At 41.1% G+C, this 57,533-nt stretch carries 57 protein-coding genes, 1 tRNA gene, 1 other RNA gene and 3 pseudogenes (1 of these 62 running past the window's edge); 33 read left to right on the top strand and 29 right to left on the bottom strand.

From position 1 onward, the window contains the following. Positions 1–173 precede the first annotated feature (173 nt). Positions 174–1,886: a diflavin flavoprotein gene (locus V7K44_RS13135; protein WP_334932066.1), complete on the bottom strand. Its 1,713-nt coding sequence runs from the start codon at positions 1,884–1,886 to the stop codon at positions 174–176. A gap of 148 nt (positions 1,887–2,034) precedes the next feature. Further along, a complete protein-coding gene (locus V7K44_RS13140; protein ID WP_334932068.1) occupies positions 2,035–3,774 on the bottom strand; it encodes a diflavin flavoprotein in 1,740 nt (579 codons plus the stop codon). A gap of 1,113 nt (positions 3,775–4,887) precedes the next feature. Between V7K44_RS13140 and V7K44_RS13145 the strand changes: the two genes are divergently transcribed. Beyond that, positions 4,888–5,343: a helix-turn-helix domain-containing protein gene (locus V7K44_RS13145; RefSeq protein WP_334932070.1), complete on the top strand. Its 456-nt coding sequence runs from the start codon at positions 4,888–4,890 to the stop codon at positions 5,341–5,343. A 9-nt stretch (positions 5,344–5,352) separates the two neighbouring features. On the opposite strand, the pseudogene V7K44_RS13150 reads toward V7K44_RS13145, so the two are convergent. The 11 genes and pseudogenes from V7K44_RS13150 to petL form a co-directional block, all read right to left on the bottom strand. Further along, positions 5,353–6,402, bottom strand: a pseudogene (locus tag V7K44_RS13150) (RNA-guided endonuclease InsQ/TnpB family protein); the annotation flags it as partial. 402 nt (positions 6,403–6,804) lie between these two features. Beyond that, positions 6,805–7,194: a transfer-messenger RNA gene (ssrA, locus tag V7K44_RS13155) on the bottom strand. Between the two features lie 157 nt (positions 7,195–7,351). Beyond that, positions 7,352–8,299 carry a F0F1 ATP synthase subunit gamma gene (locus V7K44_RS13160; protein ID WP_334839352.1) on the bottom strand — a complete coding sequence of 316 codons (948 nt, stop codon included), beginning with the start codon at positions 8,297–8,299 and terminating at the stop codon, positions 7,352–7,354. Between the two features lie 96 nt (positions 8,300–8,395). After that, positions 8,396–9,916: a F0F1 ATP synthase subunit alpha gene (gene atpA / locus V7K44_RS13165; RefSeq protein WP_334932072.1), complete on the bottom strand. Its 1,521-nt coding sequence runs from the start codon at positions 9,914–9,916 to the stop codon at positions 8,396–8,398. Positions 9,917–10,106: 190 nt separating this feature from the next. Continuing rightward, positions 10,107–10,661, bottom strand: coding sequence for an ATP synthase F1 subunit delta (gene atpH / locus V7K44_RS13170; RefSeq protein ID WP_289795033.1), 555 nt, complete (start codon positions 10,659–10,661; stop codon positions 10,107–10,109). Then, positions 10,658–11,230 (bottom strand): F0F1 ATP synthase subunit B, encoded by a 573-nt coding sequence (locus V7K44_RS13175; RefSeq protein WP_334932078.1) that lies wholly within the window; start codon positions 11,228–11,230, stop codon positions 10,658–10,660. Before V7K44_RS13175 ends, atpH begins: the two co-directional genes overlap by 4 nt. Before the next feature lie 189 nt (positions 11,231–11,419). Beyond that, complete coding sequence (locus tag V7K44_RS13180; RefSeq protein WP_094351161.1) at positions 11,420–11,851, bottom strand: F0F1 ATP synthase subunit B'; 432 nt, start codon at positions 11,849–11,851, stop codon at positions 11,420–11,422. A gap of 182 nt (positions 11,852–12,033) precedes the next feature. After that, complete coding sequence (gene atpE, locus V7K44_RS13185; RefSeq protein WP_013192016.1) at positions 12,034–12,279, bottom strand: ATP synthase F0 subunit C; 246 nt, start codon at positions 12,277–12,279, stop codon at positions 12,034–12,036. 149 nt (positions 12,280–12,428) lie between these two features. After that, positions 12,429–13,190: a F0F1 ATP synthase subunit A gene (gene atpB, locus V7K44_RS13190; protein ID WP_273762315.1), complete on the bottom strand. Its 762-nt coding sequence runs from the start codon at positions 13,188–13,190 to the stop codon at positions 12,429–12,431. Between the two features lie 60 nt (positions 13,191–13,250). Continuing rightward, entirely contained in the window at positions 13,251–13,691 is a 441-nt protein-coding gene (locus V7K44_RS13195; RefSeq protein WP_334719948.1) for an ATP synthase subunit I, read from the bottom strand. 269 nt (positions 13,692–13,960) lie between these two features. Then, entirely contained in the window at positions 13,961–14,056 is a 96-nt protein-coding gene (gene petL, locus V7K44_RS13200) for a cytochrome b6-f complex subunit PetL (RefSeq protein WP_099101760.1), read from the bottom strand. A gap of 197 nt (positions 14,057–14,253) precedes the next feature. Here petL and aroB point away from each other — a divergent pair, with 197 nt between their 5' ends. The 3 genes from aroB (at position 14,254) to V7K44_RS13215 (ending at position 16,629) form a co-directional block, all read left to right on the top strand. Beyond that, the gene (aroB, locus tag V7K44_RS13205) at positions 14,254–15,387 is read left to right on the top strand and encodes a 3-dehydroquinate synthase (protein ID WP_334932079.1); all 1,134 of its coding nucleotides are present in this window, start codon (positions 14,254–14,256) and stop codon (positions 15,385–15,387) included. A gap of 87 nt (positions 15,388–15,474) precedes the next feature. Next, complete coding sequence (locus V7K44_RS13210) at positions 15,475–16,053, top strand: Uma2 family endonuclease (protein WP_334932081.1); 579 nt, start codon at positions 15,475–15,477, stop codon at positions 16,051–16,053. Positions 16,054–16,308: 255 nt separating this feature from the next. Next, on the top strand, positions 16,309–16,629 hold the full coding sequence (locus V7K44_RS13215; protein WP_334932083.1) for a hypothetical protein: 321 nt from the start codon (positions 16,309–16,311) through the stop codon (positions 16,627–16,629). Positions 16,630–16,791: 162 nt separating this feature from the next. Here the strand turns inward: V7K44_RS13215 and V7K44_RS13220 are convergent, their stop codons facing one another. Then, positions 16,792–17,007 (bottom strand): hypothetical protein, encoded by a 216-nt coding sequence (locus tag V7K44_RS13220; RefSeq protein ID WP_334932085.1) that lies wholly within the window; start codon positions 17,005–17,007, stop codon positions 16,792–16,794. 408 nt (positions 17,008–17,415) lie between these two features. On the opposite strand from V7K44_RS13220, the gene V7K44_RS13225 reads away from it, so the two are divergent. Continuing rightward, the gene (locus V7K44_RS13225) at positions 17,416–17,727 is read left to right on the top strand and encodes a hypothetical protein (RefSeq protein WP_442940684.1); all 312 of its coding nucleotides are present in this window, start codon (positions 17,416–17,418) and stop codon (positions 17,725–17,727) included. A gap of 229 nt (positions 17,728–17,956) precedes the next feature. Continuing rightward, positions 17,957–18,295, top strand: coding sequence for a thioredoxin (trxA, locus tag V7K44_RS13230; protein WP_289795041.1), 339 nt, complete (start codon positions 17,957–17,959; stop codon positions 18,293–18,295). A gap of 53 nt (positions 18,296–18,348) precedes the next feature. Here trxA and V7K44_RS13235 read toward each other — a convergent pair whose 3' ends face one another. From V7K44_RS13235 to V7K44_RS13250, 4 genes are all read right to left on the bottom strand, one after another. Beyond that, positions 18,349–18,882, bottom strand: coding sequence for a dihydrofolate reductase family protein (locus V7K44_RS13235; RefSeq protein WP_334932089.1), 534 nt, complete (start codon positions 18,880–18,882; stop codon positions 18,349–18,351). 166 nt (positions 18,883–19,048) lie between these two features. Next, entirely contained in the window at positions 19,049–19,303 is a 255-nt protein-coding gene (locus tag V7K44_RS13240) for a TIGR03643 family protein (RefSeq protein WP_292729005.1), read from the bottom strand. A gap of 46 nt (positions 19,304–19,349) precedes the next feature. Beyond that, positions 19,350–21,152, bottom strand: coding sequence for an ABC transporter ATP-binding protein (locus tag V7K44_RS13245; protein WP_334932090.1), 1,803 nt, complete (start codon positions 21,150–21,152; stop codon positions 19,350–19,352). 86 nt (positions 21,153–21,238) lie between these two features. After that, positions 21,239–23,017 (bottom strand): ABC transporter ATP-binding protein, encoded by a 1,779-nt coding sequence (locus V7K44_RS13250; RefSeq protein WP_334932091.1) that lies wholly within the window; start codon positions 23,015–23,017, stop codon positions 21,239–21,241. A 317-nt stretch (positions 23,018–23,334) separates the two neighbouring features. On the opposite strand from V7K44_RS13250, the gene V7K44_RS13255 reads away from it, so the two are divergent. Continuing rightward, on the top strand, positions 23,335–24,396 hold the full coding sequence (locus V7K44_RS13255) for an L-histidine N(alpha)-methyltransferase (RefSeq protein WP_334932093.1): 1,062 nt from the start codon (positions 23,335–23,337) through the stop codon (positions 24,394–24,396). Positions 24,397–24,969: 573 nt separating this feature from the next. Here the strand turns inward: V7K44_RS13255 and V7K44_RS13260 are convergent. Both V7K44_RS13260 and V7K44_RS13265 read right to left on the bottom strand, forming a co-directional pair. Continuing rightward, positions 24,970–25,182, bottom strand: a complete 213-nt coding sequence (locus tag V7K44_RS13260) for a type II toxin-antitoxin system HicB family antitoxin (RefSeq protein WP_099103575.1) — start codon at positions 25,180–25,182, stop codon at positions 24,970–24,972. Further along, on the bottom strand, positions 25,166–25,432 hold the full coding sequence (locus tag V7K44_RS13265; protein WP_099103576.1) for a toxin HicA: 267 nt from the start codon (positions 25,430–25,432) through the stop codon (positions 25,166–25,168). The genes V7K44_RS13260 and V7K44_RS13265 overlap by 17 nt, the downstream gene beginning before the upstream one ends. A gap of 526 nt (positions 25,433–25,958) precedes the next feature. Here V7K44_RS13265 and V7K44_RS13270 point away from each other — a divergent pair. Both V7K44_RS13270 and V7K44_RS13275 read left to right on the top strand, forming a co-directional pair. Continuing rightward, positions 25,959–26,729, top strand: a complete 771-nt coding sequence (locus tag V7K44_RS13270; protein ID WP_334932096.1) for a pentapeptide repeat-containing protein — start codon at positions 25,959–25,961, stop codon at positions 26,727–26,729. 124 nt (positions 26,730–26,853) lie between these two features. After that, a complete protein-coding gene (locus tag V7K44_RS13275) occupies positions 26,854–27,477 on the top strand; it encodes a TenA family protein (RefSeq protein ID WP_334898553.1) in 624 nt (207 codons plus the stop codon). Positions 27,478–27,639: 162 nt separating this feature from the next. On the opposite strand, the gene V7K44_RS13280 is transcribed toward V7K44_RS13275, so the two are convergent. Continuing rightward, on the bottom strand, positions 27,640–29,262 hold the full coding sequence (locus tag V7K44_RS13280) for an iron uptake porin (protein ID WP_334932098.1): 1,623 nt from the start codon (positions 29,260–29,262) through the stop codon (positions 27,640–27,642). Between the two features lie 404 nt (positions 29,263–29,666). On the opposite strand from V7K44_RS13280, the gene V7K44_RS13285 reads away from it, so the two are divergent. The 4 genes from V7K44_RS13285 to V7K44_RS13300 all read left to right on the top strand — a co-directional run bounded on the left by V7K44_RS13285 (position 29,667) and on the right by V7K44_RS13300 (position 32,558). Next, positions 29,667–30,608, top strand: coding sequence for a metal ABC transporter substrate-binding protein (locus V7K44_RS13285; RefSeq protein WP_442940685.1), 942 nt, complete (start codon positions 29,667–29,669; stop codon positions 30,606–30,608). Between the two features lie 145 nt (positions 30,609–30,753). Beyond that, complete coding sequence (locus V7K44_RS13290) at positions 30,754–31,530, top strand: metal ABC transporter ATP-binding protein (protein WP_334932102.1); 777 nt, start codon at positions 30,754–30,756, stop codon at positions 31,528–31,530. A gap of 11 nt (positions 31,531–31,541) precedes the next feature. Then, positions 31,542–32,411 carry a metal ABC transporter permease gene (locus V7K44_RS13295; protein WP_334932104.1) on the top strand — a complete coding sequence of 290 codons (870 nt, stop codon included), beginning with the start codon at positions 31,542–31,544 and terminating at the stop codon, positions 32,409–32,411. Positions 32,412–32,485: 74 nt separating this feature from the next. After that, positions 32,486–32,558, top strand: a tRNA-Phe gene (locus tag V7K44_RS13300). 409 nt (positions 32,559–32,967) lie between these two features. On the opposite strand, the gene V7K44_RS13305 is transcribed toward V7K44_RS13300, so the two are convergent. Together V7K44_RS13305 and V7K44_RS13310 are read right to left on the bottom strand one after the other, a co-directional pair. Then, a complete protein-coding gene (locus V7K44_RS13305) occupies positions 32,968–33,591 on the bottom strand; it encodes a BRO-N domain-containing protein (RefSeq protein ID WP_334932106.1) in 624 nt (207 codons plus the stop codon). Positions 33,592–33,704: 113 nt separating this feature from the next. Continuing rightward, a complete protein-coding gene (locus tag V7K44_RS13310; RefSeq protein WP_334932108.1) occupies positions 33,705–34,280 on the bottom strand; it encodes a BRO-N domain-containing protein in 576 nt (191 codons plus the stop codon). 240 nt (positions 34,281–34,520) lie between these two features. Here V7K44_RS13310 and V7K44_RS13315 point away from each other — a divergent pair, with 240 nt between their 5' ends. From V7K44_RS13315 to V7K44_RS13335, 5 genes are all read left to right on the top strand, one after another. After that, positions 34,521–34,853 carry a hypothetical protein gene (locus V7K44_RS13315; protein WP_334932110.1) on the top strand — a complete coding sequence of 111 codons (333 nt, stop codon included), beginning with the start codon at positions 34,521–34,523 and terminating at the stop codon, positions 34,851–34,853. 322 nt (positions 34,854–35,175) lie between these two features. Then, a complete protein-coding gene (locus V7K44_RS13320) occupies positions 35,176–35,415 on the top strand; it encodes a hypothetical protein (protein ID WP_334932112.1) in 240 nt (79 codons plus the stop codon). A gap of 112 nt (positions 35,416–35,527) precedes the next feature. Next, complete coding sequence (locus tag V7K44_RS13325; protein ID WP_334932114.1) at positions 35,528–35,818, top strand: hypothetical protein; 291 nt, start codon at positions 35,528–35,530, stop codon at positions 35,816–35,818. Positions 35,819–35,957: 139 nt separating this feature from the next. After that, positions 35,958–36,278, top strand: coding sequence for a hypothetical protein (locus tag V7K44_RS13330; protein ID WP_334932116.1), 321 nt, complete (start codon positions 35,958–35,960; stop codon positions 36,276–36,278). Then, positions 36,275–36,676, top strand: a complete 402-nt coding sequence (locus tag V7K44_RS13335) for a hypothetical protein (protein WP_334932118.1) — start codon at positions 36,275–36,277, stop codon at positions 36,674–36,676. Before V7K44_RS13330 ends, V7K44_RS13335 begins: the two co-directional genes overlap by 4 nt. A 479-nt stretch (positions 36,677–37,155) precedes the next feature. On the opposite strand, the gene V7K44_RS13340 is transcribed toward V7K44_RS13335, so the two are convergent. Continuing rightward, a complete protein-coding gene (locus V7K44_RS13340) occupies positions 37,156–38,325 on the bottom strand; it encodes a site-specific integrase (protein ID WP_334932120.1) in 1,170 nt (389 codons plus the stop codon). A 338-nt stretch (positions 38,326–38,663) separates the two neighbouring features. Between V7K44_RS13340 and V7K44_RS13345 the strand changes: the two are divergent. Together V7K44_RS13345 and V7K44_RS13350 are read left to right on the top strand one after the other, a co-directional pair. Further along, positions 38,664–39,353: pseudogene (locus V7K44_RS13345) on the top strand (Uma2 family endonuclease). A gap of 141 nt (positions 39,354–39,494) precedes the next feature. Further along, the gene (locus V7K44_RS13350) at positions 39,495–39,881 is read left to right on the top strand and encodes a hypothetical protein (RefSeq protein ID WP_334932122.1); all 387 of its coding nucleotides are present in this window, start codon (positions 39,495–39,497) and stop codon (positions 39,879–39,881) included. A gap of 51 nt (positions 39,882–39,932) precedes the next feature. On the opposite strand, the gene V7K44_RS13355 is transcribed toward V7K44_RS13350, so the two are convergent. Next, entirely contained in the window at positions 39,933–41,267 is a 1,335-nt protein-coding gene (locus V7K44_RS13355; protein ID WP_334932124.1) for a lipid-A-disaccharide synthase, read from the bottom strand. A gap of 324 nt (positions 41,268–41,591) precedes the next feature. Between V7K44_RS13355 and V7K44_RS13360 the strand changes: the two genes are divergently transcribed. From V7K44_RS13360 to V7K44_RS13395, 9 genes and pseudogenes are all read left to right on the top strand, one after another. Continuing rightward, positions 41,592–44,012, top strand: a complete 2,421-nt coding sequence (locus V7K44_RS13360) for an ATP-binding protein (RefSeq protein WP_334932126.1) — start codon at positions 41,592–41,594, stop codon at positions 44,010–44,012. A 110-nt stretch (positions 44,013–44,122) separates the two neighbouring features. Next, positions 44,123–44,542, top strand: a pseudogene (locus tag V7K44_RS33190) (response regulator); the annotation flags it as partial. A gap of 24 nt (positions 44,543–44,566) precedes the next feature. Continuing rightward, entirely contained in the window at positions 44,567–45,424 is an 858-nt protein-coding gene (locus V7K44_RS13365; protein WP_442940686.1) for a sensor histidine kinase, read from the top strand. Between the two features lie 192 nt (positions 45,425–45,616). Further along, entirely contained in the window at positions 45,617–46,219 is a 603-nt protein-coding gene (locus V7K44_RS13370) for a hypothetical protein (RefSeq protein ID WP_334932130.1), read from the top strand. Positions 46,220–46,368: 149 nt separating this feature from the next. Continuing rightward, the gene (locus tag V7K44_RS13375; RefSeq protein WP_334932132.1) at positions 46,369–47,310 is read left to right on the top strand and encodes a hypothetical protein; all 942 of its coding nucleotides are present in this window, start codon (positions 46,369–46,371) and stop codon (positions 47,308–47,310) included. A gap of 78 nt (positions 47,311–47,388) precedes the next feature. Next, complete coding sequence (locus V7K44_RS13380) at positions 47,389–47,922, top strand: hypothetical protein (RefSeq protein ID WP_334932134.1); 534 nt, start codon at positions 47,389–47,391, stop codon at positions 47,920–47,922. Between the two features lie 382 nt (positions 47,923–48,304). Beyond that, positions 48,305–52,291, top strand: coding sequence for a magnesium chelatase subunit H (locus V7K44_RS13385; protein ID WP_334932136.1), 3,987 nt, complete (start codon positions 48,305–48,307; stop codon positions 52,289–52,291). 50 nt (positions 52,292–52,341) lie between these two features. Further along, the gene (locus tag V7K44_RS13390; protein ID WP_334932138.1) at positions 52,342–52,638 is read left to right on the top strand and encodes a HigA family addiction module antitoxin; all 297 of its coding nucleotides are present in this window, start codon (positions 52,342–52,344) and stop codon (positions 52,636–52,638) included. Between the two features lie 151 nt (positions 52,639–52,789). Continuing rightward, positions 52,790–53,746 carry an MrcB family domain-containing protein gene (locus V7K44_RS13395; protein ID WP_334932139.1) on the top strand — a complete coding sequence of 319 codons (957 nt, stop codon included), beginning with the start codon at positions 52,790–52,792 and terminating at the stop codon, positions 53,744–53,746. Here V7K44_RS13395 and V7K44_RS13400 read toward each other — a convergent pair. Next, positions 53,733–53,894, bottom strand: a complete 162-nt coding sequence (locus V7K44_RS13400; RefSeq protein ID WP_334932140.1) for a hypothetical protein — start codon at positions 53,892–53,894, stop codon at positions 53,733–53,735. The genes V7K44_RS13395 and V7K44_RS13400 overlap by 14 nt on opposite strands. Positions 53,895–54,250: 356 nt before the next feature. Here V7K44_RS13400 and V7K44_RS13405 point away from each other — a divergent pair, with 356 nt between their 5' ends. From V7K44_RS13405 to V7K44_RS13415, 3 genes are all read left to right on the top strand, one after another. Then, a complete protein-coding gene (locus V7K44_RS13405; protein ID WP_174711983.1) occupies positions 54,251–54,511 on the top strand; it encodes a type II toxin-antitoxin system HicA family toxin in 261 nt (86 codons plus the stop codon). Beyond that, a complete protein-coding gene (locus V7K44_RS13410) occupies positions 54,511–54,846 on the top strand; it encodes a type II toxin-antitoxin system HicB family antitoxin (RefSeq protein ID WP_196524836.1) in 336 nt (111 codons plus the stop codon). The genes V7K44_RS13405 and V7K44_RS13410 overlap by 1 nt, the downstream gene beginning before the upstream one ends. A gap of 83 nt (positions 54,847–54,929) precedes the next feature. Beyond that, entirely contained in the window at positions 54,930–55,505 is a 576-nt protein-coding gene (locus tag V7K44_RS13415) for a Uma2 family endonuclease (RefSeq protein WP_334932142.1), read from the top strand. A gap of 114 nt (positions 55,506–55,619) precedes the next feature. On the opposite strand, the gene V7K44_RS13420 is transcribed toward V7K44_RS13415, so the two are convergent. Continuing rightward, positions 55,620–55,796 (bottom strand): hypothetical protein, encoded by a 177-nt coding sequence (locus V7K44_RS13420; protein ID WP_334932144.1) that lies wholly within the window; start codon positions 55,794–55,796, stop codon positions 55,620–55,622. Between the two features lie 124 nt (positions 55,797–55,920). Between V7K44_RS13420 and rsmH the strand changes: the two genes are divergently transcribed. Beyond that, the gene (rsmH, locus tag V7K44_RS13425) at positions 55,921–56,805 is read left to right on the top strand and encodes a 16S rRNA (cytosine(1402)-N(4))-methyltransferase RsmH (RefSeq protein WP_334932146.1); all 885 of its coding nucleotides are present in this window, start codon (positions 55,921–55,923) and stop codon (positions 56,803–56,805) included. Between the two features lie 3 nt (positions 56,806–56,808). On the opposite strand, the gene V7K44_RS13430 is transcribed toward rsmH, so the two are convergent. Together V7K44_RS13430 and V7K44_RS13435 are read right to left on the bottom strand one after the other, a co-directional pair. Then, positions 56,809–57,033, bottom strand: a complete 225-nt coding sequence (locus V7K44_RS13430; RefSeq protein WP_334932148.1) for a DUF6887 family protein — start codon at positions 57,031–57,033, stop codon at positions 56,809–56,811. 97 nt (positions 57,034–57,130) lie between these two features. Continuing rightward, positions 57,131–57,533, bottom strand: the 3' portion of a protein-coding gene (locus tag V7K44_RS13435; RefSeq protein ID WP_334932150.1) for a hypothetical protein. 185 nt of this gene lie beyond the right edge of the window; only the last 403 of its 588 coding nucleotides appear in the window; the start codon falls outside the window, past its right edge; its stop codon occupies positions 57,131–57,133.

Raw genomic sequence — 57,533 nt, forward strand, 5'->3', positions numbered from 1 at the left:
CACCATTGTGTTCAGTTTAACCATTGAGTTTTACCCACTTGACAAAACTCTAATTTTCTTAACTTGACACCAATGGCAGGATGCCCACCCCACAATAAAAAAGAGAATTTTTGTCATCAAATGCCTTAGCTCTATAGCCAAGGCGATTTTGTTAAGTTAAACTTCTCACTATATTAATAATGAGTGCCTGTTTTCCGATGGTTGATGGCAGTCACAGCATCAGGCTTGAGTAATTTACCTTCGTCCACAGTTGCATATACAACCCAGTGATCGCCACATTCCAGCCGTTGGTTGACTGAACATTCCAAATATGCTAATGCGTCGGTGAGGACAGTACAGCCATTATCTGCAACTGCTGTACTAAAGTTGGCAAATCGATCTTCCCCAGGGGCGAAAGATTTACGGAAATGCTTCATGTAATCTTGATGATTGCCTTCAGGTAGAATATTTAAGGCAAACTTACCGCCTGGATACATCAAAGATTCGATTGCTCGCTCTTTAGCGATCGCAACAGTTATTCCGGGTGGATTGAAGGTGGCTTGAGAAACCCAAGCGCCTAACATCGCAGTAGACACTTCTCCTTGTTTGGCTGTCACCACGCAAACGGAACCAACAATTCGACCAACAGCCTGTTCTACTGGGGTAGCGGCTTGTTGGGGTACGCGTACTTTTTTAGCCTTTTTCAATGCTTGGGCAAAGTCTGTACCTAATTCTTCACAAAACTTGAGGGTGACATCATCAGGTTTAAACTTCACCTTCAAAGTGTCAAAACCAAATCGATATCCAGCATCCCGGAGTTTACCTTCGATTAAGTCAAATGCTTCGCCACTCCAGCCATAGGAACCAAAAACCCCAGCGAGTTTGCTGTTGTCCCCGCTTGATAGCACAATCCCTAAAGCAGTATGAATGGGAGTTGGCGCATGACCACCGATAGTAGGAGAACCAATGATAAAACCCTCTGACTGTGCGAGGTTGATGCGAATTTCATCAGGGGTAGCAAATTCGCAGTTGATTGATTTGACTGCGACTCCACCTTTAGTTAATCCCAGAGCGATCGCTTGTGCTAAAGTCGCTGTATTTCCGTAAGCTGAAGCGTAAAGTAGGGCAACGGAAATTTCGCGATCGTTGTGAGAACGGCTCCATTCTCCGTAAGCTTTGGTAAGTTCGATTAAACTGGTGCGTACCAAGGGTCCGTGTCCCACAGCATACATTCTCACCTGCAAATCTGATATTTTCTCCAAAGCTGCTTGCACATGAGGAATTTGGGGAGCCATCAGGCAGTTAAAGTAGTAACGCTGGTCTTCTTTGAGGGCTTCCCAGTTATCATCAAACACTTCATCACCACAGAGATGAGTTGCAAATAACTTATCTGTGTAGAGGATTTGGGTTTGCTGATCGTAGGTACAAAGTCCTTCCGGCCAACGCGGACTAGGAGTGGGAAAGAATTTCAAAACATGACCCTTACCTAAATCCAGAGTTTCTTTCCCCCGCATCACCAAGACATTTAAATCTTGCTCTAAGAAAGCAGCACGCAAATTGTTCGCACCAGGAAGAGAACAGACAAAAGTTACCTGTGGTGCCAGTTCTAAAATTGCTTTGAGGGTTGCAACTCGATTGGGACTAAAATGACCCAGGATTATATAATCCAAACTTTGTAAATCTAAAGTCTGCCGCAATGCCTCTAAATAAATTTCGGTAAAGCTTTCTGGCGGTGGATCGATAAGTGCGGTTTTATCAGCTTCAATTAAATAGCAATTGGAGGTAGTACCTCTTTCAAGTGCGTATTCAATTTCAAACCGCAGACGTGACCAACTACGTGCTCTGATCGCCTTAGTATTTGTAGCAATTGGTAGAACTTGTACGTCGCGTGGCTTGGAATTGGTCATAGCTGTTTTATAGTTGGGGAACAGAGACTGGGGACTCGGGAATGGGGACTGGGGACTGGGGACTCGGGAATGGGGACTGGGGAATGGGGAATGGGGACTCGGGAAGAGTTTTCCCAATCCCCAATACCCAATACCCAATACCTAATCCCTAGTAGTAATTACCTACTTTGCGATGGCGAACGGCTGTCAATCCATCGTTTTTGGAGACACGACCTTCTTGGACTGTGCAGTATAAAATCCAGTGGTCGCTGCATTCCATACTGGTCTGTATTTCACATTCCATGTATGCCAAAGCATCTGTCAGAATCGGAGAACCGTTTTTTGCGGTTTGAGTTTTTACTCCTGCAAAGCGGTCAGCACCAGGATGTAAGCGCTTGAGGAAGTGTTTCTTGAGTTCTTGAAAATTGCCTTCTTCCAAAACGTTGAGGACGAAGCGATCGCCTACTTGCATTAAGGAATCAATGGCGCGGTCTTTCGCAACGGCAATTGTCAATCCTAAGGGTTGCAAACTCGCTTGCGTTACCCAGGATGCCAGCATTGCACTTGAGGCATTATCTTTTTTAGTGGTGACTATATACAGTCCACTACTAATGCGACCCAGTGCCTTTTCCATGTTGACATCAAGGGACTTAATTTGCTTGATGTTGCGATCGCGCACTAACAATTGTCCCAAGTCTTTACCCGCTTCTTCACACAACTGAAATGTTGATGCTGTGGGAGCCTCTTTAATCCGAATGGGTGGGAAAGCTTCTTTGATGCCAGAGTCAAGAAATTGTCTGCGGAGTGTATCAATGGGTTCATCATCCCCACCGTAACATTCAAACAGCCCAAGAAATTGCTTGTTTTTAGCAACAGCTAGCACCGAACTGATACTAGCTTGGGCGGCGGCGGCGGTAGTCGAGGGCATACCGATAATGATCCCAGTTGCTCTCCCGGCTAGTTCTTGAATTTCTTGGCTCCCAGCAGTACTCAGATCCAGTACTTCTACGCCAACGCCAGTTTTCAGGATACCTTCGGCAATTGCGTGACCAAGGCGTTCGCCATACCCATATTCTGAGACGAAAAACAAGCCAACTGTTGTTTCTGCTTTAGCTTGTTTTTGGCTCCAATTTTCGTAGCACCCGGTCAGAACATCTAAATGGTGGTATAATAGTGGCCCGTGACCATTTGCGATAATATTAATCTTTCCGAGATCGCCCATCCGCTTCATCGCATTCAGCAGCGAACGAGCGTTAGGACCCATTAAGCAGTCGTAGTAAAATCTAAAGTCAGCTTCAATCGCTTCTAAATCTTCATCGAAGGTGCGATCGTCACAAAAATGCATCCCAAAAGCATCACAGGTGTAGAGAATTTGGGTTTTGCGGTCAAAGCTAAAGATTGTATCCGGCCAGTGTAGGTTAGGCGCACTCACGAATTCCATTTCGTGGCCTTTGCCGATATCGATGCGATCGCCAGTTTTCACAACCCGCTTGGAAAAAGGATCGTGAACCAAACCTTCCAAAAACTGAAGTGCAACTTTTGAGGCTAAAACTGTAGCTCTAGGAGCTAACTGGAGGACATCTTCTACTAAGCCGCTATGGTCTGGCTCTGTGTGGCTGACAATTATGTAATCAATTGTTTTGGGGTTGACAAGACCTTTGAGAGTCTCTAAATACAGATCGCGAAACTTCTGGTGAGAAGTATCAATCAGAACTGTTTGTTCGCCCCTAATTAGATATGAATTGTAGGTTGTACCGTTTTGCAGTCCGAATTCGATATCAAAGCGATCGCGATCCCAGTCAAGAGAGCGAATCGCCGTTGTGTTAGGGGCAATTTCTACAGTTTGTATAGTTAGCCGATGTTGAACGTTCTCTTCGTGGGCCTTGCCGGTCGTAGACATCGATACCATTATTCGTCTCCGAGCGCAAATTAACAGGTTTTTCTTCTGCCCCCATTCTCTCTATTATTTTTATTTGAAGTTGTAATGAATATCAGTTTTTGAAAAATTTAACTTGTATCAAATATTGCTGTTTTTTAGCAAAAAATGTGACTCAAAAAATCTACTAAATATTAATTTATTCCTAAGTTTTACTGAGTAATTATTTTTGCTATTTATCTGGTTTTATTTTAATTCAAAAATATCATAGCAATTATATTTTTTAACTAGAACAGCATAATTTAAACAATATTAGATTGCTGGTCTACGTACCAAGTCTAAATTACTTGTGATGCTTAATATTGTCAGAGAATATATTTTTTAAGTAGAAAAATATTTTTTTCAGATACTCCCTTAATTAGAAAAAGTAGGAAAGGTGGGAAAGGTGGGAAAAGTAGGAAAGGTGGGAAAGGTGGGAAAAGTAGGACAAACCTTATTAGACTTCCAAAAGGCATCGAATAGGCTGTTAACATTAGTTTATTCAATAGATATTCAATCTGTTGTTGTCTTAATCAAAAATATAGGACATGGAATATAAACTTTATGTAAAGTTGGTAAAACAGATATTTTTTTGGAGATAATCAAGTCAAATTTCCAGAGACTAGTTGAATAAAAAGGAACTAGGCTTGTATATCTTTTTCCGCTTATCAAAATGGAAACTAGGGTAAAAAGGATTCTTAAAGTTTCGATAAACCTGCGTAAGCATAGGAATAATCTCAGGAATTTAATGATACAGTCCTTTATTATCGACTTTAAACATTAATCAAGATAACAACGCTAAAAAATTTTTCTTTTCATAGCTATAAGCTACAGCTTCAGGCTATCAGATAAGTTTGCCTATATAGGTTAATGTGTAATCTTGATGTGCCGAACTTTTTATAAAAATCCATTGTTGATGAAAAATTACAAACTTTGATAGTGTTCTCAAGCCAATACCGATCGTGTTGCAGCCTTATAGACGCTGACATCCTTAATACTTGTAGTTTAGTTTTCTCGAATGTATGGTGAAATACTTAAGTAATTCAGTATACAGACGTAAATAGATACAAAAATGACAAAAATTGATTTTGTAAAAGGTTATTTTTTATGGGATGCCGATTAAAAGTGTTTCTCACAGAAGAGGAAAAGCTAACTTTAGAAGAGTTGAGAAAAGCCAAAGATGTTCCTCAACGTACTAAGGATCGTGCTCAAGTTTTACTGCTGAATACTCGTGGCTTAAAAAATGAGCAAATTGCAAAAGGCTTGAACTGGGCGATTTCAACAGTGCGTCAAACCCTTCATCGCTGGGAAAAAATGGGTTTAGCAGGTTTATGGGATGCTCCTGGTCGAGGAGGAAAACCCCGATATTCGGAATCGGATTTGGTTTATCTCGAAAATTGTTTAGCTCAAGAGTCAGAGACTTATAATTCTAAACAATTAGCAAAAAAACTGGCGTCTGAACGTCAAGTAAACTTGAGTGCAGATCGACTACGACGGGTACTGAAAAAAAGGGGAAGGAGGTTTGGAAGGGCACGCACACAAACCCAGAAACAGCATAATTAGCTAAGTGAACTACCCCACCCTGCCTTCGGCTGAGGGTGGGGCTTCTGTAATCACGGGGGAGTGCCTAAACTTAGACTTTCGCCCAAGAGTAGGACTTACCTCCCTTCCTACAGCAGAGACGGATGAACCTTCCGCCTTTATCATTTCGGCTGCGCTCAATGCAAGCATTCTGATGCCTTCTACTCTAATGTTCTGTGCGGCGTTCGCGTCCCGATCGTGATGAGTATTGCAATGAGGACAAGTCCATTCACGGACATCCAATGGCATCTCACCTATTTGATACAAACAATTAGAACAGAGCTTGGAACTGGGGAACCACCTATCAATCTCAACAAACTTTCCACCTCTGCGTTCTAGTTTATAAGCTAGAAAGTTAGTGAATGTTCCCCACCCTACATCAGATATTGATTTCGCCAATTTGTGATTACGATAGCGTAGCGTTAGCGAGTCTTCGAGCGTCACCATGCCTTTAACATGAAGATTCTCTACTATAACAGCTTGGCTATCGCTGACCAACTTATAACTAAGTTTATGTAGAAAATCCTGCCGTGAATTACTAACTCGCTCATACACCTTGGCAACAACTTTTCTATATCTATTTCTTGACTTACTCCCTTTTTGCTTACGTGCTAACTTTTTCTGCTTACGCTTGAGGTTTTTCTCGTGTTTGGCAAGGTGTTTAGGGTTATCGTATTTGGAAACCTTTTTGCCATCAGTGACGATAGCAAAGTGTTTCAAGCCTAGATCAATCCCATATATCTTACCTTTTGAAATAACCGGATTTTCACCCTCTAACTCAGTCAGGATAGATGCAAGGTATTTGCCAGAGGGCGTTTTGCTTATAGTAACAGTCTTGACTTTCCCCTCAATCGCTCTGTGTATTTTGGCTTTGACTATCCCGATATTGCCGGGGAGTTTGACATTGCCATCTACAATCTTGACGTTTTGAGGATACTGGATAGACTGTTTACCATGTTTTGATTTGAATTTAGGAAATCCAGCACGTTTCTCAAAAAAGTTTTTGTAGGCTGTAGTTAGATTCAGCGTCGTAGCCTGTAGAGGGACGGGGATAGATAGACGAATCTGTTAAACCATCTTGGACTCGAATCACTGGTTTCGTTTTGCGATCGCTAAATCGTGGGTGACAATCACGATTACCTTCTTGACAAGTTCCTGTTTTTTGCAGAGATAGTTAAGGCAAGAGACGGCGATGAATCGCGTCTTTGCGATCTAGAATTTTCATCAAAAAACCTTAACCGAACCGTATTGGACGGGTTCGTGCTTGTTGCAGAGATAGTGCTTGTTGCGCTTCTTTCTATTACTTGGGCTTAACTGAACGGTATTGCTATATTAGCCGTTGAACTCAAGTTAGCTGTGCATTATAGAAAATTCTGATGGGAGTTTCCCATAAAACAAAGTCCACTTACACATCACAGTGTCAAGTGGACTTGTTACTATCTTTAGTGGATCCGAGCAGAGTCGAACTGCTGTCCAAATTGGGTATTGACTCCCCGCTCATTCACAGGTTTAGCCTTTCTGACCCTCAAGGCGGGAATCGTTCATTATCCCGAACGTAGGATGCTCTGATTTGATCTTAGCCAGCAAGCCAACCAGAGAACGCTTGCTAGAGCATCCGTTGGGGTTTGGTCTTCAGTCCTTAACGGAGTCAAACCGAAGACGCTCGAACCTATAAGAGGTGTTTAGGCAGCTACTAGAGCATCCTTACGAGCAAAGCTAACGATGTTATTCGCATTTACTTTTTGTTTGAGCCTTTGATTTCCGAGAGGAGACTCACTCTCGACCTGAATCACAGAGCAGCGTTCGCCAACCTGTCGAAACCGTGACGGACCCATGCGCTTCATACTTCAATTATAATACGCAATTCTTGAAATGTGTTAATAGACATAATTAAAAGTCCCCAATACTAAAATAGCCAATTGCTAATCTTAAAATAATTAGCAATTGGCTATATATTACAACGCACTACAAATAAATAATTAGCTATACCCTAAGTTAGTGCTTCAGCACCGCCCACAACCTCAAGGAGTTCTTGAGTAATTGCAGCTTGTCGAGCTTTGTTGTAAGACAAGGTGAGGGTGTTAATCAGTTCACCAGCATTTTCACTGGCATTACTCATGGCTGTCATCCGCGCTGCTAGTTCACTAGCTGCCGATTCTTGCAGCGCCCGCAATAGCTGGTTACTCAGATACAGGGGCAATAGAGAATCGAGAATCTGCACTGGATCTTGCTCGAAGATCATGTCAGGAGCCAACGTGCGGGCTTGGCTAGTCACTTTTTCCCGTTCGACTTCAAATTTACCGCCGCGGGTTGTCAAGCGGAAGACTTCATCATCGGCTGCTTCTAGACCTTGTGGATCGAGGGGCAGTAGGGTTTGGATCACAGGACGGGAGCTAACTAAGGAAAGGAATCTGGTATAGATTAATTCGATGCGGTCAACTTCTTCCGAAAGGAACAAGGAAAGTAGTTGATCGGCGATCTGATTAGCTTCCGCTGCGGTGGGAATTTGCTCTAGGCCGCTGTAGGTAGCATCAATGGGCTGATCGCGGCGTTGAAAGTATTGTGTTGCTTTGCGTCCGACTAGCACAAATTGATAGTTTAAACCTTCTGCCTTGATTTCTTTGGCGCGGTTTTCTGCACGACGGATAACGTTATTATTATAGCCGCCGCATAAACCGCGATCGCCTGAAATAACCAACAACCCGACTGACTTAACTTGGCGTTTTTTCAGTAGTGGTAAGTTTGCTTCTTCAAAGCGCAGACGGCTTTGCAAACCATACAATACTTGTGCCAAGCGATCGGCAAAGGGGCGAGTTGCTAGCACTTGTTCTTGCGCCCGACGCACTCTAGCCGCAGCTACGAGACGCATGGCTTCTGTGATTTTTTTGGTGTTTTTGACCGACTGGATGCGATCGCGTATTGCTTTTAGATTGGCCATATTCTTGAGTTAGGAGTTAGGAGTTAGGAGTTAGGAGTTAAGAGCTAGGAGTATTTCATTAACTTTTAACTCTTAACTCTTCACTCCTCACTTTAATTACGCTGTAGCTTTGAAGGTCTTTTTGTATTCGGTAAGTGCTTCCTTCAAAGCAGCTTCTTCTGCGTCACCTAGTGCTTTAGATGCTTGTACTCCTTGAGCATACTGGGTCTTGCCAGTCTTTAAGTACTCACGTAGACCCGCAGTGAAGGTGGTTACTTGATTTACAGGTACATCATCTAAGTAACCATTAATGCCAGCGTATAAAATTGCTACTTGCTCGTATACCGAGAGTGGCGAATTTTGTGGCTGCTTGAGGAGTTCGCGCAACCGTTGACCCCGTGCCAACTGGTCTTGAGTGGCTTTATCTAAGTCAGAAGCAAATTGTGCGAAAGCTTGCAGGTCGTCAAATTGGGCTAGTTCCAATTTAATCTTACCGGCAACTTTTTTCATTGCCTTGGTTTGAGCGGCAGAACCCACACGGGATACTGAAATACCGGGGTTTACAGCGGGACGGATACCAGCGTTAAACAAGTCAGAAGATAGGAATATCTGACCATCGGTAATAGAAATTACGTTGGTGGGGATGTATGCTGAAACGTCACCAGCTTGGGTTTCGATAATTGGTAGGGCGGTCATACTGCCTTTACCTAATTCGTCACTCAGCTTTGCGGCTCTTTCTAACAAGCGGGAGTGAATGTAGAATACATCTCCGGGGTAAGCTTCACGTCCTGGTGGACGACGCAGCAGTAGTGACATTTGCCGATAAGCTTGGGCTTGCTTGGAAAGGTCATCATAAATTACCAGGGTAGCTTTGCCTTTGTACATGAAGTACTCAGCAATAGTTGCGCCTGTGTAGGGAGCTAGATATTGTAGGGTTGCAGGTTCACTGGCGCTAGCGGCGACGACGACGGTGTAATCCATCGCGCCTTTTTCTTGCAATGTTTGCACCACGTTAGCAACTGTGGAAGCCTTTTGACCGATCGCAACGTAGACACAAATTACATCTTCTTCTTTTTGGTTGATGATGGTGTCGATCGCGATCGCAGTTTTTCCGGTTTGGCGATCGCCAATAATCAATTCCCGTTGACCGCGACCAATAGGAATCATTGAGTCAATAGCTGTGATACCCGTTTGCATGGGTTCGTGTACAGACCGACGGGCAATGATACCGGGTGCTGGAGATTCAATCAAACGGCTTTCTGAGGACTTGATGTCTCCCTTACCATCAATGGGGCGACCCAAAGCGTCTACAACTCGTCCAATTAAGGCTTCTCCGACTGGAATCTGAGCAATTCTACCAGTGGCAGTTACAGAACTACCTTCTTGAATTTCTAGCCCTTCACCCATCAGCACCGCGCCCACGTTGTCTTCTTCTAAGTTTTGGGCGATGCCAATTGTGCCATCTTCAAATTCCAAAAGTTCCCCAGACATAGCCTTTTCCAGACCATAAATCCGGGCAATACCGTCACCAACTTGGAGAACAGTACCAACGTTAGCAACTTTGACCTCTTGATCGTATTGCTCGATTTGTTGTTGGATAATGCTGCTAATTTCGTCAGGTCTAATTGATATACTCATGTGTCTATCTTGTTTGCTTTCGAGACGGAAAAATTCAAGAGTTAGGAGTTAACAGTTAGGAGTGATGAGTTAAGAGTGATGAGTTAAAAATGCAAAAATGACAAGTTAAAAGTCAAAATAAATTACTATTTACTTAACTCCTAACTTCTAACTTCTAACTTCTAACTCCTAACTCCTAACTCCTAACTTTCTAACCACTGGTTAAACGCAATGAAAGGCGGCGCAACTGACCCCGGATACTAGCGTCAATTACCTGCGAGCCTACTTTAATGATCACACCACCAATTAACTCGCTGTCTACCCTGGTTTCTAGTTCTACCTGGCGAGCATTGGAGATGGCGATGACCTTTTGGATGATTGCCTGCTGTTGAGCTTCTGTGAGGGGAACGGCTGAAATTACTTCCGCTAATACGGTTTGATTCAGCTGCCGCAACAGCGCCAGATACTGTTGAAAAATATCTTCCAAGAATGCAATGCGCCGCTTATCTACCAGTATTAGCAAAAAATTGCGTAAGTAGGGATTAGCGCCTTCACCGAGTATTTGTTTGATGAGAGCTTTTTTGTTCTCAGATTGAATAAACGGGTTGCTGAAGAAGTTGTGTAGCTGTTTGTCTGCCCTGAGCAGTCCCAGGAAAGTACGCGCATCTTCCCCAAACTCTTCTGTCAAATTTTTCGATTGCGCTATTGACAAAAGTGCCTGTGCATAAGGTTGGGCTACTTCGGCTGAAGCTACTTGACTTGTCATACATTGCCTCCCAGTTGTGCGATGCTACGGTCAATTAAACTTTGTTGAGCATCGTCGGCAATCCCGGTTTTGAGTTGCGATTCGACTTTTTGCAATGCTAGTGTAGCAACCCGTTGCCGCAGTTGAGCGATCGCTCGATCGGTTTCACTGTTTAAATCTGCTGCTGCTGTTTGTTTCAAGCGTTCTACGTCTTGCGCTGCCTTCGCTAACAAGGCTTCTTTCGATTTTTGAGCGTTTTCTACAGCCGATTGGCGGATACGTTCTGCTTCTGCCTGAGATTGCTTCAATTGCTCTTGCGCTTTTGAAAGGGCAGTCTTTGCCTCTTTTAAGCGCCCTTCTGCTTCCTGAATTGCAGTGGCAATATTGGATTGTCGCTCGTTCAGGATATTGCTTAAAACCTTACGTCCGAAGTAGAATAGTATGCCAATCAGAATCGCTAGATTAATCAGATTGGTTTCAAAAATGTCTAGGTTTAGACCGAAACCACCTTCTGCTGCGCCTTCTGCCAATTCAGAGTGAACAGCGTTCGCTTCTGCGGCAAGTAATAAGAATGTCCCCATGATACCCATTTACAAGTGCGCTGTTCGCTGCTAATACGTTGTATTTTCCCTGAAGGAAATTTAAGTATCTTTTCCCCGTAAGGAAATTAAGTATCTTTCCCCAGAAGGGGAAAAAGTGCCTTTTTTTGACACTTAAATTTGGCGCTCTGGACTAGTGGCCAGTTGCGCGTATGCTTTCACAGAACCAGTCTAGTTAGCTTATCTAACTGGAGTTGGCCCCAATAGTTTTTCTAGAATCTGCCGGCTTAAAGCATCAACTTGTTGCTCTAAGGTGCGAAAAGCTTCCTGCTTTTGTTGTTCTATTTCAACAGCAGCTTGTTCACGTTGAGTCTGAGCTTCCTTTTGGGCCTCAGCGATTTTCTCAGCAGTAATTTTCTTAGCTTCGAGTTGAGCTGCTTCTACAGTTGCTTGCGATTGTCTGCGAGCGTCTGCGAGTTGCTGTTCATACTCGGTAGCCAAGCGCTCGGCTTTAGCCAAGCTCTCCCGCGCTTCCAGGGTATTCGTTCGGATATAATTATCGCGATCGTCTAGTACCTTGGTCAGTGGCTTATAGAAAATTGCATTCAACAAAGCTGCTAGTAGCAGGAATTGCAATGCCATGAAGGGCAAGGTAGCATCGAAATCAAACATTTGTCTCCTCTTTGGCTGGAGTAGCAGTTTTCGTGGCTAGCAACATCATCCAACCTTTCATATTTTAGAGACCCATAGCCAATAAGGGTCAACTGAACATTAGAACTATTAAGATACCCAAAACATTTCGATTGTAGAGGCGTGATGGTTCACGTCTCCACACTCACAAAAACTTTCAAGTATTAGGCGAAGGGGTTAGCAAACAGCAATACCAGGGCAATTACTAGACCATAGATAGTCAAAGATTCCATGAATGCCAAGGTTAATAGCAGAGTACCGCGAATTTTTCCTTCTGCTTCAGGTTGACGAGCAATACCTTCTACTGCTTGTCCAGCAGCATTTCCTTGACCGATACCAGGGCCAATTGCAGCTAAACCAATCGCTAAAGCAGCAGCGAGAACTGAAGCAGCCTGAACTAATGGATCCATGTTGATTTTCCTTGCTTTGATTACAAAACTAACAAAAGTACGTTAACGATTAGAAACGTGGTTTTCACGCTGCACATGAGTTCTTTTGATCGCGCTTTGCGATGTTTTGAGCGAATATGCTCTGGGAACTGTGCTATCAGCTGAGAAGTTTAATGCTCCTCATGTTCTTCTCCGCCATGCCCCTCCATTGCCTCATGAATGTATGCTCCGGCGAGGGTGGCGAAAACCAGGGCTTGAATGGCACTGGTAAATAAGCCCAAGGCCATTACAGGCAGAGGTACAAATAGAGGAACTAGCAGCACCAGCACCGCTACTACCAATTCATCCGCCAAAATATTACCAAATAGCCGGAAGCTTAGGGAGAGGGGCTTGGTGAAATCTTCTAGAATTGCGATCGGCAACAAAATGGGTGTTGGCTCTATATATTTCTTAAAGTAGCCTAAACCCCGTTTGCTAAAACCTGCGTAAAAGTACGCCAAGGAAGTCAGCAATGCCAACGCAACAGTCGTATTGATGTCATTGGTGGGAGCTGCCAATTCGCCCGAAGGTAGCTTGATGAGCTTCCAGGGAATTAGCGCACCTGACCAGTTCGATACGAAAATAAACAAGAACAATGTGCCAATAAATGGCACCCAAGGGCGGTACTCTTTCTCACCGAGTTGGTTTTTGGCCAAATCACGAATAAATTCTAGGGCATATTCCATCAAATTTTGGATGCCCTTGGGAATTCTTTGTGCATTTCGAGTCGCAGCTATTGAAGCCACTACTAGAATACTAATCACAAACCATGAGGTGAGAAAAACTTGCCCATGAATTTTAAGATTGCCCAACTGCCAGTAGAAATGATGTCCTACTTCTAATTCGGCGAGGGGAAAAGAATTAAAGGCGTTTAAGACACTAAGCATTTGCATTCTTCAAGCATTTTCCCCAACGAGCGAGGATGGGATTACTATCTTTGTGAGCCTGACTTTTTAAGAATCAGGAATGAACGCAATTTGCACCATATAGACGAATAGCGTGGCTTTGTAAGTTAGAAATCCCAAAAAAATGGGCAAAATCTGTAGCTCACGCCATTGAGTTGCCACGATCATGACTCCCATAAATAGAGCAAAACGAGTTTTGCTCAGACTGGTTTTTTCACTACCAAGCTGCTCAACGTCTCTAGCCAACATTTTTAAGTAAACCACACCTGTACACGCCCCAATTAAATAATTTAGGGCAATGTTTAAGGAATAAAAAATCCACACAGAGATAAAAATAACCCCCGTCAAGACAAGCGTGATTACCAACAATCGCTGGAAGAGTTGATGGAACTCTTGCATGGAGTTACCTGATTCTGTGTCTTCAGAACCAGTTTTAGCATCTTGTTGCGTTGTCGGAGTGGGCGCAATTGATTCGTCAGACAAGCTCACGGGACTTGAAACCAGTACAGTTAAATATGATGACTGCACATTCAGTCAGCTGAATCATATCACGATGCGGTAACAATACTTTAGGAAAAAACAATTAACTTCTTGTCAACATCAAAGAGTAAGTGCCGACAGACTAAAGCCTACAGCACTTTCACCAAATCCGCCAATGCGAACTTGGTGAAAAAGTAAAGATTTTATAGGATATTGATAAACTGAGGGCAGGCAAGATGCCCGCCCCACAAGAGTCTGGGGTTAAATATACCTCTTGATTAAATTATCTTGGCAGTCCGTAAACCGAACAGCAAACCTACAGATAAGCCAAAGAATAAACCCAAGAAGACGATATAAGATACAATTGCAAACATTTATTGCTCTCCAGAATACTTCCTAAATCTATTGAATCATTAGTTGTTGGGTATTGGGCATAGGGCAAAACAGTTCCGAGTGCTGTTAGCGGAAGCGGGGCGTTTAGCCCGTGCTGAGTCCTGAGTCAGATTCTTTACTTCCCATTTCCTAGATTGCGATACAATACAGCCCACGAGCGCTTGTTTGGGGTTGGCCAATGACTTCTGTAATTAATGTAAATTTACCAGAGCAGTCTTATGAGATTGCGATAACTTCTCTTCGAGACGCTACGCGAACGTTGAGCTACGCTAACGCACCTTCGAGTTTAGATCAACTAGGTCAACAGATGGCCAGTCTCAATCTGGGCAAGAAGGTACTGCTAGTTTCTAATCCGACGATTTTTAAGCATTTTGGCGAAAGAGTAATTACATCCCTAAAATCTGCTGGATTTGAAGTTGCTAGCTGCACTCTACCGCCTGGTGAACGCTACAAAACCCTCAATTCCATCCAAAAGCTTTACGATGTAGCCTTAGAAAACCGCCTAGAACGTTCTTCTACGATGGTGGCTTTGGGCGGAGGTGTAATTGGTGATATGACTGGCTTTGCAGCCGCAACTTGGCTGCGCGGTATTAATGTTGTCCAAGTGCCTACCTCTTTGTTGGCGATGGTAGATTCGGCAATTGGTGGCAAAACTGGTGTGAATCATCCCCGCGGTAAAAACTTAATTGGGGCATTTCATCAACCGCGTTTGGTTTTGATTGACCCAGATGTGTTAAAAACTCTACCTATGCGCGAGTTTCGAGCAGGGATGGCAGAAGTTATTAAGTACGGTGTGATTTGGGATGCCGAATTGTTTGCCCAGTTAGAAGCAAGTAAACGCCTCGACCAACTCCGCTATGTAAAACCTGACTTAATAACGAACATATTAACGCGCTCTTGTCAAGCAAAAGCTGATGTTGTTGGCAAAGATGAAAAAGAAGGCGGATTACGCGCAATTCTCAACTATGGACATACCATCGGTCATACAGTAGAAAGTTTGACTGGTTATCGTCTAGTAAATCATGGTGAAGCGGTGGCTATTGGTATGGTAGCAGCCGGTCAAATTGCTGTGGATTTAGGATTGTGGCAAAAGGAAGACACAGAACGTCAAAATGCTTTAATTCAAAAAGCAGGTTTACCGACTCAGTTACCAGATGGGTTAGATATTGAAGCAATTATTGAGGCGTTGCAGTTAGATAAGAAAGTCAAAGCCGGGAAAGTTCGGTTTGTTTTACCAACAGAGATTGGTGTAGTAACAATTACCGATGAAGTGCCATCAGATATTATTCGGCAAGTATTGCGAGGAATGTAAACAATTTGAAGAAGAATTCAGGAGTCAGAATTTAGGAGTCAGAATAAAAGTTAGTTGCTCTGTCCTTCAATTACGAATTAATGAGCCATGATACTCCAAGGAAAAAATCAATTAACTTTGCAAGAGTTCTTGAATCTTCCACCAGGCGAGGGAGATATCACCTACGAACTTGTTGATGGTCAAGTAATTCCTAAAATGTCACCAAAAAAATTCCACTCTAAACTTACCCGCGCCCTTCTCAATTTAATTGAGCAATGCTGTGAGGGGAAAGGAGAAGTTTGCCCAGAATTAGCTATCGCATTAACTCGTCGAGGACGAGATTGGATGCCAATACCTGATATTTTATATATTTCTAATGAACGTTTACCCCTTGATTGGGAGCAAGAAGGAATATGTTCTGTTCCTCCTGATTTGGTGATTGAGATTATTTCTCCAGGACAAACCTTTGGACAAATGGCGGCTAAAGCCAAAGACTATTTGGATGCTAAGGTGCTGCGGGTATGGGTATTAGATAGTAAAGCCAGAAGCATTACTGTTTTTTATCCAGATGCAGCACCACAAACTTATATGGGAGAAGAACTACTCACAGATTTTTTGTTTGAAGGACTGCAATTTACTGTTGAGCAGGTGTTTCAAAAGGCGAAAATACCATTAGCTAATGAATAGCACAATTATCTTGCTTTAAACATCCATCGAAATTTAAAGTAGTGGAAGGCTTGTCTAACTTTAACCAGTTGCTTAAGCAACTTATCTAGTTAATTTAGATAGTAGCTGTATTTACGCTGTACTGTACTAATAGTTTAGCTGATTAATTCATCCATTTGTAGGAGGTAATTAGTAAGGGAATAGGTATACTTTGTTTATAATCAGACCAACACTAATATGGTTGGAAGCTGTATTCACGCAACAGATGTATCAACTATGTTAAACCTAATATTCCCCGGATGTATAAAAATAAAACCTTTGGTGCTTTCAACAGCTTTTTTACTGGCTGTACAGACTTCTGCCAATGCTGAACAAGCAGTTCCTAGTTTGACTCCAAGACAAGCTCAACATTTATCCCGTGACTTGGTTCCATATAATTCTCAAGACTTTTTTAGACAAGGAAAAGATTCAATTGAGAGAGAAATTCAAATTCTTAATCAAAGGCAACAGCGCCCAATTAAACCTATTCTTAAAATTGATTCAGTACCACAAAGCAAAAAACCATATACTCAGCAAAAACCCCAACGTTTTATCTAAGTAAGAATCATCACTCTTCTATGGCTTTTGCTTGTCCTGTTAATTCTTAAGCTGTAGCAGATAAGCTACATTCCGAGGCATCACAATCACTATGCTATGCTTTGCTTTTAGGCAACAGAGGTTTTGTATTTCCAATAAATTTTGCAACAAAATTTTACAATCTTATTCGTCTAGCAAACTCATCAACGCTTGAATTTCAACGTCTTGCTCTTGCGGCTCTGATAATTGAGACTGTAGCTTTAATAATTGACTCTGTAATTCTTCTGCTACATGAAGCATCTCAGACTCTTGTGCAATTTTTAGCTGATTTTCTTTAATTTTGATTTGTTTAAGCAAGTTATTTTCAACATGAATTGAGTTGTAATGTTGAACAATCATAGCTTTACATTTATTATCAATGTATGGAGTGCAATTAAATTTTTCACTTATGTATTATTCCACACTTTTGTCATTTTTTAAATATCTGGTGATTTAATCTTGATTTTTCATAGTTTTTAGCCTGTTCTCTTCTCAAAATTTTGGGAATATTGACTTCAGGTACTTCCAGTTAAAAAACATCTCATCTTAGATGCGCCTGGATGTGCGCCCGTAGTACAAACGTACAAATAAAGCTAGCTCTGCTAATTTAACTTTGCAACATATCTATATTTTTATAGGCTTTTACAAAAATGGAAATCATGAGATAAAATTGGTTGACTTATGGCAAATTTTTAGACAACACACATTATCTTGTCTGTTAATTTTCCAAGTTTTGTAGATATGTTAAATATTATTGTTGTGAACAGTATGGACTTAAAGTTTATCAAGAAAAAGATTTATACGTTTGTAAAAATTATATCTACAGTGCTTATAACAGGCGCAATTGGATTGGAATCGTGGAATATTTACGCAGTAATAACTAACATTAATGTACCAAGCAGCCTTAATCCAATTTTTTGGATTGAGCGTTTTGCCATGATTAGCCATTTTATTGAAAGCATTATAGCAGCTTTTTATGCACCTTCAAGACAAAAAATGCCAATAAAATATGCCACTTATACTTTTTTTGTTGGCACAATTGGGTTGTTAGAATTATTTGGCCAGCAGGATGACTATTGATGCTTCTACGCCTTGAAGGTATGGGTTTTGGATTAGGTTGGTTGGGTGTGTTATGCCGCGCCCTACGTATAAAAAAATAAGTTACTAAATATACTTTAGCAAGCAAAAATCATTTGTGGGAGTTTCCCAATGAATGTAGGTAACTAATAAATCTGGCATTCAGAAAGGAGTATAGTTTGTATAGTTAGCTTTTTGCTGAAATTTTAGTTTGACACTAAGGAATTAAAAAATGTCTACTGATACTGACATAGTTACTTACGTTGAAGAAAGTGAGTTTGATGTTGTTTTAAATGGAAGTGAAGAGAAAGTCGTTGTTGTTGATTTTACTGCTACTTGGTGTGGCCCCTGTCGCCTAGTCAGTCCGTTAATGGATCAACTTGCCGAAGAATACAAAGGTCGGGCTAAAGTCGTTAAGGTAGACGTTGACAGCAATAAGCCCATTTTCAAAAAATTCGGTCTTCGGAGTATTCCAGCAGTTTTAATTTTTAAAGATGGTATTTTAGCAGAAACCATTGTGGGAGTTTCTCCTTACGAAGACTTTAGTAATGCTGTTCAGAAGCTTCTTTAGCTAATTCGTAATTCGTAATTCGTAGCAAACATCATTAAGAATTACGAATTCTTTTAAATATTTTCTTTTCGCCTATAATGTGATTGAAGTAAGCCACTTGAATATTGTTTTGAGTTAATCAGCTCCAATTTTTCTTCAGGGGTAGGTGGTGGAAAAAGATATATACCGCCACCTAATATAGTTGGAATCGTTGAAATGATATATTCGTCAATCAAGCTGTGCTGAAGAAACGAATTGATTAATTTTCCGCCACCAACTAGCCAAATATTTTTAAAACCTTGAGTCTCTATATTAGCTAACGCCTGTTTTACTGGGTCAGAAACAAACACAACGTCCTCACGGTTAGATTGGATATGACGCTGGGTGAATACGAAGGATTTTTTGTCTGGATAAGGCCATCGCTCAAAACCCAGGCCTACTTCATACGTCTTGCTACCTAAAACGATCGCATCAATAGATTCGTAAAAATCAGTGTAACCGTAGTCTTCATCTTCTGTATCAAGGAGGGATAGCCAATCAATTCCGCCATCGCTGCGAGCAATGTAGCCATCCAAACTAGCTGCAATGTAGAGTGTAACTTTCGTCATTGTGCTTCTGAATTTGGTAGTTTTCACTCAATAAGTACAAGCGATGCCTGTGGCAACGCGAAGCGCGATCGCAGGCTTATTTTTTATACAGCATTTTAGCCCTTGATGGTTTATATCACAAAAGAGCGATGTCTACGACGGGCTACGCCTACGCTTACCCAATTACTTAGGTTTTTTGATTATGCGATTTAAATCGACCTGCAATAAATTCTCGCTGAGATAAATGCTTTGTATTGCGTTTGGTGACTCGCTCTCGCCACATCTTGAAACTAGATTCCTTCATTTCGCGCCTCATTAAGGCAATTACCTGTTTCTCCAGTAGCCCAAACTGAGCCTCAATGGCATCAAAAGATGTTCTATCTTCCCATGCCATTTCAATGATGCGATCGATGGTTTCCGAATCTAGGTTAGGGAGCTTCATTTTTTTTGCTGGCAATTAGTAAATTTGAGCTATATATCTATATATTTTACTTTTCATTTTGAAGAACCATTGTGTCTGCTGCACCCAGTTGGAGAGCATAAAGGTTGGCATAAACACCCTGCTGATTAACGAGTTCGGCGTGAGTACCTTGTTCTACAATTTGTCCTTGCTGAATTACTAAAACCCGATCTGCCTGCGTAACCGTACTCAGGCGGTGGGCAATTACGAAACTGGTACGACCTTGGAGCAAACGAGCGATCGCACTTTGTACTAGTGCTTCTGTGCGGGTATCGATGCTGCTGGTGGCTTCATCGAGAATCAGAATTTGGGGATTAATTAATACCGCACGAGCAATACTGATTAGTTGTCGCTGTCCTTGGCTCAGAGGCGCTCCCCGTTCACCTAATTGAGTTGTATAACCCTGTGGTAGTGAGGTAATGAACTCATGCACATTTGACAGTTGTGCAGCCGCTTCGATATCAGCTTGAGTGGCATAAGGAGCGCCAAAAGCTATATTTTCGGCGACGGTACCGGTGAACAAAATATTATCTTGCAGGACGATGCCAATTTGTCGGCGCAGACTTGCTTGAGTCACACTACGCACATCAATATTATCAATTTTCACTGTGCCGCTTGATACATCATAGAAGCGCAAAATCAAGTTAATAATTGTACTTTTTCCCGAACCGGTTGGCCCGACTAATGCAACCATCTGTCCTGGATAGGCGTGTAAATTCACTCCTTTGAGAACCAGTTGATCTGGATTGTAGCCAAATTTAACATTCTCGAATGTCACCTCACCTTGAATAGGCGGCATTTCTGTGGCATCGGGTGCATCTTTGAGTTCTGATGGTTCATCTAGTAATAGAAATATTCGCTCTAATCCGGCGAAAGCAGATTGAGCTTGAGTATAAAACTGGCTGAGAATTTGGATCGGGCGGAAGAACTGCTGGACGTAAAGTAAAAAGGATGTCACTACACCTACTGTTGCAGCTCCTGTTACCGCCAGATAACCGCCATAGGCTAGCACACCTGCCGTTGCTAGTGTGTTGAGAAAATCGATCGAGGGCAAAAAGGCTGAAGTAATTGCCACAGCTTCAACGTTGGCATCTCTATTGGCGGCGTTAAGAACGTCGAATTCTGCGATATTCATCTGTACGCGATTAAATGCTTGTGCTTCTCGCACGCTGCCAATATCTTCTTCTAACTTGGCAGAGAGTTCCCCAATGGTTTGTCGGGTGACGCGAAATCTGACTCTTGCCCAACGTGCAAATAAGCTTGTGGTAAAAATCATCAGTGGCACAACTAGATTGCTCAACAAACCAAGTTGCAGGTTGATTGAGAGCATGGCAATCACGATGCCCACCAAACTGAATGTGTTGCCCAGCATTTGGGCGATCGTTAGTCCAAATGCTTGATTCACGGTGTTGACATCATTCAGCAATCGGCTCATTAAATCGCCTGCTTCGCTGCGATCGAAAAAGCTGAGTGGCAGACTTTGGATTTTAATGAAAATATCTTGCCTCAATTGAGCCAGCAATCGCTGCATAATCCAGCCGACTCGAATAATTTGACCCCGAATTGCTAAGACACCAAGTCCATAGTTCAGCCCTAGTAGCCCTAACAATATTAGCAGTCCTTGCAAATCCCCTTGTGCAATCAGACGATCGATCGACCAGCCGAGAAAGAATGGCCCAACTGCCTGAGTTATGGCACCAATTAATACTAATGTCAGGGCGACGGGAATTTCTTTGCGATAAAGTAGCACGTATTGTAAAAAGCGCCGCAGGGTGGAAAGTTGCTGACTCGCGTTTTCCTGGGATGCAACAACGGGAATAGTGCCTCTCATAAAAATTTTGGATTTTAGATTTTGGATTTTAGATTAAAAGTCTTTATTACAAGGCTGTAAGCAAAATTAATTATGTTAATTGGAGATCATTTTTTCTCCTTCGGCTTTACCTGAGATTCCAAAATTACACCGTAGAGTGGGCTGGTTTGCATCAATTCTTCGTGAGTGCCTTGTGCTACTAATCGCCCTTTGTCCATGAGAAAAATGCGATCGGCATTTTTAATGGTGCTAATGCGTTGAGCCACTACAAAGGTTGTACAAGCTTTTTGGCGCATCAAACCATCTAGTTCAGCTTTAATTTGGGCAGCAGTTTTGGCATCTACAGCCGAGGTACTATCGTCTAAAATCAGAATGCTGTAATCGGTTAGTAAGGTACGAGCGATCGCAATTCGCTGTTTTTGTCCACCAGATAAGCCCACGCCCCGTTCACCCACAATCGTCTCGTAGCCATTGGCTAGACCGCTAATAAAATCGTGCATTTGGGCAGTTTTTGCAACTTCAATTACCTGCTCTAAGGTGGCATCAGGTTTGGCGTAGGCAATATTTTCGCGGATTGTGCCAGAAAAGAGGGTAGTTTCCTGAAAGACAATACCAATACGCGATCTGAGGCTTTTGAGTGTGAAACTTTTTATATCTCGTCCATCAATGCGAACTGCTCCCTTTGTGACATCGTAAAAGCGGGGAATCAAGTTCATAATTGTGCTTTTTCCCGAACCAGTCATTCCAAGAACGGCGATTAGCTCGTTAGGCTTGGTTTCAAAGGATACTTCTTTCAGAGTTTCGGTTGTCGCTCCGGGATAGCGAAAGGAAACATTTTCAAAGGTAATTCTACCCCCGCAGGTGTCAAAGGGGACAGCGCCGGGGCGATCGCGAATTTCTACCTCTGCATCCACAACTTCGTAGACACGTTCGGCGGAAGCTGCTGCTTGAGCGATCGCGGGTGCGGCAAATCCAATTAACAAAATCGGTTGGAGAATCAATGCTAGGTAAGAGTTAAACGCCACCAGTTCGCCAATGGAGAACCGATTTCCAATCACCTGCGCTCCCCCATAGGCGAAAACTGCCAATGTTACCAAATTACTCACCAAAAAAATGAACGGGAAGGTATTGCGGATGGCGCTAATGGTCTTCATGTTTGCCCTGACTAGACCATCATTTAGAGTCGTGTAACGCGACCTTTCGGTTGACTCCCGCACAAACGCTTTCACCACCCGTATTCCTAGCAAATTCTCTTGCAATACAGCATTGAGATCGCTTAGTTGCTCTTGTACTTGCCGAAAAAGTTTGTCATTCCGAGTAACGAATTGTGCCATCAACCATGCAGCTATGGGCACTGCCGTTAGCGTAATCAATGCTAGTTGCCAGTTCATCACCAGCAAAACTACAGAAATACTCACCAATGTCACAAGTGAACCAACGACTTGAATTAAGCTAGTGCCAACAAAGGTACGAATCTGCTCAATGTCGCTGGTGACACGGGTTAGTAGTTGGGAAGTCTGCGCCTGATCGTGAAAGCTGAAACTGAGATTTTGAATCTTGCTGAAAATTTTGTTTCGCAGGTCATAAGCAACACCTTGAGACGCTGCTTCTGCTAAATAGCTTTGTCCAAAATTAAATACACCACGAGCGATCGCGGCAACTACCATCCAGGCGGCACTATATAGCACAATTTGGAGGTTTTTTTGCGTGATGCCTTGATCAATTCCCCACCGAAATAATTGTGGGGTTACAGCGTTTGCGATCGTCAACAGCAACAGGCTGACTAATGCTCCCAGTGAAGTCCATCGGTAAGTGCTTAAACTCTTAAGCACACGCTGGGTTGACTTGATCGACGAAGTTTCCTGGAGTTCTGGTTGCTGAACCACTGAATTCACCCCTGTATCATTGGAAAATTATCTCGTATTTTGATTGTAAAAAACCAATTTATTCTTTGAGAGTGGGAAATGTGATACCAATTTGAAAAAAGAATGCGACAAATAGACCACTTGTAGAGACGCGATTCATCGCGTCTTTACCCAAGGATGTTTTGCAATCATTAATTGAGTTGGCATGAGATAGAGAGCAGCCCTGTTCTTTGTGATGAAAATTCCAAGTTTTGGGACAGTGGCATGGGAGAATACATTTTTAGCAAGCATTGCGGCTAATCAATTTCAAGACCGAAGAAAACCAAAGAACAAGAATAATGGCTCAAAATTTTTATAGCGATTCCCAGCTTCCCTTAGATATTTCACCTGCTATCAGTCGCACAGCAAAGCCAAGTTTTGAGTTCTACTCTCTTTTTTCGGAAGAAGAAGTTTTAGGGATAATTCATGCATTAGAAGTCAGACGAGAAATACCTCTCAAGTATTCTTATAAAGGGAGAGGTGCAAAGATTTGGAACGATTTTTATCTGAAATATGCTATTCCTAGATGGTATGGAAGAGCAAATGTAGAAATTGACCTTTTAAAAGATAATTTTAAATACCTGAGTGATCATATAAAAATTGGTGGGAGAGTAAATATTATAGACGTTGGTGCAGGTAATTCCTATCCAGTTAAAAACTTTATTCGCAGACTAAACAAATTAGGAAAAGTTAATAAATATCTTGCTTTGGACATTAGTGAAGAATTGCTTAATGTCTCCAAAAGCAATTTTATAAAATGGTTTCCACTAGTCGAGTTTATCAGTTCCACAATTGACATAGAAAGTAGTTGTGTACCCAAAAGTTTATTCCAAAATCAAGCTAGCCTTGAAATTGACGATACAGCAAAAATATTTTTACACTTAGGAGTTACCATTGGAAATCATCAAAATAGAGATGAGGTGTTCAAAAACTTTAGAGATAGCATGGGAAAAAATGATCTTTTAGTATTTACTAACGAAACTGGTTCTAACTCTACATGGGATGGAATAGTTAGAGGTGGCTGCAAGTATCATGTAGAAGAAGTATATGGATGGGTTAAAAAGAAGATTGGGATTCAATCTGAAGATTGTGAACTAGTGAGAAAATACGATTTAAAAACAGATAGTATTGTTGCTAATTTGAAACTACGTCATGATTACACTATAAATTTTAGTCGGATGGGTATAGATAAAAATATTGAAATCTCTAAAGGTGAAGAGATTACTATTTGGCGACATCACAAGTATGAAATACCTAAACTATTCCAAGAACTAGAACGTTCTGGACTACAACTTATTCACTATACTACTAACAAACACAAATCACATATTATGGTGATTTGTAAAGTTGCTAGTAACTAAGTTTTTCACTTAGAGGATGTTTGAAAAGTTATGATTAATGTATCAAATATTCTTTTACCTCACCCTAACCTCCCCGATATATTGGGGAGGGAACCGGATTTTCTTGTTTCCCCCCTTTATAAGGCTATCCATTAGTCACATCTTTATTTACAATCTTGAAACGCTTGTTCTGTGGGCATCTTGAACACTGAGGTGTCAAACATACTTGACAGATTGGCTCTTAGCCTTATCGCTAAAATTAGGTTTTTATTGAGAATTGATGACGAACTAATCAGGGTTAGAAAAAGCGTGAGTGAATACTCTCGCAAATGTTAAGAAAGATCCGGGTAATGGATAGCCTTATAAAGGGGGGGTAATTCGACTTGTGGTACAAGCATTTGAGCTTAAGTTGATAATAATGGGCAATACCGTGTACCCATTCAAATGAGAATCGATATAACTTAGATACTATAATGGCAGCCAGTAGAATTTTTTAGGTCTTTTAGCGAAAATTTTTCCGATCCGTATCTTAAATATGGTATTAAATATTTCTGATAATGCTAAAAAATCAGTTTAACTTGGTTTGTGTATCAATTAAATGTACATTAAACGTGGTCTAGGTTCAGGAACTGGACGCCCCAAATCCTTGGCAGTTTCTATCCATTCCTGCACAACTAATTCTACATTATGCAGTGCTTCTTGATAAGTATCACCGTCAGCAGCACAGCCTGATAACTCTGGAACTTCAGCAATAAAGGCTCGATCTAATTCACTCCAGTAGAGAATAATTTCATACCGAAACATCATTTTTACTTCCTAGCTTATATTTGAGAATCACTGCCCGAACTTGTTTAATTTGATAGCTTTTGGCTTTTCCTCTTTTATGTTGCAGGTTCAATATCTCCTCAACATCGGCTTTGACAAAAATACGATGGTCACCACGAATCCGTTCTTCAAAGCCTAGTGTATATAAAAGTTGCCACAGTTGGGCGAAAGGGATATCTGTATCAGAAGTCCCAGAGAGAATTTTGTCTAAGAGTTTGTCTTGCTGACTCACGTTTTTCTGACTGCTTTAATGTTTCTATAGTCTCATATTTATTTAAAATCAGGGTATCCAAAAGCAAATCTATCATTTTGCTCCTGAGTTAGAGCATCCCTCATGATAATGACTATTCCAGTTATCAGGGCAAACTTTAGGCTTGGATACTGCTCTACTAATTGACTTGATTAAAAAAAATATTAATTATTTGGATGTTACAGATGCTTTCTTTGAAACGATATTTTGCAGTGAGTTTAATTTTGTAACACCAGTTTCGCCTCTAGTGGAGTGTATCATTTATCTTGACGAATGATGCTCATTTACCCTTTTTACTGGGGTTGTCAGTCTTAATATCGGCTCGATTTATACTTTCACCACTTTTCTAGAATGCTTTAGCGTAACATTCCATAGAAAAGGTATCACCAATTTATAGGTGATGTAGGCAACTACAGAGGGCAAATTGTTGAGATTGCTCATATCATAATGCTGAGGTATAAATCCATCTCAATTAATACTGCTATTGAGTAAAAAATATTACATAAACATGAAAAACCAACTTCTGGGTGCAGTTGCATTTTTAACCACGATTAGTTTGACAACAACCGTACAAGCAGCCAATTCTGAACATATTAAACAGTTATTGGCAACCAAACAATGTCAAAATTGTGATTTGACGAGTGCAGGTTTAGTAATGGCTGACTTATCTGGAGCCAATTTGAGCGGTGCTAATCTCACAGGTGCTAACCTCAGCCGCGCAAACTTGAGCGGTGCAGATTTGCGGGGTGCAAACTTAAGTGGCGCGAGTTTATTTGGCGTTAACCTGAGCGAAGCTAAATTTAATGGGGCAAATTTGACGGGTGCTGATTTGAGAAATACTTATTTAGCAAATGCAGAACTAACTGGCGCTTACTTAAATGGGACTAACTTTCAAGGTGCAGTTGCGATACCATCACAAATTGCTTCACCAGCAGAATTTTATGCTTTGGGTGTAGCAGAAGGGCAAAAAGGCAACCAACAGCAAGCAATCAGTTATTTTAATCAAGCGATCGCAATTAAACCAGAATATGCGGATGCTTATCTAGCTCGTGGTGTCGCCCGTTACCAAATACTAGATAGACAAGGTGCATTCCAAGATGCTCAAGTTGCACAAAAATTGTTTACATCCCAAAACAACAGCACTGGAACCCTAACAGCCCAAACTTTTATAAAAGAACTGCAAACACCCGTCAATGAGAAGATAAGTACTGGTAAACCCAGCTTCGTTGACTTTTTGGGAAGTATTGGCTCAGTCTTGCTCCAGTTCTTCCCTTTTTAAAGGGGATAATAACAAATACTTCTCTACGAGAGGCTACGCCAACGGCTTCTCTACGAGACGCTACGCGAACGCGGTAGTTGAGCGCAGTCGAAACTCAGTACAAGTGACAAATGACAAATGACAAATGACTTTATCTAACGAATTATGGGCAGCAAATCAAGACTTAGCCCAAGCTTGCCTAGAGCATCCTTTCGTTCAAGGTATTGGCGATGGTACTCTTGAGCGAGCTAAATTTGCTTACTACGTAGGGCAAGATGCTTTTTTCTTAGAAGCTTTTGCCCGTGCCTACAGTATCGCCGCAGCTAAAGCACCAGACTGGTTAGGTTTCACCACATTTCATAATTTAGCTAGTGGAGTTTTAGAAGAACTACGGCTGCATAGTAGCTATGCTTCTGAGTGGGGAGTCAATTTGTATGCTGTAGAACCTGCATCTGCCACCCGCCGCTATACTGATTTTTTGTTAGCAACTGCTTGGAGCAAAGATGTTGGTTTAACTGCTGCGGCGATGTCTCCCTGTATGCGTTTGTATGCCTTTTTAGGAGAAAAATTGGCTTGTAACGGTATTCCCGATCATCAATATGCAGACTGGATTCGTACTTATAGCAGCGCAGATTTTCAACCACTAACACAACAATTAGAAAATTTAGTTGACAATTATGCTGCTACCAACTCTGTTGTGCATTCAACTTATCGTTATGCGATGTTTTGTGAACGCGACTTTTTTCAGGCTGCGTGGATGTTCAGTTGAATAAATTCATATCTAGCAACCTTTTTGACCTTTTCTATCTGTCGAACTCACGTTGTTTGAAGATATCAAGCCCGGTAAAAATATTGAGTTCTGTTTTTAAACCTATACACAAAACAAAAGACGCAAATTTATCCTTTGCGTCTTCTTTTAAGATTTAAAAAATTAGAAACTGAATGTGGTTCTCAATGCACCAATAACAACATCATCATTGGTGTCGTTGTGATCTGGAGATGTTAACCAGATTACTCCAGGAGTAATGGTGATATTGTCACTCAGCTTATACTGGTAGAACGCTTCAAGATGATAGGATGTATCAGGATCGCTATCCAAACCTGCGATGTCAGAGCTTGTGACTTTTGGCTCCACACCAGCGATGATACCTGCTAAGTTACCTTTTTTACCGAGGTCAGGGAAGCCCAAGGTAACAGCATAGTTCCAAATATCAACGTCTCCACGGGTTCCTCTCAAGCTTTGGCTGTTGGTGTATCCAGCCCAACCACCCAAGACGATGTTATCAGTGATGCCAATGGATGCTTGAACACCGTAAGAATTACTGGAAAATCCTACTTGATCTTCTGGTAAACCCTGGATAGCTGCTATATCCTGGAAAGTGGCGGCATTGCTACCTGTGAGTAGTGGTTGGTTATAGGAATTGATGTAAGTTAAACCGATAGAAATGCGATCGCTTGGTTTAACTGTCAACTGTGCCAACGCACCATAAGAACCATTGAACAAACCATTATTCGGTGTAGGGTTATTAGCTGTACCACTCAAATACCCTAGACTTAATGCCAGTTTTTCGCTGAACTCGTATGTTACTCCCAACCCCGCGCCATTTATTTGGTTATAAATTGGGTTACGTGTACCAAAGGTAGACAAAGCACCAAAAGCGCCATCACCATCAAAGAGATTGACAGTGCTGGTAAGATCGTCTGCTGCACCTGCATTAGCGATCGCGATAACCTGTGTTTTTTCGCCCAGAGGGAATTTGTAATACAAGGCATCTATGTCAGCATTAGTAGTACCATCCTCGCCAGCAAAAAATAAGTTACCTTCTGGCGTACCAATGTTAGGGCTGAGAATATTATTAGCTTGGATTCTGGTAAACAGCGTATCTTTCCCTGTAAAGCTGGTTACTAATTCTATGCGTGCCCGTACCCCTAAAGTTGTATTCTCGTCTGTGATTTCTGCACCGTTGACTGTATTTTTTGACAACACATCGCTGACAACTGCAACAACTTGTCCTTGCAATTTAGTTGTAGTTGAGAACTGATTCGCTTCTAATTCAGCAGCTTTAGCTTCTACTGCATCCACACGACCTCGGAGTGTCGCCAGTTCTGCGGAAAAATCTTCTTGCAACTTTTGTAATGTGGCTAAATCTTGTTTGTTAACTAAATCGCCAGTAGCTGTAGCAATAAGTTCGTTAACGCGATCGAGACAAGCATTCAAACCAGCAGCAAATTCATATCGCGTTAATGCCCGATTACCCCGATAAGTGCTATTTGGGTATCCGGCAATACAGCCATACCGCTCAACCAAGGACTGCAATGCTTGGAATGCCCAGTCGGTGGGTTGTACATCAGAAAATTGAGACACGGAGGTAACTTGTCCCATTTTCTGATCTGGGGCGATGTTCGTAGCTCTTGCATCTGGATTAGCTAAAACTTGCGGTTGATTGATTTCAGATTTACTCGATGTTTCACCTGCAAATGTAGCAGTATTAACAAATAGCATGACACCGCAGACTGCTGGACTAACTAGCAGATATTTCCAGAATTTTTGCATTTCTCTCCTCACACTAATCTCCAATTCACACCCAAACCACGTTTTTTTAACGGGCATTTTATGACAATATTTGTCAGCAATCTTATCAGAAGTAAGCAACCTTTTTAACAAAAAAAGTCAAGAAATCCTAATTATTTAGGGAAAACTAAATTGCAGAGGGCTGTACCGTCTGAAAAAGTTTTGTTGTTACTCATTACACAGCAAACCCAGAATGATATTATGTACTTAAAATGAGAATGAGAATTATTATAGTATAAAATTTAGAATACTTCCCATTATCAATGGTGATGATGACAGAGGTAGAGCAAGCATCCGTTTGGAGGAGAAATATTGTGATTGTGAATTGCAGAGAAATTAGAACAGGTAGGCAAAGAAGCGGCATCTTGCCCATAATTGCTCTGCTAATGTTGTCGATGGCTACTGGGTGTAGCCAATCGAATTCAAATCAGGGAACAACTTCCGAACAGTCGCCGCAAGTACAGGAAGCTGCTTCTACCCCACAGGCACAGTCGGGAAAAACTAAAGTAGTAGCGACATTTTTGCCGATATATTTGTTTACTAAGGCAGTAGCTGGGGATGTGGCAGATGTAGAAATTCTAGTGCCACCTGGTACGGAGGTGCATGAATACCAAGCGACACCAGCAAATGTCAAAGCGATCGCTACTGCTAAGGTGTTAGTAAAAAATGGTTTAGGCTTGGAGCAATTTCTGGAAGGTACTGTCAAAAATGCCCAAAATCCCAAATTAACTGAAATTGATGCAAGTATTGGTATTAAACCCTTAAATGAAATTTCACCTATTATAAAAACGACACCAGATGAAAAAGACCAGGAACATAGTCAGGGTAATCCTCACGTTTGGTTAGATCCAGTTTTAGCAAAACAGCAGGTAACAAATATTCGAGATGGATTAATTGCTGCCGATCCGGCGAACAAAGCTACTTACGAAGCAAATGCTACAGCTTATATTAAAGAATTAGAAAGTTTAAACAGCGAATTTCAGCAGACTTTGCAGAAAAATCCCACTTGCACCTTTATTACCTTTCATGATGCGTTTCCATATTTAGCTAAACGCTATAACCTCAAGCAAGTTGCTGTGGTGCAAATTCCCGAGGATCAACTTTCACCAACAGATGTGCAAAATGCCGTCAACGCTGTGAAAAAATACAAAGTTAAAGCTTTATTTAGCGAACCAGGAGTAGATAACAAACTGCTGAATAGCCTCTCTAAAGACTTGAAAATAACTTTGCGTACTCTGGATTCTCTAGAAACTGGCGAAACAGATCCACAGCATTATTTCAAGGCAATGAAAGCTAATTTGCAAACTCTGGAAACATCTTGTAAATAGATTTGTCAGTTGTCCTTTGTCATTTGCAAATGACTAATGACCAATACTTCTCTACAAGAGGTTGTGCCAACTACTACGCGGTAGTTGAGCGCAGTCGAAACTCAGAACAAGTGACCAATGACCAATAACTAATGACTAATGACTAATGACTAATGACATTCCTATTTTGAAAGTAGAAGGATTAACTGTTTATCAAGGCAGCTATTTAGCTGTTCGAGATGTTTCCTTTGAATTGTTACCAGGAACAGATACAGCCATTGTTGGCCCCAATGGTGCTGGTAAAAGTACCCTGGTAAAAGCGGTTTTAGATTTGATACCTCGAAGTGCTGGGACGATTGAAATCTTGGGTCGTCCAATTTCCAGATTGGGGCATTTACGCCACACATTGGGCTATATGCCGCAAAACTTCATTTTTGACCGTAGCTTTCCCATTTCTGTCAGCGAATTAGTGGGACTGGGATGGACTAAGGAAAGGAAAAGAAAGAATTCATTTTTTTCCAAGCTGTGGAAACAAGACCGAGAAAAATCGGCAGCAGTAACAGAAGCTTTACGGCGAACTGATGCTTATCATTTACAGCATCAAGCTATTGGTACTCTTAGTGGCGGTCAACTCAAGCGGGTTTTATTGGCTTATTGTTTGGTAATTCCTCGGAAACTCTTGGTACTAGATGAAGCCTTTGCTGGTGTTGATGTGCAAGGTGCAGCAGATTTTTACGCTTTGCTAAATGAATTAAAGCGAGAGGAAAGTTGGACAGTATTACAAGTTTCTCACGATATTGATATGGTAAATCGGCATTGCGATCGCGTGCTTTGCCTGAACCAAAGCATTGTTTGTACTGGTAAGCCAGAAATTGCCCTTTCACCGCAAAACCTGTTAGCAACCTACGGCCCAGGTTTCAGTCGCTACCAGCACCAACATTAATCTCCATAAGTATGAATTTCTTCAATGATTGTCAGATAAATTGGCTCGCGATCGCTAGTAGTAATGACTTGCTAGAGTTGTTAGAACTTGCCTCGATACAGCGTGCGATCGTCGGTGCTGCCTTGATGGGAATACTTGGCGGGATGTTGGGTAGTTTTGTCACCTTGCGCCAGTTGTCATTTTTTAGCCACGCGGTAGGTCATGCAGCATTAGTAGGTGTGGCGTTAGGCGTGCTGCTACAGGTAAATCCTACTTGGATGCTGTTACCTTTTACCTTAGTTTTTGGGGTTATTGTCCTCTACTTCATCGACAAAACCGACTTAGCTAGCGATAGCGTACTTAGCATAGTGCTATCTGGGGCATTAGCGATCGGTTTAATTCTCACAAGCCTAATTAAAGGATATCGTGGCAACTTGATGGCTGTACTGTTCGGGGATATTCTAGCGATCAACACCACAGATTTGATTTTGACGCTGCTAGTCCTTGTGGGAGGTAGCATATTTTTACTATCAACTCTGCGACAGCAAATTTTATTGACCCTTAACCCCGATGTCGCGCAAGTTCAAGGCATTCCCGTTCAATTGTACCGCTACGCCTTTGTTGTCTTGCTTTCACTCGCCGTTGCTGTGGCAATTAAAGCCGTCGGTGTTTTACTGGTGAACGCCTTTTTGGTCATTCCCGCCTCCACCGCCAAACTGATGAGTCACCACTTTAGCCGCTTTCTAGTTATGTCGGTGATAGTTGGTTCCATTAGCAGCATTGCTGGCATTATGGTCTCAGGTATTTTCAACCTTGCTTCTGGGCCAAGTATTGTTCTTGTCCAGTTTCTCCTATTTGTAGCCGTTTTCGTCTGGTTTAAGTTGAGCTTGAAAGCTGCATAACTATTTTTCTCCAAACACTTGCTATATTCTTTTATCTTTGCTACATTGATTAATCGTGGCTCACAAAAGCCCCAGCCGGGATAGCTCAGTTGGTAGAGCAGAGGACTGAAAATCCTCGTGTCACCGGTTCAAGTCCGGTTCCTGGCATCAGTTACAAGCAAAAACAACTCTGACACACTGGTTCACTGACACAAAAACTGACACACAATCTCAGGCACTATACCAATTATGTTGGTTAAGTTATTGCTCATTGTTTCAGTTTTTGTACAGTGGTAGGTCAAGTACTGTCTATGCAACAATCACGAGTACTTCATTAAAGAATAACGAAGTTAAGTACTTCTAGTTAACTTAAACAATACTGCTGATGTCAGTATTGCTTTTTTGTTTGTGATACCAGTATCCACCAAGTATTTGTACCAGTTTTGTGTCAGTTGATAAATCCCAAGCATTTCTCACACTGCATTCGATACTTTATTGTTTGTGCCATGTATGTTTTCCAGGTGTCATAAAAAAGTGTCATTTAAAGTGTCATAAAAATATGTCATCCAGAGTGACACTATTGTTCAACATCCCTCACCTGCTTAGAAACATAAGGATTGTGACTACCAACGATCTGTTTGTGTTTGATGTACTCCTCGCCCTCGTGACGATAATGCTCTACATACAGTCGTGAATATTCCTGGTCTAGTAGGCTGTACTGTTCTTGCAATACCTTGAGTGACTTCGATGTAGCGTCAATACGTTCTGACAGTAATTCCTTGCGCTTTGCCAGTTCGGCAACTTTGGCGGCAAAGGCAGTGTTCAACTTGGCAGGTGTGGGCGGTGTATTGGTGGGTGTGCCATAGCTACCAGTGCGACGTATAGCAGGAATGACTTCTTGTGTCAGCCACTTCTTAAAACGTCTGGTTGACGGCTTGCGACTCGTAAGAACAAGTGAATATAACCCCGGTTCGTTTACGCACCATACTTTTTGAACCCTAGTACTGGTAAATTTACCACTGACATCATTTAAAGTTATGTCATGTCTTTTCTCATCATCATCGAGCTTGCCAATTGCCATGGACGGGTTCGTAATCTCTAGTGCCTTGCAAACATCAGCAGCTACCCACCAAGGGTCTATCGCAGTACCCACAAAACGTATATCGTGTGCTTCAAAGCTGAAGATGGATAAGTTGTTCATTGTTTTTATCGGTAAAACTTGTGTGTATTGAAGTGATGTTAAAACCTGTTGTATGTATTATTCGTAGATGACACTAAAACATGACACTTTTAATGTCATATTTCTATGTCATCTCACGCACTAAGGTACTTGTTAGCTTGTTTGGCACGTTCTATTATTTCCTTGGCATCAAGTACTTGTTTTGCCAGGTCAGGATTAGCATCGAGTACTGCTTTAGCTTCAGCGAATAGCTCTTGTTGAATGTTTTGTAGTTCACGCCTCTTATCGGTCAGTTCACTCTCAAGCACCTTAATCTGATGCCGTACTAGTGCGTCATTGGCTTTTAAATCGGTAAGCCTTGAGGTAGTAACGGATGGTAATTGCTTTTGACTGTTAACGCTATAACCGCCAGTCTTGCGGATAGAGGGTAAAACTTCACTGAAGACCCAATCTTGAAACTTTTCCGCAGTTTCTAGTTTGCTGCTAAAAATAAGTTGATAGATGCCAGCCTCTTTAAGTACGATCACTAACTGCATTCCACCTGGTGTTTCCATTTCGGCAACCCCTTTGTTTTTAGGTGAAACCTTCTTACTAATTGTTGACTGCGGGTCAGCGTAACCCAAGACAACGGCTACATCATTAGCGACGGGCTTACCTTCGATAAAACGAATATCGTGTGACTCAAAATTAAAAGCAGTTAAGTTACTCATCACTCAATCCTTGTGTAGTATTGCTTGAAAGTGTCACCTCAACTGACATCTAAAAATGTCACTTTAAATGACATCTACGAGTGTCACTTCTGAAAACAGGTTAAGTGTTATACAACACTGGGCAATCTCTTATATAGTTACTATATTAGAAGAGTCAGACACCACAAGGCTTTGGAGTGTTACTCGCCATAACGTAGTGCCTGGCATCTGCTAAACAAAAGAAAGAACCCAGTCAAATATATGCCTAGAGGAATTCCTAAAGCGGGTAAGCGCGCTAGTGGTGCTGGTAAGCCAAGAAAGTATGGCGAGAAAACAAAAGCTGTTAAAGCTCCACTGTCTATTGCCGATAACATCGCCGATGTCTACTACTTTCTGATCGAGTTAGAGGGTGAAATTGCGGCGTGGGAGGAATCGCTAGAACTAGTGGATGTTGCCAAAAATCCACGCTATGACAAGGCATCTGTGCTGGTAAAGGATATAAGGGGAATGCTGGACGGAATGGGACTGGATATCTCTCAGATGGGAGGATACGAGAGTATAGATTCGATTGATATTGATAACCCTGAACAGTAAACACCAAGTTTGCTTGTAGCCTAGTACCCTATGTTTTTGAAGTGTCATATTTTTATGACATTAAAAATGTCATGTTTTCATGTCATTTTGAGTGACACTTTTAAGAAGGGTATAGCCAGTATTGCCAAGATATCTGTAAATATGAATTTCCCTAGTCACAGTATACGTTGTGGCTTATACTCTTATTTATCTGTTATAAATAATTAACAGTTTTTTGTTTACCTGTTATAAATAAGAAAAGCAAACAACAGCAAGGGATTCAGAGATTCATCGATTCCATAGCGCTGTTGATGCCCAGTACACCCAATCAATGGAGCATATTGTGTTATCCCCCGATTACGAACTAGAAACCATCCAATCTGATGCATTTGAGTTAGTTGCTGAGGCGCGATTACTTGCATGGCATATTTTGGGATTAACAGACGAGGTAACACCTCAAACAATGATTGAACAGTTCGCTGAACTAGACAAAGCCTATCAATCCCTGAAAAGTCAAATTGATGTTGTTCGGAACAGTTTAGATAATGGACACGCCCCCGACAGGCACTTGTCTGATTATTGATTGTTTCTTCCCTCTCATACACACAATAAAATGCGCCACCGAATGAGCTACCAACTCAAACGATGACGACTTCCATCTCACGTAATCAACCTACGCAAAAGGCTAAATTATTATGTCAGCTAATCAAGTATCTGTACATCCTTCCGTTGTGTCTATTCCCGCTCCTCTCTACAAAATAGGTCAACAAGTTGATTGGACTATGGGTGAATTTTTTGAAGTACGTGAGTTCACAGGGATTGTTACTGGTCAAACTTACCGCATCGATTACATGGGTGGCAAGTGGGAATATAACATGGCAATCACAAAGGCAGTAAGTGCCGGAAAGTTCTTAAAATTTCATGTTGGTGGGCATTATTCCAACGTAGCTGAGAGTCGTTTGAGTGCCTGTATTGAGCACGAGTAAGTGAACATTTTCTGAGTGCTGGCTAAAGTCAAACATTGAATTTTCCCAACAATCTATAAGTCAAAACAAGACAATATATTCCACTGGTTAGCGCTAGTGGAATGTATGACAAATTCTGAAAGTAATGAGGTTTTAATCTATGCCTAGAGGTGTTCCAAAGTCTGGCACGAGAAAGCCAGGTTCAGGCAGGAAGAAAAAATACGCTGGAGAGGTAATGCAAAAATATGTTCCACTTTCTATCGCCGATAAGTTGGATGATATCTATCAACTCTTAATTGACCTAGAGAAAGAGGTTAATACATGGGAAAAGACTTGCGAGGAAAAGAGTACTTCACCACGTTACGAACAAGCACGCAAGCTAGTTTCAATACTTAGGTTCCTCTTGGACAGACTAGGTATTGATGCTAGCAGTATCTATGCACAAGACAACGAAAATGACAAACAGGAGGATGAATCATGACTCATTTAAGCAACACTATGATAGCGTTACCTCTCAGCAACACTGGAAATTTTCTAAACTCTAGCAGCACAAATGGATTACCTGCCGCTTGTGACTATGCATCAATGTATTGCAACAATACTGACCATAGTTTGGCATCAATCAATGAGTCCATTGCTGAAATCGTTTGTAGTAAAAATCTCGCACTGAGAAACAAGGCACTTTTAGCATTCCGAGATAGGTGTTACCCTTTCTTCGTACTGGATGAAATTGCTTTGTCCTATAAGCCAAAAGACATCAGAGATTACATCACTCTACACGTTCACCCTCTCAATAATGCTTGTCACCGTGACTTAAATGTTCGTGGCGGAAGTAAAGACTTCTGGGAAGCGGTAATCAAGTGGTGCAGCAATCACTAAAGGAATACTAAAAACTGATTAATATTTGTGCCTAGCATATCACTGCTGGGCTTTCTTGCTGGCACAGCAAGCGCAAGGCAGCAGAAAGAATTATTCTTACAGGTTAACCTGTTAGAAAAACTTTTTCTGCTAGAGACTATATAGCGACCGCATTTAGAGTGTTAGTACTTGGGACAGATTAACCTAGTCGAAGTGATACCCCAGAGTGGTGTTTTACTGCTTTAGGGTATTGTTGTAAAGTGTCATATTTTAATGTCATTTAAAATGTCATCCAAATATGTCGTATGGATATTTTGCTGGTATGACACTGTAAATGTCATAAAAATATGTCGCTTAGAATGACACTTTCAAATAATAGGGTACTTATGCCAATAAATATCCTAATCGGCAACGAAATCATGTTGTTGTGGGTAAATATATTCATCGCCTTGTATGCATAGGTAATGCATTATTTACGTGCTAACTGTGTAATGTCGTATCTAGCTATCTGGCATTGCAATATCGCTAACATCACCCAAATATCTCTTGGCAATCATATTGGGTGAATTGCCCACCCACTTAGCCACAACCACACTATCAACACCACTTCTAACCATCATTGTTATAGCAGTATGCCTCATTTGATAAGGGTTTCTATATTCAACATCTGGTAGACTTTTAAGTACTGACTTCCATGCTCTATTAGCAAAGTTGTGCCAGTCTATAAAGCCACCTTTTTTTGCAGGGAATACGAAATCATCTTGTGAATATTTATCTGGCTTAATCTCACTCATAACAGATACTATCCGTTCGTTCACCGTAATAGAACGTTTACTCTGTGTCTTAGTACCTGCTTCTATCTCACCACTGGCTGTTAGCTTTTGACAGAATGTTATTTTTCCGTTCTTAATGTGCTTCCATTGCAGCGCTAACGCTTCCTCTGGGCGACATCCAGTAATAAATAAAAATTCTATTAATGGGGCGTAGTAAGCATAATTACTGCTAGCGTAAAATGCTTGAATAATCTGCTTCCGTTCGCTATCGCCAAAGGGATTAATGTCTTCCTGAGTAGCTGATTTTTTCGTAGATGGTATTAAGCTTTTTAGTCCGTCAAATGTATTTGACTGCAATTTCTTGCAAGCTACTCCCCACTTACAGCAAGCGTTTATCAGTTTCCATTGCTTCTCAACGCTGCTAGTGGATACTCCTTTGTGGTCACTTACTAACCATTGCATAATATCTACAGCATCCCTCACTAGCTTATGAGGACATTTCCTAAGCTTGTTTTTTATGCGGTCATAATCAATCATGCTGTTAGCTTTTAAAGTCTTAGACTTGAACTGCGTATAGTCCTCAAATAATTGCAGTAAGTCAACCGCATTCACTGACAATCTTGCGGCTACAATTTCTCTTGCTTCCTCAGCGTCCTGTAAAGCAGCTTCCTTGGTTCTCCCCTTCAAAGCACTGGGTTTATATTTTGTCAGCGTAGGGTCAAAATATCCGTTTATGCAGTCTTGCTCAATACGGTAAGCCATGCTTTCTGCTGTAGCGAGTGCTGCTTTGTCAGAGTACTTGCTACCGGGAACTGGATTAAAGTTATAGCGCTTACCTTCAAAAGAGAAACGGATAACTATGTATCCGTCACGATTAAGTGGTGTAATTTTTCTCACGATAAGTTTTTTCTACTGTGAATATGTCTATTCTGACACAAAAACTGACACACAGTAGGATAGCATAAGTACTTAATCATCACTAACATCTATGTGATGCAAGCATTTTGAGCGTTATTGAGTTAGGACTGAAAATCCTCGTGTCACCGGTTCAAGTCCGGTTCCTGGCATAGAATACAGACAAAAAAACAACTGAGATATTGCATAAGCAAAAAAGTTGCCTGCAAATTGTTTTTAGCTGGGGTGGAGAACGCTATTAGAATGCGTTCCTTCCCTACACCCTTGGCAAGTTGAATTTACCTATAATCAAAGAAACCGAAGCCACCGCGGTAATAGTCATGCTGTCAGAAAACCTTAAAGTCGTTGGGCTTCCAAGCACTGACGAACTAGCCTGCTCAGACGATATACCTGTGGATAATGAGGATCAAAATTTTCTGCCCAACATTCTACTGTTCCTATTAACCTCGATTTGGGCAACGCGCACCGATTGGTTTTTCGGCGTAGACATGGCAATCTACCACACGACAGGGGCTAATGCGAGAGTCCCCATAGTACCAGATGGGTTTCTGAGTTTGGGAGTCGATCGCAAAAAAGGTGGTAAATCGCGTAGAAGTTAAGCTGTCTGGGAAGAAAATGAGGTAGTACCGATACTAACATTGGAGATGGTATCCCATTCCCCAGGAAGTGAATACGACGAAAAGTTAGAAATTTATCGGAAACTTGGCGTACTTTACTACATTATTTACAACCCCGAATATTGGCAACGCGATCGACACCAACCATTTGAAATTTACAAATTGGTAGATAAAAATTATCAATTACAAATTGGCGAACCTCATTGGATGCCAGAGGTTGGTTTAGGAATTGGACGACATCAAGGTGTTATTGGTGGAATTGGTCAGGAATTTCTATCTTGGTATGACGAACAAGGAAATCGGTATTTAACGGCAGAAGAAAAAGCAGAAAAGTTTGCACAGCATTTACGTTCTCTTGGTATCGACCCCGATAATTTACCCAGCAATCCGTAAATTAGGTTTGCTTCAAGCTAAAAAGCGGGAAGTTGTTAAGTAGTTGAAATCTTGTTAGCTTTTATGCTTAAAATTGCACAAGAGGTTTATTTAGCATCTACTGACAGCTAAAGTTTACCCTTTGCAGGACTCCCCCAAGCAATGCTGACTGAAATTTTGCCTTTCCGTTTTGAGTTAGACACGATCGCGATCGCCGGAGCGAGTTTGTGGTCATTGGCGCTATATCTAGGTTTTTCCAAAGTTAATGAATGGGTAATCGAACAACTCAATCGCTGGTTTAACTTTGCCGAGCGATCGCTTTATACCAGCCAGTCAGAATTTGAAAAGACTCGTAAAGCCAGAGAATCCCAAAATGCTTTCTACGCTTCACTGTTTAGCATTGTGCCTTTTTTGGTAGTCGGCACTTTATGTAACTGGGGTCTGGAAATTAGTTTAGGCGAGAGTTGGGGAATTAGTACAGGTATATTAGCCTGTATGGGTGCTGGCATTTATGAACTTGGGCGCAGGGATGGAGAATCTTCAGATTAAGCCAGAGTAAAAATGAGGGGGATGTTGCTCCGATTACTCCCTCATCTTTCCCTACTTCCCAATTTCCTCACCAACAATCTGTGCTATCTTCTGCGCTGCACCGCTTTCACCGCGAATATTACGGAGTTTGGCGCGCATATCATCCAATTTTTCTGGATTCGTCAAAAAGTCTAAAACCATTTCCCCAACTTCTTGCGGTTGAACTTTACCCATAATTTCTGGGACTATCTCTTCCTGTGCCCAGATATTTGGCCATGCTAATAAACCTTTGTGTCTCACAAATCTCAGAAATGACCAATTAATCACCTTAGCGCATAGTGTACCTAACCCTGGCAGATTTGCTAACAATCCAGGTAAACCATCCCAAGAACGCATAGCATCAAGTTGCTGTGTTGGTAGTAAAACAATCATTGGCACTCCTAAAGCACCAAGTTCGGCAGTGTTTGCCCCCACCGTAGTCAAGCAGATGCAGCATTGGGATAATAAGTGATATGCAGGGTTTTCTTGCCACAGTTCCACAGTTAAGCCCGTTGCAGTTTTGAGCAATGCCTTGCCTTTAGCATCCTCTGGGATAATTAAGGAAGCACCGCCAAAGCCAAAGATTTCAGCAATAGAGTTCTTTTGGGGATCGGCAAAACTAGCTAAAGTTTGTAAATCCAAAGTTGGTGCTACAGGAATTACAAATCTGGTTTGCGGTATTTTTGCATGAACGTATTCGGCAATAGCTAAACATAATGGTACTCCTTGGGCTAATTTTGCTGCTTTTGAACCAGGGAGTAAACCAATCAATTCAGTTTTTTGTCCTACCTTGTGGGTAGCCGTTGACGCATCTATGTCATTAGTCATTTGTCCTTTGTCGTTTGCTAAGGACAAATGACCAATGACTAATGACGAATGACTACTAGCTTCTAGCATCAAATCACCGACGACAGTGAATTTATGAGCATATTTCTGGGGGACACGGGCTGCAACTTCGGGTTTCATGATTCCAAAGCGATCTATCCAGTTATGCCACCTGGCTTCCCATTCGGCGTAAACTACTGTGCGATATCCGAGCTTTTTGCCTATAATCACTGGAAAAATTTGATCGCCGCCCAAAAAAACGATAACACCGCGACTTCTCCAATCCCAATTTTCAAATGTTTTGCCCCAAAGCAAAAATTGCCAAAAATGTTCTGCTCCCTGAACTCTATCTACTTCGGGGAAAGAAAGAGCGATCGCTGCTTCTTTACCACTGGCATTTGAGCAAGGTGATAATACCACAGAAATCCTCGCTAAAGAACGGTCATCCCCTAATTCTTGGCGCAACGCCTTTACTACTGGACGCACCCAGGTTGTTACTTCACCTGGGCCATTTGAAAGGATAAGAATATCTATTTGAGTCATTAGTCAAAAGGCAAATATTACCTAATTCGTTCTTATGTTATGGGTATGCAGAATAGAAAAATCCTTCAAGTTGATTTAGTCCACATAATTTAACTCACTCTGCTGCTCTATTTTTGAAAGAGCTTATAACCACTTTAATTTACCTAATGATAAACCTATACGTCCTTCCCAATACACGTCTGTAAAGTATGGTTAGCAAAGTTTAGGGTATTGATTATTTTGCTATGGCTAACAATCAAAGCTGCGATCATCAATAATTTTTTGGGCAATCTAAATATAGTCTTTTTTTTGCTTACCAAACCCATTATTTAGAGGGTGAATCCTGTGATAAAAGGCAACTCCAGCCCATCTGATACCAAAATTCATTCCTCGTGCAATTTGCTGATTCGATTTATTCTCGGCGGCACTACTCTTATTGTGAGTATTTCTGCTTATTTTAGCTATCAGGCTGCTCGCAAAATAACGTTAGAAGACTTGAGAGGAAAGGCTTTTTTAGAGGTAAAAAGAGGGGTTGATGAAATTGAGGAGTGGTTGCATGTCCGCAAAGTAGAGGTGCAAACCCTTGCTCAGACTTCAACTGTACGCTCCTTAGACTGGTCTATCACAGAACCCTATTTAAAGTCAGAAGTTAAGCGGATCGATGAATTTTTCTTTTTCCTAATAGCTACCCCGGATGGTTCGTATTTTAATACTAAGGTTGGTCGATCAAATAAAAATATTAAGGATCGAGACTACTTTCAAAAAGCACTAGCCGGAAAAAGCAACATTTCCGATCCCTTTATCAGCCGTTCCACAGGTATTCCTTTAATTGCGATCGCCACTCCAATCTGGTCAAATTCTCCTACCAATCGTTCACCGATTGGGGTTTTCCACGGTCATGTTAAAGTCGATCGCATTGCTAAGGTGGTCAACTCGTTGCGCTACGGCAAGAATAGCTATGCATTCGCTCTCAATTCCCAAGGAGAAGCGATTGTCCATCCCAACTCAACGTTAATGTCAACGTTAGAAAAACCTGCACCTAGCCTGTTGAAAATTCCAGATCGCAATTTAAATGCGATCGCGCAACAGATGGTAAACAAACAACAGGGAATTCAGTTGATGGAAATTGACGGCACTAAAAAGTATGTTGCTTATGTGCCGTTGCGAGAAGCTAATTGGTCTGTAGCTTTGGTAATTCCGCGCCAAAATATTGAATCTCGGCTACAATTCCTCGATGCGATCGCCCTAATTGTGGGCGGATTGACAGTGACGATGATTGCTGTTTTGTGGCAGGTGCAAGCGTTTGAACAAGCTCAACTGAAAAAATCTAAAGCAGCGGCTGATACTGCAAACCGGGCTAAGAGCGAATTTTTAGCCAACATGAGTCATGAACTGCGAACGCCTTTGAATGGTATTTTAGGTTGCGCTCAAATTTTGCTGCGTTCTAAAGCTTTGCCAGAGCCAGAGCAATATCATGTAAACATTATTGAACAGTGTGGCTCTCATCTACTGACTTTAATTAATGACATTTTGGATCTTTCCAAAATTGAAGCGCGAAAACTAGAGTTGCATCCTCAAGATGTGCATTTTCCGTCTTTTTTACAAGGAATTGTAGAAATTTGTCAGATTCGGGCAGAACAAAAAGGCATTTTGCTTGTCTATGAACCCGCCAGCAACTTACCCACAGCGGTTCATGTCGATGTCAAAAGGTTACGTCAGATTCTCTTGAATCTGCTGGGAAATGCCATTAAATTTACCGATGAGGGTAAGGTTAGCTTCAAGGTTGAGGTAATCGAGCGACTTCCTGCTGATGGGCAGACAAAGAAATATCGCATTCACTTTAGTGTAAAAGACACAGGAATTGGCATAACTCCAACCCAATTAGACAACATTTTTTTGCCATTTGAACAAGTAGGTGAGAAAAAGCATCAGATAGAAGGGACAGGACTGGGTTTAGCTATTACTCGGCAGTTGGTGCAGATGATGGGTAGCGATATCCAGGTTAAAAGTGAGATTGGTCAGGGTAGTACTTTCTGGTTTGAAATTGCGATCGCCCAAGCCAGCGAATGGGTACAGTCTACGATGACTGCATCCAAGGGACAAATCATTGGCTTTGAAGGTAGTCCCCGCACCATCCTGATGGTGGACGATCGCTGGGAGAATCGCACAGTAATTACAAACTTATTGCAACCATTGGGTTTCAAAGTGGTTGAAGCCAGTAACGGTAAAGAAGGTTTAGAAAAAGCGATCGTTCTTAAACCAGACCTGGTGATTACAGATTTGCTGATGCCAGAAATGGATGGGTTTGAATTGATTAAACACCTGCCTCATACCTCAGATATCCAAGATGTCAAGATTATCGTCTCTTCCGCTAGTGTCTTTGAAGCCGACCAACATCGCAGTCTGCAAGCAGGAGGTGACACCTTTTTGAGTAAACCGATACAGGCAGATGAATTACTGCATCAATTAGAGTGCCATTTAGGTTTGACATGGATTTACCAGCAGTCTGAGGAACAAAAAATCAATTCTTCGCCTACAACACTTGATAGTTCACCAGATAAGTTGACTCCTCCTTCCTCCGATATATTGCGGGAACTGATGATTTTAGCCAGTAAAGGTAACTTTAATGACATTCTCAAATGGGCAGATAAACTAGAGGAAACAGACACAAAATTTGCTCCCTTTGCTAACCAATTGCGGCAACTAGCAAGGCAGTTTGACGAAGATTTAATCCTTAATTTTTTAACCGAAAAATCAAATGATTAATTTTATTAAATTTATTTATAGGGATTGTAGCGTGTGAATTTTAAATTTGAAGTGTTCTCCTTTAGCGTATTGCAAAAAAGTAACGTGAATCAATATAGGATAGAAATATTATGACAGCAAGGATAGGCGATCAAAAAAATTCCCTAAATCGCGATCCTGCTAGAGGAATTATTTTAGTCGTTGATGATAACCCTGCCAACTTACAAGTTTTATCGAGCTTTTTGGATCAGTCTAGCTTTGAAGTTTGGGCAGATCGTAGTGGTGAAAAAGCCATTCAGAGATTAGAAAATGATAATTTACCTGATTTAATCTTACTTGATATCATGATGCCGGGTATCGATGGGTTTGAAACTTGTAAATACCTCAAAAGTGATAGCAATCCTCGTGTCCAGGATATTCCAATCATTTTTATGACTGCTCTTTCAGATACTGCTGATAAGATTAAAGGATTGCGATTGGGAGCCGTAGATTATATTACTAAACCTTTTCAGTATGAGGAGGTCTTGGTGCGAGTAGAGCATCAACTTAAGCTAAGAAATTTGACGAAAACCTTAATGGCCAAAAACGCCGAATTACAACAGGCTCAAACCCAACTAATCCAAGCAGAAAAGGTAGCAACCTTGGGTCAAATGACAGCAGGAATTGCCCATGAAGTAAATAATCCTATCAATTTTATTGCTGGTAATTTGAATTTTATTGAACAATATTTCCAAGAGGTTGTTAATTTGCTTGAACTATATCAAAAATATCTACCCGATCCACCTATTGAAATTCAAAATGCTATTAAAACAAAAGATATCAGCTATTTGTTAAATGATTTTTCCAAAGTTATTCAATCCATGCAACTGGGTACAGATCGTGTTACAGAGATTGTGTCATCATTGAACAAGTTCTCTCGACACGGAGAAGCAGGGAAGAAACGTGCTAACCTGCATGAGGGGTTAGAAACTACGCTACTCATTCTTGGACATCGACTCAAAGCAAATGCTCATCGTCCAGCAATACAACTAAGTAAAGAATATGGAGAATTGCCTCTTATTGAGTGCTATCCAGGCGAACTAAATCAGGTTTTTATGAATTTGATTGGTAATGCAATAGATGCAATTGAAGAAATACAAAAAGATCAATACTTTGATGAAAGTTTTAGGCATATTGGTATGATTTGGATTAAAACTGAAGCAATTGGAGAGCGATTTATTATCAGAATTGCAGACAATGGCTCAGGAATTACCGAAGCAAACCGGACAAAGATATTCGATGCTTTCTACACTACAAAAGTCATTGGTAAAGGAACAGGGCTAGGTTTATCTATTGCTTACCAAATTGTAGTAAACAATCATCGCGGGAAGCTAAGTTGCCATTCAACACAAGGTGAGGGTACAGAGTTTGTGATTGAATTACCTATCCGATAAATTAGAATCCCAAATCCTAATTGCGATCGCATTTCCCTGAACTCTATCGACTTATGAGTAAAAAGAGCGATCGCGGCCTCTTTGACACAGCATTTGGACAAGGCGATCGCTCTTGTTGATTCCATTCCCAACAAAACACCTATAAACGCGATAGGATCAATACTCGTAGATTAATATTTAATCATATTTATAATGTCTTATAGTGACTTCTCGCTGTCAAAAGTCAAACGCGACTTTAACTTAACTACGCTTGAAAATGGACGGTTCTTACCCGAAATCCAGTCCATAGAACCTAGTTTTTACCTCAAAGAAGCACTAAGCGAAGGACTACCACTAGCAACAGCAACAGGCTCAGAAAAAGCTCGATCAGAGTTAATTATTAGTCCAATACTCGTAGAAGTTCGGAAAATTCTTGAACGCAAAGTCAGCCTTTTTTCTGGTGAAGATTTTACCGTCGTACCGGAGCTAGGCTTAAGTGGAGTATGTGATTTTTTAATTAGCCGTTCACCCGAACAAATATTTATTGAAGCTCCTGCGATCGTGATTATTGAAGCGAAAAAAGGTGATTTAAAATCTGGTTTAGGGCAATGTGCAGCAGAAATGATTGCCGCCCAAAAATTTAATGAAATCAATAGTATACCGATTAAAACAATTTATGGCAGCGTCAGCAGCGGTACGGCTTGGCGATTTTTGAAATTAGAAGAGCAAATATTGAGTATTGATTTGAATGATTATACTGTTCCGCCAGTGGAAATACTATTGGGAATGTTGGTTTGGATGGTGCGGGAAGGTTGAAGAATAATTCAGAATTCAAGTTAGTTAAAATTACTCAAGCGAGCGCACGAAAATCAGTGCGTATTTTTGCGGTTGTCAGTATATTTCAAAATAAGGCATTTTGAAAGCAGTAATTTTTTCAAAAAGCTTTTTAATTTGGATTCTGAATCATGACAAATAATACCCAAGTTACAACAGATGAAATCTATCATGTCTTTGTACCTTATCAAATAGCCAAGCAGGGTGGAACTCAAAAATTTACTTCTAGAACAGGAAAAATATATCAAGTAAATATTCCAGCCAACTGTGCAGAAGGAAGTCAAATCTTTTTAGACAAGACATCTTCTAGCTTTTTGAATAAAATCTCTGATTTGTTTTCACAAAAAACTGTGTTAAATCAAAAGTACAGTGTTATAACCCTGCATACCTTATTTGAGCAGAATGATAATATAGACAAAATGATATTTAAGTTGATTAATAATGCGGATATAAAATTTGAAAGTAAAACTAGATGTAGCAATATCTACACTTCACTTAGTAATGCTGAATATAAAAATGATTTGTCTGCATTAGAACTATTAGATTTTATTGTTGACTCAGCCCAGAGTGATACATCTTTTTGTAGGCGATATAGTCTTGCTAGTCAGAATTTTAGGCTAATAGCAATTGCAGAATGTATTGAGAAGTCTTTACAGATATCTAAACTTAACCAATTTCAGAAAGAATCTATTAGAGGGGTATTTCAATGTATTAGAGCCGGAGAAAGTATATCTAATTTTACTTCTTTGAAACAACTGGACTCAATAGTACAAAACTACTCAATTCCTGAAAATATTAAACAACTATACTTTAATTTTAGTGTTAAATCTAAGGTAATGACTACTGAGTTATTAATCTTAGATGTAATTAATAGTGTTACAGCAAGTATTGATAGGTCAGACTTACTTTCTACTTACACTAAATTAAGAAATGGTGAACAAGTTAACTCTTCAACAGACTTAAAATCACTAGATGCATTAATTCTGGCTTCTAATATACCAGATGATTGTAAGATAATTTACAAGTTTATGCGAGAACCAATCAATTCTCAAAAAGGGAAGTCCACATCATAAAGCTCAATATTAGAAAGACTTCAAACAGTTTACCAATCCTTTAAAAAAGCATCTAATCTTGTTCCAAGTGCTACAACTATGGCTCAGGCTACAGGAATAAAAGCAGGGACAGGGGTAGTTATTAGTTCTTTATCTGGAGGTGCGGCAACTAATGCAACCCTAGCTTTTTTAGGTGGTGGTTCTGTGGCTGCGGGCGGCTTGGGAATGTTGGGAGGACTAGCAGTTGCAACTGGGGGAGCTGCTTTAATTGGTGCTGCTGCTTTAGTATCTGTTGCTTCGCTTACTCAAATGGACTCTGAGGATCAAAAAATTTTGGGAATTGCAGCTGGAGCCGGAGTAGTCACAAGTGCTGCTGCTCTTAGTACAGCCTGGGCTGCTGTTGGTGCTTTTGGTGTGGCTAGTACTGGTAATGCAATTAGCACCCTATCTGGGGCTACTGCTATCAGCGCTTCGATGGCATTCCTTGGAGGTATTGGTCTAATGACTGGAGGAACTGCAACAGTTGCATTTGGCGTAGGTCTTGCAGGTTTTGCTGCTTGGAAATTTCTGAAGGGAGATAAGAACGATCCGAAGAAGATTTTGAAACAGTTAGAAGCTAAACTTTATTCTTAGTTAACAAATTATAGAAATTACGGCGATGTCTACGACTAGTTACGCCTAAGCATTCCGCCAAATAAAATACCAATTTTACAACCCGCACAAGCGGGTTTTGTTTTTTAGATAGGATAATATCTTTAAATGACTATTTAGCGATTAAAAGATATTACGAAATATTTACATTATTGTGAGCTAGTACTTTTATGTAAAGTCAACAATTACAAAGAAATATTTCGTTTTTTATATCGATTTGTGTCATATAAGGGATAAAATGCCTACTGGGCAAGCGTTTTCTGATAAAAAACAGATATTGCCTAAAAGATCACAAGTTACTTGTGGCTGATGATGCCGCGAGGAACTTCCTTCAGAGAACACGCATCAAAGGAGCCGAAGAAGCATGTTCACACACGTCAAGTCCACCATTAGACACATTGCGCCTGATAACTTACGCGGACGTAGTTTAATCAAGGTGGTCTATGTCGTGCTAGAGTCCCAGTACCAGAGCGCATTGTCGCAAGCGGTTCGCACGATTAACGCGAACAATCCCAACTTGGCGATTGAAATTAGCGGGTACTTGATTGAGGAACTCCGCGACCCAGAGAATTACGAGGAGTTTAAACGAGAAGTTGAGAATGCGAATATCTTCATCGCTTCCCTCATATTCATCGAAGACTTAGCACAAAAAGTAGTAGCGGCAGTAGAACCACACCGCGATCGCCTGGACGTTTCCGTTGTCTTTCCCTCCATGCCAGAGGTAATGCGCCTGAGTAAAATGGGCAGCTTTTCTCTGGCACAGTTGGGTCAGTCAAAAAGTGCGATCGCCCAATTCATGCGGAAACGCAAAGAAAAATCCGGTGCAGGATTCCAAGATGGGATGCTGAAGCTATTGCGAACACTGCCGCAAGTGCTGAAGTTTTTACCAATGGATAAGGCACAGGATGCCCGAAATTTCATGCTCAGTTTTCAGTATTGGCTAGGTGGTTCTCCAGAAAATCTGGAAAACTTCTTGCTGATGCTAGCTGATAAATATGTATTTAAAGGTTTAGAGAAACAAAATTTTGCACCTTCTACTTATGAACAGCCGGTGGTTTATCCCGATTTAGGGATTTGGCATCCTTTGGCTCCGAGTATGTTTGAAGATGTCAGAGAGTACCTCAATTGGTATACGGCTCGTAAGGATATTTCTAGCGATCTAAAAGATCCCCTAGCTCCTTGTGTCGGGTTAGTATTGCAACGCACCCACCTAGTTACAGGGGATGATGCCCATTATGTAGCAATGGTGCAGGAGTTGGAAGCACTAGGCGCACGAGTATTACCTGTGTTTGCGGGTGGTTTGGATTTCTCCAAGCCTGTAGATGCCTACTTCTATGAACCAACTACCAATATACAGTTGGTTGATGCAGTGATATCGCTGACTGGTTTTGCTTTGGTGGGGGGGCCAGCCAGACAAGACCATCCCAAAGCAATTGAGTCACTCAAACGCTTAAACCGTCCTTATATGGTGGCGTTACCCTTAGTATTCCAAACCACAGAAGAGTGGATGGATAGCGATTTAGGGTTACATCCAATTCAAGTAGCTTTGCAAATTGCGATTCCTGAATTAGATGGGGCAATTGAGCCGATTATATTATCTGGTAGAGATGGAACTACAGGGAAAGCGATCGCACTGCGCGATCGGGTTGAAGCTGTCGCCGAACGTGCCTTAAAATGGGCTAACCTCCGCCGCAAGCCGAAGCTAGATAAAAAAGTCGCCATCACCGTTTTCAGTTTCCCGCCAGATAAAGGCAACGTGGGAACCGCCGCTTACTTGGATGTATTCGGTTCCATCTACGAGGTAATGAAAGCCCTTAAAAATAACGGCTACGACTTACCACAATTGCCAGAATCAGCCGAAGCGTTGATGCAAGAAGTCATCCACGATGCACAGGCGCAGTACAACAGCCCAGAACTGAACGTTGCTTACAAAATGTCGGTTCCTGAATATGAAGCGCTGACCCCTTACTCTCACCGCCTAGAGGAAAACTGGGGCCCACCTCCCGGACACCTTAACAGTGATGGGCAAAATCTGCTGATTTATGGTAAGCAATTTGGTAATGTCTTCATCGGCGTACAACCTACATTTGGTTACGAAGGCGACCCGATGCGGCTGTTGTTCTCCCGTTCAGCTAGTCCTCACCACGGTTTTGCTGCCTACTACACTTACCTAGAGCAAGTTTGGAAAGCTGACGCTGTACTGCATTTTGGTACACATGGTTCCTTAGAATTCATGCCAGGTAAACAGATGGGGATGTCTGGTGATTGTTATCCAGATAACTTGATTGGCTCAATTCCCAACCTGTATTACTACGCAGCTAATAATCCGAGTGAAGCGACAATTGCCAAACGTCGGAGTTATGCCGAAACCATTTCTTACTTGACACCGCCAGCAGAAAATGCTGGTTTATATAAAGGTTTAAAGGAACTCAGCGAATTAATTGCTTCCTACCAAACCTTAAAAGATAGTGGACGCGGTGTTTCCATTGTTAACAGCATCATGGATAAATGCCGGATCGTGAATCTGGATAAGGATATTAACCTGCCAGAAACCGATGCCAGAGATATGAGTGCCGAAGAGCGCGATAATATTGTTGGTAACGTCTACCGCAAGTTGATGGAAATCGAGTCCCGGTTGTTGCCTTGTGGTTTGCATGTTATTGGTAAACCGCCAAGTGCAGAAGAAGCGATCGCAACTCTCGTCAACATTGCTAGTCTAGATCGTCAAGAAGAAGGACTTCAAGGCTTACCGGGAATTATCGCCAATAGCATTGGGCGTAACATTGACGATATTTACCAAAATAATGACAGAGGCATTTTAGAAGATGTCCAGTTATTGCAAGATATCACCTTGGCAACCCGTGCAGCAGTTACCGCCCTTGTCCAAGAGCAAATCGACGCAGAAGGACGAGTTTCTCTGGTTTCGCGGTTGAATTTCTTCAACATGGGCAAAAAGGAACCTTGGGTTGAAGCATTGCATAAAGCAGGTTATCCCAAAGTTGACACCGCAGCCTTAAAACCCTTACTTGAGTATTTGGAATTCTGTCTGCAACAAGTTTGTGCCGACAACGAACTAGGAGCATTACTCAGAGGCTTAGAAGGTGAATACATCCTACCTGGCCCAGGTGGGGATCCCATCCGCAACCCGGATGTATTGCCCACTGGTAAGAATATCCATGCTTTAGATCCGCAATCCATCCCCACAACAGCAGCAGTTCAATCAGCCAAAATCGTTGTAGATCGGCTTTTGTTACGTAACAAGGCTGAAAATGATGGTAAATGGCCAGAAACCATTGCCTGCGTCCTTTGGGGAACCGATAACATAAAAACTTACGGTGAATCCCTAGCGCAAATTATGTGGATGGTGGGCGTGCGTCCAGTTCCCGATGCTTTGGGACGGGTGAACAAGTTGGAATTGATATCTTTAGAAGAGTTGGGACGCCCCAGAATTGATGTGGTAATCAACTGTTCTGGTGTATTCCGCGACTTGTTCATCAACCAAATGAACCTGCTAGATCAAGGCGTGAAGATGGCAGCCGAGGCAGATGAACCCTTAGAAATGAACTTTGTTCGCAAACACGCTTTGCAACAAGCCCAAGATATGGGAATTAATCTGCGTCAAGCAGCAACGCGCGTTTTCTCCAACGCCTCTGGTTCCTACTCGTCAAATATCAACTTGGCGGTAGAAAACAGCACTTGGGATAGCGAAGCCGAGTTGCAGGAAATGTATCTCAACCGGAAATCCTTCTCTTTCAATTCCGATAACCCCGGAATTATGGACGAATCGCGGCAGATTTTTGAAAGCACATTAAAAACTGCTGATGCAACTTTCCAAAATCTCGATTCTTCCGAGATTAGCTTAACGGACGTTTCTCATTACTTTGATTCAGATCCTACTAAGTTAGTTGCAAGTCTGCGCGGTGATGGTAAAAAACCAGCATCTTATATTGCAGATACAACTACAGCTAACGCCCAAGTGCGGACATTATCAGAAACCGTGCGTTTGGATGCACGTACCAAATTGTTAAATCCCAAATGGTACGAGGGGATGCTGTCTCACGGTTACGAAGGTGTGCGCGAACTCTCCAAGCGGTTGGTGAATACAACAGGTTGGAGTGCAACAGCCGGCGCTGTGGATAACTGGATTTATGAGGATACTAACGAAACCTTCATCAAAGATGAAGAAATGCAGAAACGGTTGCTAAACCTTAATCCTCATTCTTTCCGCAAGATTGTATCAACTTTGTTGGAAGTGAATGGACGCGGTTATTGGGAGACTAGCGAGGATAATTTAGATCGTCTACGCGAGTTGTACCAAGAAGTTGAAGACCGGATTGAAGGGATAGACTAGGATTACATGGGCAGGCATAAAGCCTGCCTTAAAATGAGATAAGGTTAATTATGGATAATTGGCAAGATATTACTGATGATAGATTAGTAAGACCAATACATCCTGGCGAAGTAATTGCAGATATTTTAGATGATTTAGATATTAATACCGCAAATTTTGCAGATATTTTAGGAGTATCTAATCAAACAATTCAGGAAATTATTAATGGTCAAAGAGCAATTACAGTAGATATAGCAATACATCTTGGCAAAGCTTTAGAAAATGGCCCAAGACTTTGGCTTAATCTTCAGCAAAAAGTTGATATTTGGGATGCTTGCAAAGCTAAAAAGAAGAATATGAACAAGTAATGACATTGGTTTACAAGAAATTATGACGAATCTTAGATCGCCTATGTGATTTGCAGCAACAGATTAAAGACCGAATTGAAGGAATAGAATAGTGCTTATAGGGCAGGCAAAATGCCTATCTTAACATTTTAATCTAATTGTATAAATATAAATGCTCAAACAAACTATTGAAAAATTATTATACGAATATCCAATAGTAAACCAAGAAAAATTCAAAAACCATAATTTTCCAAGATATTTAAAGAATGATGTTCCAAAGTTGTTAGATAATTCTCTAAATCTTCCTGAAATATATAGTATACAAGCTTCAGCAGGAAATGGCTCATGGGCAAATATCCCTTGGATAGCTATTTTTAATAAGCTGGTTACAGAAAGTGTGAGATTTGGATTTTTCCTTGTATATTTGTTTCAGGCAGATTGTTCTGGTGTTTATCTATCTTTGAATCAAGGTACAGCATCTTTAAAAAAAAATTATGGACTTGGAGGTGCAAAAGATATATTACGAGAAAGAGCAAAAACTTTTAGGAAAATTATATCGACCGATATAATTATTAAGTATTCTGAAAATATTGATCTTAAACTTGAAGCAATTCCTAAAGAAACTACTGCTCGAAGATTAGGTCAGGCATACCATGCCGGTAATATATTAGCTGCTTATTATCCAAAAACACGTTTGCCAGACTCAGATAAACTAGTCAATGATTTATTATTTTTTATCAAAATTTATGAAGAACTGATCGAAAAGCAACCTTTAGATACTCAGGATAATGAATTAGATTCTGAAGAAGTTTGGTTTGAAGATTTAACAAAGTATAAAATTCATAAAAGAGTAGAAAGAAATCAAGCTTTGTGTAATAAAGCTAAAGAAATACATGGGTATATATGCAAAGCTTGCGGTTTTGATTTTGAGATGAAATATGGCAATATAGGCAAGAATTATATAGAAGCTCATCATCTAGTACCGATTGCAACTCTAGAAAAAACGAAAGTTCAGCTAGACCCTTCAACTGACTTTACTGTTTTATGTTCCAATTGTCACCGTATAATACACAAAATAAAACCTATACCAACACTAGAAGAGTTTAAAAATATAATCACAACTGATTAGTCAAGGCGAAAATTGAATTAGATTGTCCAACTCCTGAACTGAAACAGCGTTTAATATCTGCCTGATTGATAATACTAAGTATGATCGCACACTCTTCCACAACAGCGATCGCTTTGTTTTTGAGGTTTAGTGCAAGGCGATCACACATTCTTCCACAATAGGCGATCGCTTTGTTTTTGAGGTTTTCTGCAAAGCGATCGCACTCACTCTTTCACAACAGGCGATCGCTTTGTTTTTGAAGTTTTCTGCAAAGCGATCGCACTCACTCTTTCACAACAGGCGATCGCTTTATTTTTGAGGTTTTCTGCAAGGCGTAGGCGTAGCCCGTCGTAGACATAGCTTACTCTTCCACAACAGGCGATCGCACTTTAGGAAATTTTGAAGGTGTAGTGTACCCCAGCTACGCCTACGCTTCTATATTTTCAACGATATCATAATATGATATCATTATATCTGTGGCTATATTCAAGTTAACTGTAAGATGACTGAAATTGTATTGATTAAATGGATCTCAATAACAAACAACGTCAGATTTTAGAGTTAATTTTTACGAATCCTGTACCATCTAATATTCTTTGGAAAGATATTGAAAGTTTATTTATAGCTCTCGGTGCTGATATTACTCAAGGTAGAGGTTCGCGGGTTCGTGTGAAATTAAATGATGTGAAAGCTGTTTTTCACGAACCGCATCCTCAAAATGAGACAGATAAAGGAGCAGTCAAATCTGTTAGAGAATTTTTAATTAAGGCGGGAATTGAAATATGATGACTTATAAAGGATACACAGCTAGTATAGAAGTAGATGTAGAAGCGGGAATACTTTTTGGTCAAGTCCTAGATATTAATGACGTGATTACCTTTAAGGCAAAAACTGTAGAGGAAGCGCGTCAAGAATTTCAAATTTCTGTTGATGATTATCTTGCTTTCTGTGAAGAACTAGGAGAGGAGCCTGATAAACCATTCTCTGGTAAACTTCCATTCCGCACAACTCCAGAACACCACCGCAAAATATTTATTGCTGCTAAAAAGGCTGGCAAAAGCATAAATGCTTGGATGGATGAAATCTTAACTGGTGCTGCGGATAAAGTAATCAATACTTAAAGTCAATCATTCTAAATATTTTTTTCGCTAAAGTGCATTCGCCTTTGGTATTTTCATGGGAATATTCAAGTTTAAATTTTTCTATGGATGCGTTAACTATCAACTTTGCTCCTGTTCTTCAAATAACAGATGACCAATTTTTCCATTTATGCCAGATAAATGAATTAATCAGATTTGAGCGTAATGCTGATGGCACATTGCTACTAATGCCTTTAGTCGGAGGTTTAACCAGCAACCGCAATGCTAATTTAACTGCTCAACTTGGAGTGTGGAATCGTGATGAGTCACTAGGTATAGCTTTTGGTTCTTCGGTTGGGTTTATTTTACCAAATGGGGCAGTGCGATCGCCTGACGCATCTTGGTTAAAACGTGACAGATGGGATTCTCTCACACAGGAGCAAAAAGAGGGATTTCCGCCTGTATGTCCTGATTTTGTCGTGGAATTGCGTTCTGATACTGATTGTTTAATAAGGCTACAAAATAAAATGCAAGAGTACCGAGACAACGGTGCTAGATTAGGTTGGTTAATTGATTTAAAAACTCGGCAAGTAGAAATTTATCGCTTTGGTAGAGATGTTGAAGTGCTGCAATCTCCTGCTAGTTTATCAGGAGAAGATGTGCTACCGCAATTTGTGCTTAATCTTAAAGATATCTGGTGAATTGATTAAAATACAAAGTGTGATCGCAACATACACAACAGGCGATCGCTTTGTTTTTGAGGTTTTCTGAAAGGCGATACTTACGGTGAGCTACACTAACGCACTCACTCTTCCCTAAAGGGCGATCGCTTGATTTTTGAGGCTTTCTGTAAGGCGATACCTACGGTGAGCTACACTAACGCACTCACTCTTGGACAACAGGCGATCGCTTGATTTTGAGGTTTTCTGCAAGGCGATCGCAGTTGCTACTTCTACCGGGAGTGATGCAGTTTGTAGATGCTGAGTTATCATTGTCTATTCTTACACTTGTACACTTAGCCGTATTTTCTCGTAATTTCTTTCAACAATCAAATAGGATTCCTATAGAAAAGAATACATAATTAAAGTTCATCTGTGGTTTTTTGCCCTAAGTCTCATGAATCGTCAGCTAGCTATTGAAGAACCGATATTTTCCCATCTACCAGTATTACCGCAGGAAGTAATTGCAGGTTTAGCGGTATCTCCAGGAGGTCATTATCTTGATACGACGGTAGGCGGTGGTGGTCATAGTCGCCTAATTTTAGAAGCTTCTGGAGATGTGCGGGTAACGGCAATTGACCAAGATGAGGATGCTTTAGCAGCAGCGAGGAAAGAATTAGCTGAGTTTGGCGATCGCATACAATTTATCCATAGCAATTTTGCTGACTACGAGTTTCCCCCCAACACTTTCGATGGTATTTTAGCCGATTTGGGGGTGAGTTCTTACCATTTAGATAAAGCAGAAAGGGGTTTCAGCTTTCGCCAAGCTGCGAATTTGGATATGCGAATGGATCGGGGGCGATCGCTAACTGCTGCTGATGTAATTAATAATTGGGATGAAGCGGAATTAGCAGATATTTTCTTTAAGTACGGTGAGGAAAGATTATCGCGGCGCATTGCTCGTCGCATTGTCGAACGCCGTCCGTTACACACGACTACAGAATTAGCTGATGCGATCGCTTCTTCTGTTCCCCCGAAATACCGTTATGGGAGAATCCACCCCGCTACCCGTGTATTTCAAGCTCTGCGAATTGTCGTCAACGATGAGTTAAAATCCTTAGAAACCTTTTTGGATAAAGCCCCAAATGCCCTTGTCCCTGGCGGCAGAATTGCAATTATCAGTTTTCACAGTTTGGAAGATCGCCCGGTGAAGCATGGTTTAAGAAATTCACCTTTGTTAAAGGTCTTGACAAAAAAGCCGATTATTGCTCAAGAAGAGGAAATTGGGAAAAATCCGCGATCGCGATCGGCCAAACTGAGGATAGCTGAAAAGTTGCTGTAAGCCTTAAACTGTTCCATCTCGTGGCTCAGAACTGCTGCGAATACGCTCAATGAACTTAGGATAATTTTCTAAATCCTGTTCTGACTGTAACGGCGGCATTTCAATCCAATTACCTTCGAGATGCAGCTTATCCACATAAGCGTAGAAGGCTTCTCGATCTTCTCGGTGAGCAAGAACATAATCATGTAGCTCTTTCTGACTCATTACATGAAAATTAGGCTTGCTCATCCTATGTATCTCCATTTACCGTTAGGGTATATCTCTATCAAAGAGAAATGGCGTATTGTTAAATTACTCTACGCCATGCTTCAGAATGCATTTTTCTTTACTCGCTCTTGACTTTCCCAAGTGAGAATAAATCTGATAGCCTGATTTTTAAAGCAGAAATTACCAGGATGACAGTTTTCAAAACATTATTAAGATTAACCTGCCAACGAGGATAGTTTTTGTGCAGCATCTCCCTATTCACTTCGTACAAATCCCCTAGCCATTCTTCACGTCGTTCTGGGGGGAAGAGGTAAGCAATTGGGGAAGCTATCCACCTACTAGCCCAAGTTTCAGCAGGATCAGATTTTTTATACTTGCGTAATCTCTTCTTTAATTTAGAGAGCTTCTCTAAATTTTCTACTGAGTCTTCTAAATCGTTCACCACTTTCTGAACTATCAACTCTTCCACAACTTTGATAACTTCCTCTGATTTTAAATATGTTATGGCTTCCAGGTGTTGT

This window comes from Nostoc sp. (assembly GCF_036917235.1).
Classification (GTDB): domain Bacteria; phylum Cyanobacteriota; class Cyanobacteriia; order Cyanobacteriales; family Nostocaceae; genus Nostoc.

Excerpts from the sequence above, each read along its gene's own strand:
- V7K44_RS13135 (WP_334932066.1), bottom strand. The coding sequence starts at position 1,886 with ATGACCAATTCCAAGCCACGCGACGTACAAGTTCTACCAATTGCTACA.
- V7K44_RS13140 (WP_334932068.1), bottom strand. The coding sequence starts at position 3,774 with ATGGTATCGATGTCTACGACCGGCAAGGCCCACGAAGAGAACGTTCAA.
- V7K44_RS13145 (WP_334932070.1), top strand. The coding sequence starts at position 4,888 with ATGGGATGCCGATTAAAAGTGTTTCTCACAGAAGAGGAAAAGCTAACT.
- V7K44_RS13160 (WP_334839352.1), bottom strand. The coding sequence starts at position 8,299 with ATGGCCAATCTAAAAGCAATACGCGATCGCATCCAGTCGGTCAAAAAC.
- atpA (WP_334932072.1), bottom strand. The coding sequence starts at position 9,916 with ATGAGTATATCAATTAGACCTGACGAAATTAGCAGCATTATCCAACAA.
- atpH (WP_289795033.1), bottom strand. The coding sequence starts at position 10,661 with ATGACAAGTCAAGTAGCTTCAGCCGAAGTAGCCCAACCTTATGCACAG.
- V7K44_RS13175 (WP_334932078.1), bottom strand. The coding sequence starts at position 11,230 with ATGGGTATCATGGGGACATTCTTATTACTTGCCGCAGAAGCGAACGCT.
- V7K44_RS13180 (WP_094351161.1), bottom strand. The coding sequence starts at position 11,851 with ATGTTTGATTTCGATGCTACCTTGCCCTTCATGGCATTGCAATTCCTG.
- atpE (WP_013192016.1), bottom strand. The coding sequence starts at position 12,279 with ATGGATCCATTAGTTCAGGCTGCTTCAGTTCTCGCTGCTGCTTTAGCG.
- atpB (WP_273762315.1), bottom strand. The coding sequence starts at position 13,190 with ATGCAAATGCTTAGTGTCTTAAACGCCTTTAATTCTTTTCCCCTCGCC.
- petL (WP_099101760.1), bottom strand. The coding sequence starts at position 14,056 with ATGTTTGCAATTGTATCTTATATCGTCTTCTTGGGTTTATTCTTTGGC.
- aroB (WP_334932079.1), top strand. The coding sequence starts at position 14,254 with ATGACTTCTGTAATTAATGTAAATTTACCAGAGCAGTCTTATGAGATT.
- V7K44_RS13210 (WP_334932081.1), top strand. The coding sequence starts at position 15,475 with ATGATACTCCAAGGAAAAAATCAATTAACTTTGCAAGAGTTCTTGAAT.
- V7K44_RS13215 (WP_334932083.1), top strand. The coding sequence starts at position 16,309 with ATGTTAAACCTAATATTCCCCGGATGTATAAAAATAAAACCTTTGGTG.
- V7K44_RS13220 (WP_334932085.1), bottom strand. The coding sequence starts at position 17,007 with ATGATTGTTCAACATTACAACTCAATTCATGTTGAAAATAACTTGCTT.
- V7K44_RS13225 (WP_442940684.1), top strand. The coding sequence starts at position 17,416 with ATGGACTTAAAGTTTATCAAGAAAAAGATTTATACGTTTGTAAAAATT.
- trxA (WP_289795041.1), top strand. The coding sequence starts at position 17,957 with ATGTCTACTGATACTGACATAGTTACTTACGTTGAAGAAAGTGAGTTT.
- V7K44_RS13235 (WP_334932089.1), bottom strand. The coding sequence starts at position 18,882 with ATGACGAAAGTTACACTCTACATTGCAGCTAGTTTGGATGGCTACATT.
- V7K44_RS13240 (WP_292729005.1), bottom strand. The coding sequence starts at position 19,303 with ATGAAGCTCCCTAACCTAGATTCGGAAACCATCGATCGCATCATTGAA.
- V7K44_RS13245 (WP_334932090.1), bottom strand. The coding sequence starts at position 21,152 with ATGAGAGGCACTATTCCCGTTGTTGCATCCCAGGAAAACGCGAGTCAG.
- V7K44_RS13255 (WP_334932093.1), top strand. The coding sequence starts at position 23,335 with ATGGCTCAAAATTTTTATAGCGATTCCCAGCTTCCCTTAGATATTTCA.
- V7K44_RS13260 (WP_099103575.1), bottom strand. The coding sequence starts at position 25,182 with ATGATGTTTCGGTATGAAATTATTCTCTACTGGAGTGAATTAGATCGA.
- V7K44_RS13270 (WP_334932096.1), top strand. The coding sequence starts at position 25,959 with ATGAAAAACCAACTTCTGGGTGCAGTTGCATTTTTAACCACGATTAGT.
- V7K44_RS13275 (WP_334898553.1), top strand. The coding sequence starts at position 26,854 with ATGACTTTATCTAACGAATTATGGGCAGCAAATCAAGACTTAGCCCAA.
- V7K44_RS13280 (WP_334932098.1), bottom strand. The coding sequence starts at position 29,262 with ATGCAAAAATTCTGGAAATATCTGCTAGTTAGTCCAGCAGTCTGCGGT.
- V7K44_RS13285 (WP_442940685.1), top strand. The coding sequence starts at position 29,667 with ATGTTGTCGATGGCTACTGGGTGTAGCCAATCGAATTCAAATCAGGGA.
- V7K44_RS13290 (WP_334932102.1), top strand. The coding sequence starts at position 30,754 with ATGACTAATGACATTCCTATTTTGAAAGTAGAAGGATTAACTGTTTAT.
- V7K44_RS13295 (WP_334932104.1), top strand. The coding sequence starts at position 31,542 with ATGAATTTCTTCAATGATTGTCAGATAAATTGGCTCGCGATCGCTAGT.
- V7K44_RS13305 (WP_334932106.1), bottom strand. The coding sequence starts at position 33,591 with ATGAACAACTTATCCATCTTCAGCTTTGAAGCACACGATATACGTTTT.
- V7K44_RS13310 (WP_334932108.1), bottom strand. The coding sequence starts at position 34,280 with ATGAGTAACTTAACTGCTTTTAATTTTGAGTCACACGATATTCGTTTT.
- V7K44_RS13315 (WP_334932110.1), top strand. The coding sequence starts at position 34,521 with ATGCCTAGAGGAATTCCTAAAGCGGGTAAGCGCGCTAGTGGTGCTGGT.
- V7K44_RS13325 (WP_334932114.1), top strand. The coding sequence starts at position 35,528 with ATGTCAGCTAATCAAGTATCTGTACATCCTTCCGTTGTGTCTATTCCC.
- V7K44_RS13330 (WP_334932116.1), top strand. The coding sequence starts at position 35,958 with ATGCCTAGAGGTGTTCCAAAGTCTGGCACGAGAAAGCCAGGTTCAGGC.
- V7K44_RS13335 (WP_334932118.1), top strand. The coding sequence starts at position 36,275 with ATGACTCATTTAAGCAACACTATGATAGCGTTACCTCTCAGCAACACT.
- V7K44_RS13350 (WP_334932122.1), top strand. The coding sequence starts at position 39,495 with ATGCTGACTGAAATTTTGCCTTTCCGTTTTGAGTTAGACACGATCGCG.
- V7K44_RS13355 (WP_334932124.1), bottom strand. The coding sequence starts at position 41,267 with ATGACTCAAATAGATATTCTTATCCTTTCAAATGGCCCAGGTGAAGTA.
- V7K44_RS13365 (WP_442940686.1), top strand. The coding sequence starts at position 44,567 with ATGGCCAAAAACGCCGAATTACAACAGGCTCAAACCCAACTAATCCAA.
- V7K44_RS13370 (WP_334932130.1), top strand. The coding sequence starts at position 45,617 with ATGTCTTATAGTGACTTCTCGCTGTCAAAAGTCAAACGCGACTTTAAC.
- V7K44_RS13375 (WP_334932132.1), top strand. The coding sequence starts at position 46,369 with ATGACAAATAATACCCAAGTTACAACAGATGAAATCTATCATGTCTTT.
- V7K44_RS13380 (WP_334932134.1), top strand. The coding sequence starts at position 47,389 with ATGGCTCAGGCTACAGGAATAAAAGCAGGGACAGGGGTAGTTATTAGT.
- V7K44_RS13385 (WP_334932136.1), top strand. The coding sequence starts at position 48,305 with ATGTTCACACACGTCAAGTCCACCATTAGACACATTGCGCCTGATAAC.
- V7K44_RS13390 (WP_334932138.1), top strand. The coding sequence starts at position 52,342 with ATGGATAATTGGCAAGATATTACTGATGATAGATTAGTAAGACCAATA.
- V7K44_RS13395 (WP_334932139.1), top strand. The coding sequence starts at position 52,790 with ATGCTCAAACAAACTATTGAAAAATTATTATACGAATATCCAATAGTA.
- V7K44_RS13400 (WP_334932140.1), bottom strand. The coding sequence starts at position 53,894 with ATGTGTGATCGCCTTGCACTAAACCTCAAAAACAAAGCGATCGCTGTT.
- V7K44_RS13405 (WP_174711983.1), top strand. The coding sequence starts at position 54,251 with ATGGATCTCAATAACAAACAACGTCAGATTTTAGAGTTAATTTTTACG.
- V7K44_RS13410 (WP_196524836.1), top strand. The coding sequence starts at position 54,511 with ATGACTTATAAAGGATACACAGCTAGTATAGAAGTAGATGTAGAAGCG.
- V7K44_RS13415 (WP_334932142.1), top strand. The coding sequence starts at position 54,930 with ATGGATGCGTTAACTATCAACTTTGCTCCTGTTCTTCAAATAACAGAT.
- V7K44_RS13420 (WP_334932144.1), bottom strand. The coding sequence starts at position 55,796 with ATGATAACTCAGCATCTACAAACTGCATCACTCCCGGTAGAAGTAGCA.
- rsmH (WP_334932146.1), top strand. The coding sequence starts at position 55,921 with ATGAATCGTCAGCTAGCTATTGAAGAACCGATATTTTCCCATCTACCA.
- V7K44_RS13430 (WP_334932148.1), bottom strand. The coding sequence starts at position 57,033 with ATGAGCAAGCCTAATTTTCATGTAATGAGTCAGAAAGAGCTACATGAT.